General features: G+C 53.1%; 56 protein-coding genes, 1 tRNA gene and 2 pseudogenes (1 of these 59 cut by a window edge). 29 read left to right on the plus strand and 30 right to left on the minus strand.

Annotation, left to right across the window (positions count from 1 at the left end; translation table 11 throughout):
- The 3 genes from J5224_RS35770 to J5224_RS06030 all read right to left on the minus strand — a co-directional run.
- Positions 1–54, minus strand: a 54-nt coding sequence (locus J5224_RS35770; RefSeq protein ID WP_413544649.1) for a LacI family DNA-binding transcriptional regulator, incomplete at its 3' end; no start/stop codon positions are given.
- Between the two features lie 80 nt (positions 55–134).
- Complete coding sequence (locus J5224_RS06025; protein ID WP_264624499.1) at positions 135–833, minus strand: type 1 glutamine amidotransferase domain-containing protein; 699 nt, start codon at positions 831–833, stop codon at positions 135–137.
- A gap of 31 nt (positions 834–864) precedes the next feature.
- Positions 865–2,286, minus strand: a complete 1,422-nt coding sequence (locus J5224_RS06030) for a coniferyl aldehyde dehydrogenase (protein ID WP_264624500.1) — start codon at positions 2,284–2,286, stop codon at positions 865–867.
- 115 nt (positions 2,287–2,401) lie between these two features.
- Between J5224_RS06030 and J5224_RS06035 the strand changes: the two genes are divergently transcribed.
- Positions 2,402–3,292, plus strand: a complete 891-nt coding sequence (locus J5224_RS06035; protein ID WP_264624501.1) for a LysR family transcriptional regulator — start codon at positions 2,402–2,404, stop codon at positions 3,290–3,292.
- A 6-nt stretch (positions 3,293–3,298) separates the two neighbouring features.
- Here the strand turns inward: J5224_RS06035 and J5224_RS06040 are convergent, their stop codons facing one another.
- The 5 genes from J5224_RS06040 to J5224_RS06060 form a co-directional block, all read right to left on the minus strand.
- Positions 3,299–3,544: a YmjA family protein gene (locus tag J5224_RS06040; protein ID WP_264624502.1), complete on the minus strand. Its 246-nt coding sequence runs from the start codon at positions 3,542–3,544 to the stop codon at positions 3,299–3,301.
- A 64-nt stretch (positions 3,545–3,608) separates the two neighbouring features.
- Entirely contained in the window at positions 3,609–4,148 is a 540-nt protein-coding gene (locus tag J5224_RS06045; RefSeq protein WP_264624503.1) for a DUF2058 domain-containing protein, read from the minus strand.
- A gap of 140 nt (positions 4,149–4,288) precedes the next feature.
- On the minus strand, positions 4,289–4,771 hold the full coding sequence (locus J5224_RS06050) for a cold shock domain-containing protein (RefSeq protein ID WP_264624504.1): 483 nt from the start codon (positions 4,769–4,771) through the stop codon (positions 4,289–4,291).
- Between the two features lie 178 nt (positions 4,772–4,949).
- A tRNA-Val gene (locus J5224_RS06055) sits at positions 4,950–5,026 on the minus strand.
- 205 nt (positions 5,027–5,231) lie between these two features.
- Positions 5,232–6,599 carry an MATE family efflux transporter gene (locus tag J5224_RS06060; RefSeq protein ID WP_264624505.1) on the minus strand — a complete coding sequence of 456 codons (1,368 nt, stop codon included), beginning with the start codon at positions 6,597–6,599 and terminating at the stop codon, positions 5,232–5,234.
- Positions 6,600–7,063: 464 nt separating this feature from the next.
- Here J5224_RS06060 and J5224_RS06065 point away from each other — a divergent pair, with 464 nt between their 5' ends.
- On the plus strand, positions 7,064–7,714 hold the full coding sequence (locus J5224_RS06065; RefSeq protein ID WP_264624506.1) for a riboflavin synthase subunit alpha: 651 nt from the start codon (positions 7,064–7,066) through the stop codon (positions 7,712–7,714).
- Between the two features lie 69 nt (positions 7,715–7,783).
- On the opposite strand, the gene cfa is transcribed toward J5224_RS06065, so the two are convergent.
- Together cfa and purR are read right to left on the minus strand one after the other, a co-directional pair.
- Positions 7,784–8,935 (minus strand): cyclopropane fatty acyl phospholipid synthase, encoded by a 1,152-nt coding sequence (gene cfa / locus J5224_RS06070; RefSeq protein WP_264624507.1) that lies wholly within the window; start codon positions 8,933–8,935, stop codon positions 7,784–7,786.
- Between the two features lie 630 nt (positions 8,936–9,565).
- Entirely contained in the window at positions 9,566–10,591 is a 1,026-nt protein-coding gene (purR, locus tag J5224_RS06075) for an HTH-type transcriptional repressor PurR (protein WP_264624508.1), read from the minus strand.
- A gap of 393 nt (positions 10,592–10,984) precedes the next feature.
- Here purR and J5224_RS06080 point away from each other — a divergent pair, with 393 nt between their 5' ends.
- Positions 10,985–11,074 (plus strand): YnhF family membrane protein, encoded by a 90-nt coding sequence (locus tag J5224_RS06080; RefSeq protein WP_264624509.1) that lies wholly within the window; start codon positions 10,985–10,987, stop codon positions 11,072–11,074.
- Positions 11,075–11,153: 79 nt separating this feature from the next.
- Here the strand turns inward: J5224_RS06080 and J5224_RS06085 are convergent, their stop codons facing one another.
- Positions 11,154–12,092, minus strand: coding sequence for a C40 family peptidase (locus tag J5224_RS06085; protein WP_264624510.1), 939 nt, complete (start codon positions 12,090–12,092; stop codon positions 11,154–11,156).
- A 409-nt stretch (positions 12,093–12,501) separates the two neighbouring features.
- Between J5224_RS06085 and J5224_RS06090 the strand changes: the two genes are divergently transcribed.
- Complete coding sequence (locus J5224_RS06090; protein WP_264624511.1) at positions 12,502–12,858, plus strand: Grx4 family monothiol glutaredoxin; 357 nt, start codon at positions 12,502–12,504, stop codon at positions 12,856–12,858.
- Positions 12,859–12,972: 114 nt separating this feature from the next.
- Here J5224_RS06090 and rnt read toward each other — a convergent pair whose 3' ends face one another.
- Complete coding sequence (rnt, locus tag J5224_RS06095; protein WP_264624512.1) at positions 12,973–13,623, minus strand: ribonuclease T; 651 nt, start codon at positions 13,621–13,623, stop codon at positions 12,973–12,975.
- 188 nt (positions 13,624–13,811) lie between these two features.
- Entirely contained in the window at positions 13,812–14,219 is a 408-nt protein-coding gene (gloA, locus tag J5224_RS06100; RefSeq protein WP_264624513.1) for a lactoylglutathione lyase, read from the minus strand.
- A 327-nt stretch (positions 14,220–14,546) separates the two neighbouring features.
- Between gloA and J5224_RS06105 the strand changes: the two genes are divergently transcribed.
- Entirely contained in the window at positions 14,547–14,795 is a 249-nt protein-coding gene (locus J5224_RS06105) for a DUF1289 domain-containing protein (protein WP_264624514.1), read from the plus strand.
- Between the two features lie 230 nt (positions 14,796–15,025).
- Positions 15,026–15,472, plus strand: a complete 447-nt coding sequence (gene slyA / locus J5224_RS06110) for a transcriptional regulator SlyA (protein WP_264624515.1) — start codon at positions 15,026–15,028, stop codon at positions 15,470–15,472.
- Positions 15,473–15,879: 407 nt separating this feature from the next.
- Here slyA and J5224_RS06115 read toward each other — a convergent pair whose 3' ends face one another.
- Positions 15,880–16,347 (minus strand): glycine zipper 2TM domain-containing protein, encoded by a 468-nt coding sequence (locus J5224_RS06115; RefSeq protein ID WP_264624516.1) that lies wholly within the window; start codon positions 16,345–16,347, stop codon positions 15,880–15,882.
- A gap of 394 nt (positions 16,348–16,741) precedes the next feature.
- On the opposite strand from J5224_RS06115, the gene anmK reads away from it, so the two are divergent.
- The 5 genes from anmK (at position 16,742) to pdxY (ending at position 21,440) form a co-directional block, all read left to right on the plus strand.
- The gene (anmK, locus tag J5224_RS06120) at positions 16,742–17,854 is read left to right on the plus strand and encodes an anhydro-N-acetylmuramic acid kinase (protein ID WP_264624517.1); all 1,113 of its coding nucleotides are present in this window, start codon (positions 16,742–16,744) and stop codon (positions 17,852–17,854) included.
- Positions 17,855–17,976: 122 nt separating this feature from the next.
- The gene (locus J5224_RS06125) at positions 17,977–18,309 is read left to right on the plus strand and encodes an MliC family protein (protein ID WP_264624518.1); all 333 of its coding nucleotides are present in this window, start codon (positions 17,977–17,979) and stop codon (positions 18,307–18,309) included.
- 84 nt (positions 18,310–18,393) lie between these two features.
- Positions 18,394–19,077, plus strand: a complete 684-nt coding sequence (gene pdxH, locus J5224_RS06130; RefSeq protein WP_264624519.1) for a pyridoxamine 5'-phosphate oxidase — start codon at positions 18,394–18,396, stop codon at positions 19,075–19,077.
- Positions 19,078–19,213: 136 nt separating this feature from the next.
- On the plus strand, positions 19,214–20,491 hold the full coding sequence (gene tyrS / locus J5224_RS06135; RefSeq protein ID WP_264624520.1) for a tyrosine--tRNA ligase: 1,278 nt from the start codon (positions 19,214–19,216) through the stop codon (positions 20,489–20,491).
- Positions 20,492–20,579: 88 nt separating this feature from the next.
- The gene (gene pdxY / locus J5224_RS06140; RefSeq protein WP_264624521.1) at positions 20,580–21,440 is read left to right on the plus strand and encodes a pyridoxal kinase PdxY; all 861 of its coding nucleotides are present in this window, start codon (positions 20,580–20,582) and stop codon (positions 21,438–21,440) included.
- Positions 21,441–21,479: 39 nt separating this feature from the next.
- On the opposite strand, the gene gstA is transcribed toward pdxY, so the two are convergent.
- Positions 21,480–22,088, minus strand: a complete 609-nt coding sequence (gene gstA, locus J5224_RS06145; protein WP_264624522.1) for a glutathione transferase GstA — start codon at positions 22,086–22,088, stop codon at positions 21,480–21,482.
- Positions 22,089–22,504: 416 nt separating this feature from the next.
- Here gstA and acnA point away from each other — a divergent pair, with 416 nt between their 5' ends.
- On the plus strand, positions 22,505–25,177 hold the full coding sequence (gene acnA, locus J5224_RS06150; protein ID WP_264624523.1) for an aconitate hydratase AcnA: 2,673 nt from the start codon (positions 22,505–22,507) through the stop codon (positions 25,175–25,177).
- 85 nt (positions 25,178–25,262) lie between these two features.
- Here acnA and ribA read toward each other — a convergent pair whose 3' ends face one another.
- Positions 25,263–25,862, minus strand: coding sequence for a GTP cyclohydrolase II (gene ribA, locus J5224_RS06155; protein WP_195312282.1), 600 nt, complete (start codon positions 25,860–25,862; stop codon positions 25,263–25,265).
- Positions 25,863–26,170: 308 nt separating this feature from the next.
- Between ribA and pgpB the strand changes: the two genes are divergently transcribed.
- The 6 genes from pgpB (at position 26,171) to yciH (ending at position 30,622) form a co-directional block, all read left to right on the plus strand.
- Positions 26,171–26,953 carry a phosphatidylglycerophosphatase B gene (gene pgpB, locus J5224_RS06160; protein ID WP_264624524.1) on the plus strand — a complete coding sequence of 261 codons (783 nt, stop codon included), beginning with the start codon at positions 26,171–26,173 and terminating at the stop codon, positions 26,951–26,953.
- A complete protein-coding gene (locus J5224_RS06165; RefSeq protein ID WP_264624525.1) occupies positions 26,950–27,735 on the plus strand; it encodes a hypothetical protein in 786 nt (261 codons plus the stop codon). The genes pgpB and J5224_RS06165 overlap by 4 nt, the downstream gene beginning before the upstream one ends.
- Before the next feature lie 113 nt (positions 27,736–27,848).
- Positions 27,849–28,154 (plus strand): LapA family protein, encoded by a 306-nt coding sequence (locus J5224_RS06170; protein WP_264624526.1) that lies wholly within the window; start codon positions 27,849–27,851, stop codon positions 28,152–28,154.
- 12 nt (positions 28,155–28,166) lie between these two features.
- On the plus strand, positions 28,167–29,336 hold the full coding sequence (lapB, locus tag J5224_RS06175) for a lipopolysaccharide assembly protein LapB (RefSeq protein ID WP_264624527.1): 1,170 nt from the start codon (positions 28,167–28,169) through the stop codon (positions 29,334–29,336).
- A gap of 225 nt (positions 29,337–29,561) precedes the next feature.
- Positions 29,562–30,299: an orotidine-5'-phosphate decarboxylase gene (gene pyrF, locus J5224_RS06180; protein ID WP_264624528.1), complete on the plus strand. Its 738-nt coding sequence runs from the start codon at positions 29,562–29,564 to the stop codon at positions 30,297–30,299.
- Positions 30,296–30,622: a stress response translation initiation inhibitor YciH gene (gene yciH / locus J5224_RS06185; protein ID WP_264624529.1), complete on the plus strand. Its 327-nt coding sequence runs from the start codon at positions 30,296–30,298 to the stop codon at positions 30,620–30,622. Before pyrF ends, yciH begins: the two co-directional genes overlap by 4 nt.
- 42 nt (positions 30,623–30,664) lie before the next feature.
- Here yciH and osmB read toward each other — a convergent pair whose 3' ends face one another.
- A complete protein-coding gene (gene osmB, locus J5224_RS06190; protein ID WP_222160497.1) occupies positions 30,665–30,877 on the minus strand; it encodes an osmotically-inducible lipoprotein OsmB in 213 nt (70 codons plus the stop codon).
- 329 nt (positions 30,878–31,206) lie between these two features.
- Here osmB and araD point away from each other — a divergent pair, with 329 nt between their 5' ends.
- The gene (gene araD / locus J5224_RS06195; RefSeq protein WP_264624598.1) at positions 31,207–31,902 is read left to right on the plus strand and encodes an L-ribulose-5-phosphate 4-epimerase; all 696 of its coding nucleotides are present in this window, start codon (positions 31,207–31,209) and stop codon (positions 31,900–31,902) included.
- A 2-nt stretch (positions 31,903–31,904) separates the two neighbouring features.
- On the opposite strand, the gene J5224_RS06200 is transcribed toward araD, so the two are convergent.
- A complete protein-coding gene (locus tag J5224_RS06200) occupies positions 31,905–33,332 on the minus strand; it encodes a PLP-dependent aminotransferase family protein (RefSeq protein WP_264624530.1) in 1,428 nt (475 codons plus the stop codon).
- 140 nt (positions 33,333–33,472) lie between these two features.
- Between J5224_RS06200 and J5224_RS06205 the strand changes: the two genes are divergently transcribed.
- Positions 33,473–34,081 carry a YczE/YyaS/YitT family protein gene (locus J5224_RS06205; RefSeq protein ID WP_264624531.1) on the plus strand — a complete coding sequence of 203 codons (609 nt, stop codon included), beginning with the start codon at positions 33,473–33,475 and terminating at the stop codon, positions 34,079–34,081.
- A gap of 67 nt (positions 34,082–34,148) precedes the next feature.
- On the opposite strand, the gene J5224_RS06210 is transcribed toward J5224_RS06205, so the two are convergent.
- The 3 genes from J5224_RS06210 to J5224_RS06220 all read right to left on the minus strand — a co-directional run bounded on the left by J5224_RS06210 (position 34,149) and on the right by J5224_RS06220 (position 40,924).
- Complete coding sequence (locus tag J5224_RS06210) at positions 34,149–36,215, minus strand: carbon starvation CstA family protein (RefSeq protein ID WP_264624532.1); 2,067 nt, start codon at positions 36,213–36,215, stop codon at positions 34,149–34,151.
- Between the two features lie 258 nt (positions 36,216–36,473).
- Positions 36,474–38,411: an exoribonuclease II gene (locus tag J5224_RS06215; protein ID WP_264624533.1), complete on the minus strand. Its 1,938-nt coding sequence runs from the start codon at positions 38,409–38,411 to the stop codon at positions 36,474–36,476.
- 197 nt (positions 38,412–38,608) lie between these two features.
- On the minus strand, positions 38,609–40,924 hold the full coding sequence (locus J5224_RS06220) for an FdhF/YdeP family oxidoreductase (protein WP_264624534.1): 2,316 nt from the start codon (positions 40,922–40,924) through the stop codon (positions 38,609–38,611).
- 271 nt (positions 40,925–41,195) lie between these two features.
- Here J5224_RS06220 and J5224_RS06225 point away from each other — a divergent pair, with 271 nt between their 5' ends.
- On the plus strand, positions 41,196–42,101 hold the full coding sequence (locus J5224_RS06225) for a LysR family transcriptional regulator (RefSeq protein WP_264624599.1): 906 nt from the start codon (positions 41,196–41,198) through the stop codon (positions 42,099–42,101).
- A 58-nt stretch (positions 42,102–42,159) separates the two neighbouring features.
- Here J5224_RS06225 and fabI read toward each other — a convergent pair whose 3' ends face one another.
- From fabI to sapC, 4 genes are all read right to left on the minus strand, one after another.
- Positions 42,160–42,948: an enoyl-ACP reductase FabI gene (fabI, locus tag J5224_RS06230; protein WP_264624535.1), complete on the minus strand. Its 789-nt coding sequence runs from the start codon at positions 42,946–42,948 to the stop codon at positions 42,160–42,162.
- 166 nt (positions 42,949–43,114) lie between these two features.
- Positions 43,115–43,930: a putrescine export ABC transporter ATP-binding protein SapF gene (gene sapF / locus J5224_RS06235; protein ID WP_264624600.1), complete on the minus strand. Its 816-nt coding sequence runs from the start codon at positions 43,928–43,930 to the stop codon at positions 43,115–43,117.
- Positions 43,930–44,922, minus strand: a complete 993-nt coding sequence (sapD, locus tag J5224_RS06240; RefSeq protein ID WP_222160505.1) for a putrescine export ABC transporter ATP-binding protein SapD — start codon at positions 44,920–44,922, stop codon at positions 43,930–43,932. Before sapD ends, sapF begins: the two co-directional genes overlap by 1 nt.
- 15 nt (positions 44,923–44,937) lie before the next feature.
- On the minus strand, positions 44,938–45,828 hold the full coding sequence (gene sapC / locus J5224_RS06245; RefSeq protein ID WP_264624536.1) for a putrescine export ABC transporter permease SapC: 891 nt from the start codon (positions 45,826–45,828) through the stop codon (positions 44,938–44,940).
- 80 nt (positions 45,829–45,908) lie between these two features.
- Between sapC and J5224_RS06250 the strand changes: the two are divergent.
- A pseudogene (locus tag J5224_RS06250) lies at positions 45,909–46,320 on the plus strand (Arm DNA-binding domain-containing protein); the annotation flags it as partial.
- Between the two features lie 67 nt (positions 46,321–46,387).
- Here J5224_RS06250 and J5224_RS06255 read toward each other — a convergent pair.
- A pseudogene (locus tag J5224_RS06255) lies at positions 46,388–46,508 on the minus strand (IS3 family transposase); the annotation flags it as partial.
- Here J5224_RS06255 and J5224_RS06260 point away from each other — a divergent pair.
- Positions 46,461–46,613: a hypothetical protein gene (locus tag J5224_RS06260; RefSeq protein ID WP_264624608.1), complete on the plus strand. Its 153-nt coding sequence runs from the start codon at positions 46,461–46,463 to the stop codon at positions 46,611–46,613. The pseudogene J5224_RS06255 and the gene J5224_RS06260 overlap by 48 nt on opposite strands.
- A 51-nt stretch (positions 46,614–46,664) precedes the next feature.
- On the opposite strand, the gene J5224_RS06265 is transcribed toward J5224_RS06260, so the two are convergent.
- From J5224_RS06265 to pspF, 4 genes are all read right to left on the minus strand, one after another.
- Positions 46,665–47,426, minus strand: coding sequence for a CatB-related O-acetyltransferase (locus J5224_RS06265; protein WP_264624537.1), 762 nt, complete (start codon positions 47,424–47,426; stop codon positions 46,665–46,667).
- 448 nt (positions 47,427–47,874) lie between these two features.
- Positions 47,875–48,840: a putrescine export ABC transporter permease SapB gene (sapB, locus tag J5224_RS06270; RefSeq protein ID WP_264624538.1), complete on the minus strand. Its 966-nt coding sequence runs from the start codon at positions 48,838–48,840 to the stop codon at positions 47,875–47,877.
- The gene (gene sapA, locus J5224_RS06275) at positions 48,837–50,531 is read right to left on the minus strand and encodes an ABC transporter substrate-binding protein SapA (RefSeq protein WP_319802419.1); all 1,695 of its coding nucleotides are present in this window, start codon (positions 50,529–50,531) and stop codon (positions 48,837–48,839) included. Before sapA ends, sapB begins: the two co-directional genes overlap by 4 nt.
- A gap of 367 nt (positions 50,532–50,898) precedes the next feature.
- A complete protein-coding gene (gene pspF, locus J5224_RS06280) occupies positions 50,899–51,891 on the minus strand; it encodes a phage shock protein operon transcriptional activator (RefSeq protein WP_264624539.1) in 993 nt (330 codons plus the stop codon).
- A 243-nt stretch (positions 51,892–52,134) separates the two neighbouring features.
- On the opposite strand from pspF, the gene pspA reads away from it, so the two are divergent.
- The 6 genes from pspA to tyrR all read left to right on the plus strand — a co-directional run.
- The gene (gene pspA, locus J5224_RS06285; protein ID WP_264624540.1) at positions 52,135–52,800 is read left to right on the plus strand and encodes a phage shock protein PspA; all 666 of its coding nucleotides are present in this window, start codon (positions 52,135–52,137) and stop codon (positions 52,798–52,800) included.
- 58 nt (positions 52,801–52,858) lie between these two features.
- Positions 52,859–53,101, plus strand: coding sequence for an envelope stress response membrane protein PspB (pspB, locus tag J5224_RS06290; RefSeq protein WP_222160512.1), 243 nt, complete (start codon positions 52,859–52,861; stop codon positions 53,099–53,101).
- Between the two features lie 20 nt (positions 53,102–53,121).
- On the plus strand, positions 53,122–53,481 hold the full coding sequence (gene pspC, locus J5224_RS06295; RefSeq protein WP_264624601.1) for an envelope stress response membrane protein PspC: 360 nt from the start codon (positions 53,122–53,124) through the stop codon (positions 53,479–53,481).
- A gap of 68 nt (positions 53,482–53,549) precedes the next feature.
- Positions 53,550–54,947 (plus strand): YcjX family protein, encoded by a 1,398-nt coding sequence (locus J5224_RS06300; RefSeq protein WP_264624602.1) that lies wholly within the window; start codon positions 53,550–53,552, stop codon positions 54,945–54,947.
- Positions 54,944–56,002 (plus strand): YcjF family protein, encoded by a 1,059-nt coding sequence (locus J5224_RS06305; RefSeq protein WP_264624541.1) that lies wholly within the window; start codon positions 54,944–54,946, stop codon positions 56,000–56,002. Before J5224_RS06300 ends, J5224_RS06305 begins: the two co-directional genes overlap by 4 nt.
- A 142-nt stretch (positions 56,003–56,144) precedes the next feature.
- On the plus strand, positions 56,145–57,376 hold the 5' portion of the coding sequence (gene tyrR, locus J5224_RS06310; protein WP_264624542.1) for a transcriptional regulator TyrR. It continues 340 nt past the right edge of the window; only the first 1,232 of its 1,572 coding nucleotides appear in the window; the start codon lies at positions 56,145–56,147; the stop codon falls past the right edge of the window.

Raw genomic sequence — 57,376 nt, forward strand, 5'->3', positions numbered from 1 at the left:
TACTGTTGCCGCAGAAACGCCCGCATGGCGGGCTACGTCCTTCATTGTAGCCATGATGACTCCCTGTCATTGCATTGGAAGCTACTTTGTTATCATAGTTAATTGTGCTGGCCCAACATCGCACCCTGTAATTTTTAATGGCTCATTGAGCTTTTGTTATTCAATTTTTTCAGCAGGGCGACGGCAACGGCTTCCGAACTGGCCGGATTCTGCCCAGTTATCAGATTGCCATCTTCCACCACGAACGGCATCCAGTCGGCGCCTTTTTGGTAATGTGCGCCAGCGGCAATAAACGTATCCTCGATTAAAAAGGGGACAACGTGGGTTAACTCAACGGCCGCTTCTTCGCTGTTGGTGAAGCCAGTAACGTTACGGCCTTTGATGAGCAGATCGCCCGTTGCTGAGGTAACCTTATGCAGCACGCCCGGTGCATGGCAGACAAAGGCTACGGGTTTCCCGGCGCGATCGAACGATTCAATCAGCGCAATCGATGTGGCTGACTCCGCAAGATCCCAGAGCGGGCCGTGGCCGCCGGGATAGAACGCGGTGTCAAAATCCTCCTGAGACACGGTTTCCAGTTTGACCGTTTGAGAAAGCGCATCCTGTGCGTCTTTATCGGTTTTAAAACGGGCCGTCAGAGCCGTCTGAAATTCAGGAAGATCGCTTTTTGGATCCAGCGGTGGCTGACCACCGGCCGGGGAGGCGAGAACCACGTCGGCGCCCGCATCTTTAAAGACATAGTAGGGCGCGGCAAACTCCTCCAGCCAAAAGCCGGTTTTCTTTCCAGTGTTGCCCAGTTCAGCATGGGATGTCAGAACCATTAAAATTTTCATTGTTAACCTCGATAGTGCTGGTACAGGTGAATTAGTTGTTCAGAAACGCGTCGGCAATGGCTGCTTTATCCTGATAAGGCGCGCGAAGACGAAGATTGGTCATGCCGGCGCTGTCCTGAACAACAACCGGTTTTGCATGACTGAAACGCCTGAAACCATGGATGCCGTGATAGGCACCGGTGCCTGACGCCCCGACGCCGCCAAAGGGTAGGCTGTCGATGGCGGCATGGGTCATAACATCGTTGATGACCAGGGCGCCAGACGTTGTCCTTGTGGCGATTTGGCGTTGGCGCTTCACGTCATGACCAAAGTAGTAGGCAGCAAGCGGGCGTGGGCCAGCGTTGATGTAACGAATAGCGTCATCGATCCTGGTCGCGTATGTTTTTAGCGGCAGGAGTGGCCCGAAGATCTCTTCCTGCATCACCAACATCTCTTCTGTGACGCCAAGAATAAGATGTGGGGCGATCTTTCTGCTGAGCGGATCAAAATCAGGTTCGTTGTCGGGCGCGAGACTGATGATGTGGGCCCCTTTGCGGGCGGCATCCTCCAGCAGCATGAGCAACCGTTGATAGTGCCTGTCGTTAATGATAGCGGTGTAATCCGTATTGCGCTGAAGCGTTGGGTAGCTGTCACGCATAAAACGTTTTGCCGCGTCGACAAAGCTCGCTTCGGATGATTCCGGCAGCAGGACATAATCCGGGGAGATACAGATTTGTCCGGCATTGAACGTCTTTATCGTCAGTATCCGCTCGGCGGCGATGCTGATGTCTGCATCGGTGTCCAACACCACCGGGGATTTGCCACCCAGTTCAAGTGTGACAGGGACCAGATTTTCGGCAGCCGCGCGCATGACGTGGCGGCCGACCGCCGTGCTGCCGGTAAACACCAGATGATCGAACGGTAACTGGCTAAACGCCTGACCGACATCCGCATCCCCCAACACGACCACGAGCTCATTCGAATCAAAGTAATGAGGGACAAGCTCTGCAAGCAATTCAGAGGTAAAAGGCGTCAACTCGGAGGGCTTCAGCATCGCGGTGTTGCCCGCCGCAAAGACACCCGCCAGCGGACCGAAGGCGAGGTTTATCGGGAAATTCCACGGACTGATGATGCCCACAACGCCCAGTGGCTGTGGTTCGATCCAGGCCTGCATTCCCGCAACCGGTACTTCGGCCGCCTCAGGTTGCATCCATTGCTCCAGCTTTTCAGCAGAATGGGTCAACATATTGATAGTGGTAATCAGATCGGCGGCCTGCGTCTGATAGCCGCTGCGGTGACCAAAATCGCGTCCGATCGCAGCGGTCAGGGCCGCATGGTTGTCACGAATTAAGGCGGCGCTGCGAATAAGGCGATCGCGACGTAATGCAGCTGTTGCGGGCTCATTCTGGCGATGGTGCTTTTTCATGGCGTCAAGAATGTGCGATAACGCCTGGGAATGATGCTGTTCGCTCATGTCACTTTCCTGTTGGTGCGGCGGTTTTGTGGGTTGAGAACAGCATAAAGGGTCTGGATGTTTACGGATAACAACGCTATTTTGTCAGGGGTATAAATTAATTTATGGGTGAGCTATGTCGTTGTTGCGTCTACGCACTTTCATGGAGGTATACCGGCAACGCTCGATTTCGGGGGCGGCACGGGTGTTGAACCTGACTCAGCCTGCGGTCTCTCAGCACATCATCGGTCTTGAGGTGGCTATTGGAAGGCCGCTGTTTGAACGTCAACCGCAGGGGGTGAAGCCGACAGTGGTCGCTGACGATCTGGCGGCGGATATCGGCAATAAACTGGATGACGCTGAATCCGCGCTCGCCTCAGCAAGGGCAAGGTCTATGGACGTTGCGGGAACGCTACAGATCATTGGCCATTCTGACTTTATGGCAGAAAAATTGGCGGGGGAATTGCTGCCATTACTGGAAAGCGGTATTCGCGTACATTTGCATGCCGGAGATGGCCCGATGGTTTCACAGATGGTGATAGAAGGGCACTGCGATTTAGGTATCACGGCGCATCCGGTCACCGATACGCGATTAAAGGGGGATGTTATTTTTACCGACCGCGTGATTGCTATTGCATCGCCTGAACTTGCCGAACGCCTGAATAGCAGTGAACATTTTGGTCGGGATTTACTGAATGAGCCGCTGCTGGCCTACAATCTTGAACTTTCACTGATCGAACACTGGCTGGGCAAGAACCGGATAAAATTCAGTTCGTTGCTTCCTGCTATGGTCGGTCAGGATTTACGCGGTCAGAGAAGCCTGTTGTGTAAGGGATTTGGTTGGACGGTCATGCCGGAGTTTTTGTGCCGTGAGCATCTTAATGAAGGTAAGCTGGCCCGTCTTAAAGCACCGGTGGAAGACACGGAAATTCGTTATAACCTGGTGTGGCTACCGAGTGCGTTACGTCAGCCGCGGCTGGCACACACTCGACAGATTCTGCTGAACAGGCTGGGCAACCCGGCTTAAACAAAACTACTCATTGCCCCACTGATTCAAAAACGTCGCTATCTCATCAATGCGCTGTTCGTTGATATCGGCTTCACGCGCCATCTCGTGCTGAGCCTGCTCACTGATCTCTTCATTATTCATTAAGCGAGTGAGCAGCAATTGGAAATAGTGCGCCAGCGCGTCACGCTCTGACTCGTTCACCAACGTGGCGGCTTCCGTCGAATACTCATCCACAATATCATAATATTTAAGGGGTATTTCATTGTTCATACATCGTCCCCACGGGGTAAGGTGTTTGTCAGTACCGCCTGTACAGGCTAATACGCTGCGTCAATTACCACATTAAATCATCGGGCACTTTAAAGTCAGCGTAAGGGTCTTCTTCATCTTGCGCTTCCTGACTCAGTGCACTGTGTAAAACGATACTGCCTGCATCGCGCTGCGCAATTTTTTCGGCCACGCTTGCGGGGATAATGGCGTATTGGCTCTCGCCCTTGTTATCAATAACCAGACGCGCGATAGCGAGACGGCCATTAATCAGTTGCGTTTGCGTCAGCTTATCCACAGTCACTTTTTTGATGACATTATTATCCGTGAAGTTAAAACCAATATCACCTTTTGAAATGTCGATTTTGTTCATTTCAATCAGTTGCTTCACCTGTGCTTTATACTCTTTGGATAACACAGCCTGTTTTTGTTGTTCGCTTAGCTGTTTATCGCGTTCAAGCTGATTTTTTTTATTTTCCTCTACCGCAGCTCTGGCTTCACGTGCCTGAACGCGTGATTTTTTGGCCGTTCTTTCAACTTTGGCCATTTTTTTGCTGGTTACTAATCCCGCTTTCAGCATCTGCTCTTGTAAGGTGAGTTTTGTCATCGTCGTTTCGAAACCGTAAAAAATTTTGTGGGATTATACCTGTAATCGCCGAGGCTGTAACCGGGCGTAAAGCCCGATTGCTATGGCGTTTGAATCTGGAGGGCACTATCAGGGCGCATGAATACAGTAGCGAAACGGCTTCACACCTTGAGCAGTTTCACCGTGGCCTCAACGTCTATTTCATCTTCCGTGAAAATTAACGTCGACCCCTGGAAGGTGGTGATCGCCAATTTCTTCATCGAGCGAACATCGCTGGATGTAGCGACTGATTTCGGCTTGATATTTCCCATCAGCGCACCCACAGAAAGCACCGTATTTTCTTTATCAATCCGGGTATCGGCAGGCACTTCTTCGCTGAATACCAGAAAGGATTTAATGGCGGTAAGCTTGATGCGTTCGCCTGCGATATAAATGTATTTGCTTTCCGGCTCGACTTTCACGGCGTAAGCCGATAGACCCTTGTTATTTGTGGTCGGTTCGAAGCTGACAGTCGCGCCTTTTTTAAGCAGATCCGGATTGGCGACCTTAATCACATGAAAATAACGGTTATCGCCGTTTTCATCTTTGATAAATCCAAACCCTTTATCTTTAAACCAGGTTGTGATCGTTCCGTTCATCGCCATTACCACCTACTTAATCGATTATTACCCTATTTTTGCAGCGCGCAGTGTAAAGCACAATCCCTGCGCAGACCATCTCTTTGGTTTGCTGCTTAACGATAAATGTCAGGTGTTTTTGTCAGGAATGCGCTATCAGGAGACTGAAAACAGAGCAATGGAGGAAACACTAAGAAACAAGAAATGGTGCGTTCTAATGGACTCGAACCATCGACCCCCACCATGTCAAGGTGGTGCTCTAACCAACTGAGCTAAGAACGCATTTTATGAGGCTGGCTGCTAAAGCAGCGGGCGAGGCCCTGTGCTGCCGTGCGGGGCGCATAGTAGCGAGTGAACGGGATGCTGGCAAGACGCAAATGCAACATTTATGCGGTTGAACGGCACGACTGCTGCGCTTGTGTTCACTTTGCGTTTTTTTCACCCAGCGCAGGCGGCGTGCTGCCTTTTGCGCTGGGTGATATCAGGGTTAGCGCGCCGCGCGCGCCAGAATATCGCCAGGGGGTTGACGTTGTAAGTAACGGATGCGTAGCACCATCATGATCGCGGCAGCCGTGAGCCCGATGATAAAACCACACCAGAAACCGGCAGGGCCCATGCGTGGCACCCAATAATCGGTCATTGCCAGCAAATAGCCGCTGGGTAAGCCGAGTATCCAGTAGGAGACGAAAGTGATGTAGAAAATGGAACGCGTGTCTTTATAGCCGCGTAATACGCCATTACCGATGGCTTGCACCGCGTCTGAAATCTGATAAATCGCGGCAAAGAGCATTAACTGTGCCGCCATGGCGACCACTTCGGGGTTTTTGTTATACAACAAGGCTATCTGTTCACGCAGCAACGCGGTGAAAATGGCGGTACAACAGGCCAGCATCACGCCGGTCGCGATGCCGGTGTAGGCGGCAACACGCGCATTTTCCACGGAGCCTTCCCCCAGCCGATGACCGACGCGGATCGTCGAGGCGATGCCGATAGACAATGGCAGCACAAACATCAGTGAACTGAAATTTAGTGCTATCTGGTGCCCGGCAACGTCAATCACACCGAGCGGCAGGATCAGCAAGGCGACAATGGCAAACAGTGACACTTCGAACAGCAGGGCGAGCGCAATCGGCAAACCAAGCGAAAACAGACGCCGCATGGCGGAGATATCAATCTGCCAGCGCTGCCACTTGATATCGCGCAGCCAGCGTGCGTGCATACTGTAAAACGCCATCATCAGCATCATGATCCAGTAGGTAGAGGCTGTCGCAACGCCGCAACCTACACCGCCCAGTTCGGGCATGCCAAATTTGCCGTAGATAAAGATATAGTTCAGCGGGATATTGATCAGCACACCAATAAAGCCAATTACCATGCCCGGCTTGGTTTTGGATAACCCCTCACACTGGCAGCGTAACACCTGATAGAACAGGTAGCCTGGCACCCCCAGCAGCATCACGTGCAAATAGCCGATGGCAACATTCGCCAGCTCCGGTGAGTCGGTATGCATCATGGCAATAACATGCTTGCCGTTATACAGCACTACCATGGTGATAACCGCAACGATCGCGGCCAAAATAAACGCCTGCTGAACCTGATGGGCGATGCGCGGGCGCCGACCAGAGCCGTTAAGCTGGGCCACCACCGGCGTGAGCGCCATCAATAAACCATGCCCAAACAGGATAACCGGTAACCACACGGAGGTACCGACTGCAACCGCTGCCATATCGGTGGCGCTATAAGCACCCGCAATAATGGTGTCAACGACACCCATGGACGTTTGGGAAACCTGCGCAATAATGACAGGAACCGCGAGCGTTAACAGGCTCCGCGCCTCTGACACATATTTCTGCACGCAAACACCTTCCTTGAATTGTTAAAACGAAAAACTGACGTCGAGACCCCCCTCGCTTTCTGTTATACGGCAGCACGGCGAAGTGGCGCGTTGCTTTTCCAGCAGGGGGTTGGGATGAATGAAAGTAAACAACCGCAAGCGAGATAACGAGCATAAATGGCTTTTGAAGCCACCCATCTGAGATGGAAAATCAATCGATGACAGAACGTTGTTCTAGTGTAGCGGCTTGGCACACGTAAACCAACTGCTTCGTAAGATATTGTGTCAGTGGAGAGGTTATGTTGTCTTATCGGATTTGTCAGGCGACAAAGGCCGGAATACGTTTGGTTTTCCAGTCGTTATGAGGCACACTGCAAGATGATTTGTCAGTCTGTATTCCCTCGCGGCGTGCCGCGGTAGGCGTAGGGGGAGAGACTGGCACAGTAGCATTCAGTTATTTCACTGATTTATTATGAGGCAAGCGTATGTTTACCGGTATTGTTCAAGGCACCGCGCCGGTGGTGTCCATCGATGAAAAAACGAACTTCCGCACGCATGTGGTAAAACTTCCTCCCGAATTACTGACCGACCTGGTGACAGGTGCCTCTATTGCGAATAACGGCTGCTGCCTGACGGTGACGGCAATTGATGGCGATCGGGTCAGTTTTGATTTAATGAAAGAGACGCTGCGCCTGACCAACCTGGGCGATATCACGCCGGGCGATCTGGTGAATATTGAGCGTGCCGCGAAATACGGCGATGAGATTGGCGGACATGTTATGTCCGGGCATATTATGTGCACGGCCGAAGTGGTTAAAATCCTTACCTCGGAAAACAACCACCAAATCTGGTTTAGACTGGCCGATGAATCGCAAATGAAATATGTGCTGCACAAAGGGTTTATCGGTATTGATGGCATCAGCCTTACGGTGGGCGAAGTGACACGCAGCCGTTTCTGCGTGCATTTGATTCCCGAAACGCTGCAACGCACCACGCTCGGTCAGAAGCGATTGGGTAACCGGATCAACATTGAAATCGATCCGCAAACGCAGGCAGTGATCGACACGGTTGAACGTGTGCTGGCACAGCGTCAGGCACAAGAGGCCGCAACGGCAAATGCCGCGCAGAGCGCCTAAAGTCTGACCTGAAAAGGCAAGAAAAAAATGCCGTACACCCTTGGCTGCACGGCATTACGTTGACCGCTATCAGCGCGTTACACGCACGCCGCCTTCAATACCTTGAGGGCTAAACAACACCTGCCACAGTTGAATGTTCCGTGCGCGAAACGCCCCGGCGCAGGCATTCAGGTAGTAACGGAACATACGGTTAAAACGCGGTGAATATCGGTCTGCTAATTGTGACCAACTGGCGACAAAGCGATCGTGCCAGGCCATCAAGGTTTTATCGTAATCGGCCCCAAAATTGTGCCAATCCTCCATCACCAGATAAGGTTCACTGCGTGCGGCAATATGACGCACGGAGGGCAGGCAGCCGTTGGGGAAGATATATCGGTTAATCCAGGGGTCAACCTGTGAATCGGTTTTATTGGCGCCAATGGTATGCAGCAGAAACAGCCCTTCCGGTTTGAGATTTTTGCTGACGACGCGAAAGTACGTATCGTAATTTTTCGGTCCAACGTGCTCAAACATGCCGACAGACACGATGCGATCGAAATGTCGGTGAAGGTCACGATAATCCTGCAATTCAATGGTGACGTTGAGATCGCTACAGCGCGCCTGAGCCAGCTTTTGCTGCTCACGCGAGATGGTCACGCCGTAAACCGATACGCCATAATGGCGTGCCGCATAGGCGGCCAGCCCGCCCCAGCCGCAACCAATATCCAACAGTGTCATACCTGGCTGAAGCTGAAGCTTTTCGCAAATCATGCGCAGTTTGGCCTGTTGCGCCTGCTCCAGGGTCGTGGCCTCTTTCCAGTAGCCACAGGAGTATTGCATATGCGTGTCGAGCATCAGGCTAAACAGATCGTTGCCCAGATCGTAATGCTCTTCGCCGACGATCCACGCTCGCTTACGGGATTGCGGGTTAACCAAGCGCGTAGCGACAATATGAAAAATGTCTTTGAGATGGTGAGGGGTTTTTTTCTCAAGCCCCGCGCGTAAAATGCGCCGAAAAAAACAGTCTAGACGATCGCACTCCCACCAACCGTCCATATAACTTTCCCCGAGACCCAGGGATCCTTCACGCAGAACGCGCTTGTAGAAATCGGGGTGACGTACCCGGATATCAAACGGCCGTGAACCATTGATCTTGATATCAGCGATAGCCAATAATCCCTGTACGATACGGAACCAGGACGTGTTATGTTCTGCCAGTTCCTCTACATATGATGAACTCATAACTTCTCCCAACCTTGCCAGACAGTGCCGCAAGGAACAGCATAGACAGTCTCTCATCAACCCGAACGCTGCGATTTGTACGCAGCGTGCTCGAATCACGGGCAGATCGCCCGTTGTTCAAATAGTAAGCGGTTGCATTCGTGCGCAGCCGTTTATGCTTGCCCGCCGCACAGCGGCAGCGTGCATAACATCCATCGTCTACTCTCTGAATACCCAGAGGGAATGAAGTGTCAACGCCAGTACGTGGAAACACGTAGGGGCACGTATCCTGATACGCAGTGCTGCGCTCGTTATAATAAGGATAAGTGTAGGGATATTGTCCGAATGAAAAACAGTGTATGACTGCTTCAATCAGAGGACAAGTCAAAATTGATTGAAGCGGCCCTATAAAATTTACAAATCAACGTGCTATACCCGTCATACTTCACGTTGCAGGTGTGTTGGCTACACTCGCTCACCCGAATCACTTACTGAAGTAAGCTCATCGGGATTAATGAATCTCATCCCTGAGATTCACCCTTCGGGCCAGCGCTTGCGCTGTTCAAATCTGTTCCAGACAGATTTGTCCCTCATTTGCCGCCGTCCTGCAACCCGAATTATTTAGGGTATATAAGAAAGTCATCTTAAACATCAACGGCGGTAGTCGCGGAAAGGGCCATCACACACTGAACGCCGCTCGATAAGCGTCGGATGAACCTCTATCACTTGCGCATCTTCACGCTTGCTAGTGATGCGATCGAGCAGCATGGTAAAGGCCGATTGGCCCAAACGCTCTTTCGGTTGGTGGATTGTGGTCAAGGCAGGCGTGAAATAACGTGCATGGCGAATATTATCGTAACCAATCACAGAAATGTCCTGGGGTACACGTAGCCCCAGCTCATCTGCTGCGCAGATGGCACCCATGGCCATGATATCGCCGCCGCAGAAAATAGCGGTCGGGCGTTGTTTCTGCGCTAAAATCTGGTGCATGGCTTTATAGCCGGATTCCGGTTCAAAATCGCCCTGAACAATCCACTCATCGCGAACGGTGATATCCGCTTCCTGCAAGGCTTTGAGAAAACCCAGATAGCGCCCTCTGCCAGTGTTACGTTCCTGAATACCGGGAATAGCACCGATGTCACGGTGGCCGCGCTCAATCAGGTAACGGCCAGCCAGATATCCACCTTCAAAGGCATTGTCAATAATGGTGTCTGTGAAATCGCTGTGTGCCTGACCCCAATCCATCACCACCATGGGGATGCTGCGGTAATCGGCTAACATGCTCAACAATTCAGGCGGATACTCCGCACACATCACCAACAGGCCATCGACCCGCTTTTGTGCCAGCATGGAAAGATAGGCACGCTGTTTTTCCAGGTTATTGTGCGAGTTACACAGAATCAGGGTGTAACCTTTGGCATAACAGCTGTTCTCAACCGCTTCGATAATTTCTGCAAAGTAGGGCGCTTCGCTCGAGGTGGCGAGCAGCCCAATGGATTTAGTGTGGTTGACCTTTAAGCTCCGCGCCACGGCGCTTGGGGAGTAGTGTAATTCCTTGATGGCTTCCCGCACGGCCGCTTTAGTCTCTTCGGCGACGAAACGGGTTTTATTGATGACGTGAGAGACGGTTGTTGTTGAAACGCCAGCACGCTTTGCCACATCTTTGATCGTTGCCATCTAAACATGACTCCTGAACTTACTTGTTACGGCAGTTTATAGTTTGTTAATCGTTTGCTTTTGCGTAATGTTCTCTTTCCGATGGTAGAAACAGGATATCAGAAGGAGACTGCCGACGTACTTTGTACCTAAAGGGGACGTGTTGATCCCATTGAAGATGACGTGTTCGGACACCGACGCAGCGCACGGTAAACAGCGAATTTTGGCTGATTTACTGCGAAAGTGAAAGGGATAATTGATTTAATTAGTGCAGCCGGGATCGGAGATTTTCCCTATAGAATGTGTAACAATAGTTTCTTGGCGCCATTGTGCTGCGGCGATTGGTGTGCAAGAAAGAGTGTGGCATTCCTGCGGCGGCAATTCTCACTCGTTTTTGTGTTTCAAGGAGATAGTATGAATACTGATTTAAAAATGTCATTACTGACCACTGTTGGGGCGTTAGTCATGATCATCGTATTTAGCTTTGTTGCCGTGATGAACTGACAGCGATTACATAAAGACCAGGCTGCGTCGGCATCACCTGGTCTTTATTATCATTATCGCTAATGCGTCGATTGGGTGATTAGCGAATCGTTTGAGGGGTCACCACGCGGCGTGCGCCAATGTAGTGCTCCTGCCAGTAGTCTTCACTTAGCTTACTGATTTTGATATCGGCACCGGTTCTCGGTGACTGAATAAATTTACCGTTACCGAGATAAACCCCGACATGATCGGCGGTACCGCGACCGTTGATGCGAAAGAATACCAGATCGCCAATCTCCAGTTCACCCTTGTTGATGGGGGCCGCATCGCGCAGATGATACATTTCATTGGCGGTGCGCGGGATTGGGATTTTCACCACATCTTTATAGGCATAATAGACCAGACCGCTACAGTCGAAGCCGGTGTAGGGCGAGTTTCCCCCCCATTGATAAGGCTTACCGATCTGGCTCATCAGTTTGTTCATCGCCGTCATTTTTGCATGCTGGTAACGGCGCTTATGCGCTTCACTGAGCACCGGCTCTTTTCCTGCTTTCTTTGCGCCTGGTTTTATCGCCGCCGTTTTTTTCTCAGCGGTATCAGCCCCTTTTTTGAGCCCTTTTACCAGTTTTGCCGGTGTTGCGCTGTGGTAGCGCGATGACGTGTTTTTTGCCGCTGTGGTTTTGGCTTCCACATCGTCAACGTCAACACGCTTTTTATGGGGTGCCGTTTTACTGGGAGTGGTGCTGGGCGCTATTTTGGCTTTTTTCTCAACGCCCTTTTTTTCAATGCCCTTTTTCTCAACGATCTTTTTTTCAGGCTGCGCTTTGGCTTTTGTTTTTTCCGGCGTCGCCTTTTTCTTTGGTGGTTCTGGTGGGGTTTGGGGCTTTTTAGCGGTTTTGGCTGTCTGGTTTTTTTTCAGGTGTTTATCATCCGTGCTGGCGCTGGCTTTCTTCTCCGCATTGGTGTGCGGAGCTGCCTGGGCAACATTAACAAACAGATGGCTGAAGAAAACAAAGATCAGAGTAATAAATACACGCATGATAAAAGAGACCGAATACAATCCTTAACTCGCTCAATTCGAACAGTATTCACGAAAACGGCATGAGAAAAAAGCAGGAAATCACCTTTTCGCTTAACAGAATCATGAGAAAACGTTAATAATTGTTTTCCCGCTGTAAATATCACCATTTATTGCGGCATATTTCACCGAGGGGACTCGAGGGAGAGGGGGATAGGAAAAACCCTACAAAAAATGGCGTTTTTTTGTCATGACCGCTCTCGCTACAATGACGCAACGGTCAATGTGCTTTGCAATCCAGTAGATCACAAAGCACATGCGCGACAATGGTGCGATAATACCCCGTTACATAATGATGCCGTGCGATCCCTCCGACAGGAAGAGGGTAGCGTGATGGCTCGCAGAAACACCGTTTGAGGAAGCAAAAAGCATGACGACGACAACGATTGAAAAAATTCAGCGCCAGATTACAGAAAACCCGATTCTGTTGTACATGAAAGGTTCCCCTAAGTTGCCGAGCTGCGGTTTCTCCGCCCAGGCCGTACAAGCGCTGTCCGCGTGCGGTGAACGCTTCGCCTATGTAGACATTTTGCAAAACCCGGATATTCGTGCTGAGCTGCCAAAATATGCTAATTGGCCGACCTTTCCGCAGCTGTGGGTTGACGGTGAACTGGTTGGTGGATGTGATATTGTCATTGAAATGTATCAACGTGGCGAATTGCAGCAACTGATCAAAGAAACCGCAGACAAATACCGCGAGCCGCAGGGCGGAGACAGCGCGCAGTAAATCGCGCCTGTTAGCGAGCATATTGTCGCTAGCTGATATGAAAGAGGGGGACCTGCTTAATGGTCCCCTTTTATTTTGGGGATGAAACTTGTTTCTGTTCCTACCCGGAGAAACTCAGACCGTTTTGTCTTCCATGGGCAGTGGCCAACCGCCCAGTCGCTTCCAACGATTAACCAGCTCGCAAAATAGCGCCGTGGTCTGCTGTGTATCATAAAGCGCTGAGTGTGCCTGCGCGGAGTCGAAGGCGATGCCAGCGGTTATACAGGCCTTCGCCAATACCGTTTGTCCCAGCACCAACCCGCTCAGTGCGGCGGTGTCAAAGGTGGCAAAGGGGTGGAACGGGTTGCGCTTAAGTCCGCAGCGTTCCGCTGCCGCCATCAGAAAACTGTGATCAAAATTGGCGTTGTGGGCGACGATAATGCCACGATTGCAGCCCCTGTCTTTAATCCCTTTGCGCACCATTTTGAATATTTCATGCAGGGCTTCGTATTCAGAGACGGCACCGCGCAACGGATTGTGAGGATCAATGCCGGTAAACGCCAGCGCAGCAGGATCAAGCAGCGCGCCTTCGAATGGCGCGACGTGAAAATGCAGTGTTTCATCGGGCTGTAACCAACCGTCCTCATCCATTTTCATCGTGATGGCGGCAATTTCCAGCAGTGCGTCAGTTTTCGCGTTGAACCCTGCGGTTTCAACATCAATAACAACCGGGTAAAACCCGCGGAAACGGTCACTCAGTGCGTTCAGGTTATTTTTATCAGCCATGTTCTCTTTAATCATTTACTAAATGCAGCGCGCATTATGGCAAATTCCCACCATCAATGCAGTAAACCTGATGCCTTGAGCACCTTGAAGGGGAGAAACGCGTAATGGAATGTGCGTTGCTTAAGAGATAAAGGGAGGGATTAAACGAAAAAGCGGCGGGCAAGCCGCCGTAGAACATTACCTGACAATCAGTTGCCGAGCCCGTTTCCAGATTGCGCTTTTTCAATCAGCTCAATCTTGTAACCATCGGGATCTTCGATAAAGGCAATAATTGTAGTGCCACCCTTAACCGGGCCGGCTTCGCGCGTCACTTTTTCACCTGCCTGGCGAATACGCTCGCAAGTGGCGGCAACGTTTTCAACCGCCAGCGCGATGTGCCCGTAAGCATTACCCAAATCGTATTTATCAACGCCCCAGTTGTACGTCAGCTCAATGACGGCCCCTTCGCTCTCTTCGGTGTAACCCACGAAAGCAAGCGTGTATTTGTATTCGGTATTTTCACTGGTTCGCAGCAAACGCATCCCCAGTACCTTGGTGTAAAAATCGATTGAGCGTTGTAAATCCCCAACACGCAACATGGTATGAAGTAAGCGCATAATATCCTCGATTAACTACTGTGGTTGACCGCCATCACCAAGACGACAGCGAAAAGACTCGTTACAAAGTATACCGTTGTAACGGGATTGAGTCCAAATCCTTGATGTAGAAGGTACACCCAGGTGCCGCAGTGGACGAAAATCACATTTATGCCATAACTTTGCTGTATATTAATGACAGGCCAAATAAATAGTGTCGCTAGAGAAATCTTCGGCGCTACAATATATAATACTGAGTATGGTCTACAACCAGCGCCGCTCTACACCTAAAGCTTGCCATTGTCGCCCTGTAACGCTTCAATGAACGTAATGGGTAGCGGAGGTGCAGTGCCTGAACAACTTGAACTTTTTGCTGTTCCCAACCCTTGTCGTGGCGTGTGCCAAACGGATACGCGCGGTTATTGTCTGGGTTGCTTTCGCAGCCGCAGTGAGCGTTTCTCCTGGGGGCAGATGAGCGATACGCAAAAACAGGATGTGTTGAGACTTTGTCGGCAGCGCGAGAAACGGATGATGCGTTCGGAAAAGGCTACACTGAATAGTGAGTGGCAGCAGCCCTCGTTATTCAACGATGAATAGTGTGCTTCTGACACTAATAGCTTATGTTACGTCATGCAGAGAGGACAACTCTGTGCTCCTTTGTACCTTGAGATAATTTCCTCAAGGTGAATAGATTTGGTATAACAGCAATGCGGCCACCGCCATTTATGGATAAATTAATAAGTAAGGTGCCCTTTTCATTTTTTTTAAAATCAGAGTTGATTGCAATCCAGGGATATAACTTAGTACGCTAATAATAAGGAGATGTTATGGAATTGCCGTTAGGTTCTGATTTAGCCAGATTGGTCCGCGTATGGCGGTCATTAATTGATTTTCGCCTGAAACCACTGGAATTAACCCAAACCCATTGGGTAACATTACATAATATATACCAACTGCCTCCGGGGCAGTCGCAAATTCAATTGGCCAAAGCCATTGGCATTGAGCAGCCATCTTTGGTACGAACCTTGGATCAGTTGGAAGAGAAAGGATTGATTACGCGTAGCATCTGCGCGCACGACAGGCGCGCGAAACGCATCGCGTTGACGGATGCGGCGGAGCCAATCATTCAGGCGGTGGATGATGTGATAAGTCAGACGCGCGGCGAGATATTGCTAGGTATATCCGTGCAGGAGGTCAGTGCGCTTACTGGACTTATTTCTCGCTTGGAAAAAAACATTCTCGCATTACATGAGGGCCATGAAAGTCATCATTGATGCGTCATCAGACAGAATAATGATTGGGTAGAATAAATGTCCACCAAGCCGAATTGAATAATGCTCTGCATTCAAACATGGCATCACGCTGCAATCCTTTACCTGATTCCTATTTCTGGTGAATTATTGGTGTCGTGTGGATGTTTTTTTACTGAAAAAGCAGATGAGGTTTTAGCCTAGACAGGTGATATACCTTTTGGCATCTTTTTTAGATGATATGCTATTTTTCGTTAAAAACGTGCTGTACCCGACGTGTTTTGTGCCAATGCAATTATTTTATCAGTATGCCTGTACCATTGATGCTACATGTGTCCGAATGAACTTTTCATGTGAAGTGATATTATTGACCTAAGCAATAATGCAGGTTATCACCACCGTGCTGGTGGTGATAACAGAAACAGGGGTGTTTATCGTGGTGCCACTGTCACGTTTTGGCCGCTGCTGGACATGGCAACACGTTGGCCCACGCTGAAGCGGGTATCGCCTTGGCGCTGCACAACCATGATGGTGGTGCCATCATCGCGACGAATTTCCAATTCAACGCCTTGAACGCGGTTCATTGCACCTTGTGCACTTTGACCCGCTACGCCACCCGCTACTGCGCCTGCTGCGGTTGCGAGTGAACGACCGGTACCACCACCGATGGTGTTACCCAAGAACCCACCCAGTACTGCGCCACCAATAGCGCCCATGGTGCCATTCTCATCGCCAGCCTGAATCTGTACAGGTCGTAATGAAACGATGGTGCCATAAGTTACAGTACGAACCTGTTTGGCTTCAGAGGCGCGATAAACGTCACCAGAAAGCGAACTGGTGTTGGCACAGCCCGCCAATGTCATACCGGCTAAAGTAATCACAAGTAAACGCTTCATCATATATAAGACTCCTGTAATCGCAATGTGTCAGCTTTCCGTTACTGAAGGCTAACGTGGTAATGCTTATCAAACGGTCACTGCGAAACGCCATATTGGCCGTTGCGCACAACTCACCCTGATATAATAGGATTATATTGATAATGAAAAATGGCTAAAGTTCCTTGTTGCCACTATTCTCTCTCATCCTATTGGCGCATATGTTCATTTTATAGCAAAAAACGGCCCTTTTTTCCTCAAAATAAACGCGCATTCAAAGAATGGGACATCGAATCCACCCTAGAATGAAGAATACCTGAGCCGTTTGCCCGCTCGCCATGTTATTTTGTAAATAAGTACAGCTTGGTTTATGGGGATTTTTTGTGCGTGTACAGCGCGGGATGGGAAATACACCGTTATGAAATCAGGCAGATACATCGGAGTGATGTCGGGCACCAGTCTGGACGGTGTCGATGTGGTCCTTGCAGCGATCGATGAGCACACGGTAGCGCAGCAGGCGAGCTATTGTCATCCAATGCCGTTGGCATTGAAGCAAGCGGTTCTGGACGTCTGCCAAGGGCAGGCGGTGACGTTGTCTACGTTAGGCCAGTTGGACACTCGCCTCGGCAAGCTGTTTGCCGAGGCGGTGCTGATGCTGCTGAAACAGACCGAACTCGATGCCAGCGATATCATGGCGATCGGCTGTCATGGTCAAACGGTGTGGCACGAGCCTCTCGGTGACGCGCCTTGCACGCTGCAAATCGGTGATAACAACCAGATCGCAGCGTTGACGGGCATCACTACGGTGGGCGATTTTCGCCGACGTGACATCGCACTCGGCGGGCAAGGTGCGCCGCTCGTGCCAGGTTTTCACTATGCATTGCTGATGCACCCTGATGAGCGTCGCGTTGTGCTCAATATCGGGGGGATTGCCAACATCTCCCTGCTGGCGCATGACTGTCCGGTACGCGGCTATGATACCGGGCCCGGCAACATGTTGCTGGATGCCTGGATCTGGCGCCGTCAGCGGCAATCCTATGATAAAGACGCGCAGTGGGCGGCAACCGGGCAGGTGAATGTCCCTTTGCTACGCCGCATGCTGGCCGATCCTTATTTCGCTTTACCTGCCCCTAAAAGCACCGGGCGCGAATACTTTAATCTGGGCTGGCTGGAAAAGCAGCTTGCGGGATATAGCACCCTTGCCCCTCAGGATGTACAGGCCACGCTGGCGGAACTCACCGCGGTCAGCATTGCCGATCAGGTGCTGTTGACGGGAGGCTGTGAGCGTGTGCTGGTGTGCGGCGGCGGGGCACGCAATCCCCTGCTGATGGCGCGTCTGTCCGCTTTGATGCCGGGTATCGAAGTCAACACCACCGATGAGTGCGGCGTGAACGGTGACGATATGGAAGCTCTGGCTTTTGCCTGGCTTGCTGCGCGCACGCTGTCTGGCCTGCCCGGTAACCTGCCATCAGTGACCGGAGCCAGTAAAGCGACCGTATTGGGGGCTATTTTTCCTGTTCTCAATGACTAATCAGATTTTGCTGAGAGGTCGTTGTAAGACCCGTTGTTACACTGTTGTTATCTGTGACGCGACCAACAGCGTCGTGGTCATGTGGCGATAACCTTTAGACAGGTAACAACGGGAAAGTAATAATGAAAATAATGCTATCGTGCCGCGCGGGTGTGCTGTTAGGGGTTGTGATTCTGTCAGGCTGTAGCGGTTTTAACCGGCAGACACCGGTAAAAACGTTGCATTATCAGTGCGGCACCCTGCCGCTTACCGTGACGCTGAGGCAGGATATTCAGCCAGCGGAAGTGCATTTCCTGCTAGACGGCGAGCGCCTGCAACTTCCGCAGGTGGTTGCTGCCTCAGGCACCAAATACAGCAATAACCGGTATACCTTCTGGAGCAAAGGCGATAGCGCCTTTATCGAGCGCAGTGGACATATCATTGCGGACGACTGCCTCCTACAGCATGCACCTTGACGCAACGCGTTACATTGAGATTTTCCCGCTGTGGGCGCAGAATGGAATGATGATATTCGTCCCGACACACCACAGCAGGATGTTATGACACAGGACAACACTTCACCGCCTTCCGCCGCATTTCCTACCGAAGATGAAATTGCGGACGTCAGACGCGAATATACCCGCGGCGGTTTGCGCCGCCATGAATTGACCGCCAACCCACTCGATCTGTTCGATAAGTGGCTCAAGCAGGCGTGCGATGCGCGCCTGTCCGATCCGACCGCGATGTGCGTTGCCACCGTCGATGAACAGGGCCAGCCTTACCAACGCATTGTGTTGCTCAAACACGTTGATGAGCAAGGGATGGTGTTTTACACCAATCTGGGCAGTCGCAAGGCTCAGCATCTGGCGCTGAATGCGCGTATCAGCTTGTTGTTTCCCTGGCATAGCTTGGATCGCCAGGTGATTGTGACAGGGCATGCTGAACGTTTATCCACCATTGAGGTGCTGAAGTATTTCCACAGCCGGCCGAAAGAGAGTCAGATAGGCGCTTGGGTTTCACAACAATCGAGCCGCATATCGGCCCGTGGCGTGCTGGAAAGCAAGTTTTTAGAACTGAAGCAAAAATTCATGAAAGGTGAGGTGCCGCTGCCGAGTTTTTGGGGCGGGTACCGCGTGGTCATTGATACTGTCGAATTTTGGCAGGGCGGGGCGCATCGCCTGCATGACCGCTTTCTCTATCAACGCGACGGCGATAATTGGCAAATTGATCGTTTGGCACCTTAAGTGCTGCTAATTCTAGCAAATATCCCCTTTAAATACTGGCGCTCCCATTAGGAGCGCTTTATTCTATGACGTTACGTTATTTCCCTTGGAATACGGTTTTTCAATTATCGTTTATTTTACGAAAATGGAGCTATTGATGGCGAGTGGTAACCTGATTCAACAATTGCAAGAGCGGGGCCTGGTTGCTCAGGTAACGGACGAAAACGCGTTAGCAGAGCAGCTGGCGCAAGGGCCAATTGCACTGTATTGCGGTTTCGATCCGACCGCTGACAGCTTGCATTTGGGGCATCTGGTGCCGCTGTTGTGCCTGCGTCGCTTCCAACTTGCGGGACATAAACCTGTGGCATTGGTAGGTGGGGCCACTGGCCTTATCGGCGATCCGAGCTTTAAAGCCACAGAACGTAAGCTCAATACCAGCGACACCGTGGGCGAGTGGGTTGAAAAGATCCGCAATCAGGTGTCGCCGTTCCTGGATTTCAACTGTGGTGACAATAGCGCAGTCATGGCGAACAACTATGACTGGTTTGGCGGCATGAACGTGCTGACTTTCCTGCGCGATATCGGTAAGCACTTCTCTGTTAACCAGATGATTAACCGCGAAGCGGTGAAACAGCGTTTGAACCGTGATGATGTCGGTATCTCTTTTACCGAGTTTTCTTACAACCTGTTGCAAGGGTATGATTTTGCGGCGTTGAACGAAAAATATGGCGTTGCATTACAGATCGGCGGCTCTGACCAGTGGGGCAATATTACCTCTGGTATCGATCTGACCCGTCGCTTGCACCAGAACACGGTATTTGGCCTGACTGTTCCGTTGATCACCAAATCAGACGGTACCAAATTTGGTAAAACCGAAGGCGGCGCAGTCTGGTTGGATGCCAAGAAAACCAGCCCGTACAAATTCTACCAATTCTGGATCAATACCGCCGATGCGGATGTTTATCGCTTCCTGAAGTTCTTTACCTTCCTCAGCATTGAAGAGATCACTGCGCTGGAAGAAGAGGACAAAAACAGCGGCAAAGCGCCGCGCGCCCAGTATGTGCTGGCTGAAGACGTCACGCGCATGGTTCACGGTGAAGAAGGTCTGCAAGCGGCGCAGCGCATTACTCAGAGCCTGTTCTCTGGTGCACTGAACGATCTGACCGAAAATGACTTTGCCCAGTTGGCACAGGATGGCATGCCGGTTATTGAGCTGGGGCGTGACGCTGACTTGCAGCAGGCGTTGGTGACGGCTGAACTGGTCCCTTCCCGTGGTCAGGCGCGTACTATGATCGCCTCAAATGCGGTGACCATTAACGGCGAAAAACAGGCTAACCCGGAGTATGTTTTCGCGGATAGCGATCGTCTGTTTGACCGTTACACGCTGTTACGCCGTGGTAAAAAGCACTACTGCCTGATTTGTTGGACGGCATAAGAAAACAGCATGTACAAGGGAGCGAAGGCTCCCTTTATTCTTGGTAATACGCCGAGGTCAGTGATAAGCAAGGTCAGGTTGTTGATAAATGAAAAACATTCTTTCTATTCAGTCCCATGTGGTTTTTGGACATGCAGGGAACAGTTCCGCAGAATTTCCGATGCGGCGTATGGGCGCAAACGTTTGGCCGCTCAATACGGTGCAATTCTCCAATCATACGCAGTATGGTCAGTGGACCGGCAGTGTGATGGACGCCAGCCATTTGACCGATATTGTGCAGGGGATTGCCAATATTGACAGACTGGCGCGCTGCGATGCGGTGCTGAGTGGCTATATCGGCTCCCCCGAGCAGGGGGCGAGCATTCTGGATATCGTCCGTCAGGTTAAAGCCGCGAATCCGCAGGCGATCTATTTTTGCGATCCGGTAATGGGCACGCCCGAGAAAGGCTGTTTTGTTGCACCCGGTGTTTCGGATTTCCACTGCAACCAGTCGCTGCTGGCCGCCGATGTGATTGCGCCGAACCTGCCGGAACTGGAACTGCTGGCGGGCGTGACGCTGCACAATGTAGATGAAGCCGTTGCTGCTGCGCGTCAACTCTGTGAGCGCGGACCGAAAATCGTGCTGGTTAAACATCTCAGCCGCGCAGCCCGCCGGGCTGACAGTTTTGAAATGCTGCTGGTTACCCCTACCGACGCTTGGCATATCAGCCGTCCGCTGGTGGAATTCGAACGCCAGCCTGTCGGCGTAGGCGATTTGACCAGCGGTCTGTTACTGGTGAACCTGCTCAAAGGCGTTGCGTTAGATAAGGCGCTGGAGCACACCACGGCAGCGGTGTATGAAGTGATGCTGGTGACCAAAGAGATGGACGAGTACGAGCTGCAATTGGTGGCAGCACAGGATGGCATTGCCAACCCGCGTCACCATTTTCAGGCGGAACGCCTCGGTTAATGGCGCGTTAGGCGGCACCTTTGGGTGCCGCATCGTCTCTTACCCTTTCAATCGTTCAACCTTTAATGCCGTCAATACCGCCGGGCGTTCTGCAATATGGTCGAGATAAGCGGCCAGCGCCGGATAGCGGAACATATCAAGTTTCAATGACTGCGCCCACCGCATCACGGTAAACAGATACGCATCCGCGACGGAAAAACGATTTCCCACCAGATAGTTTTGTTCACTGAGCACAATATTGATATAGCGGAAACGAACCTGAAGGTATTCCTGTAGCAGTTCCTTATAGGTTTCTGGTGTGCCTGGGCGAAAAATGGGGGTAAACGTTTTGTGCAGCTCGGAAGAAATATAGTTGAGCCACTCAACACAGTGATAACGCGCCATGGTGCCTATCGGCGCCATCAGATTAGATTCTGGCACTTTATCTGCAATGTACTGCGCGATGGCGACGCCTTCCGTGAGCACCGTACCATCATCCAGTTGAAGTACCGGCACCATCCCTTTCGGATTGATGGCCATAAAATCCTTACCGCCAGCCGTTTTTTTCCTTTTAATATCGACACTTTCTAACGTGAAATCTTGACCGGCCTCGCGTAAAACAATGTGGGGAAAAAGAGAACAACTTCCTGCTGTATAATACAACTTCATGAACAGCTCCTTCTTATCATTAGATTAGGACATGGAGAGCGGAAGACCCTTTCCACAACGTAATGCGCCAGACCGTGGTGTGTTTCAAACGCCCCAACCACCCTCTATCGTGCCCGAAATCACGTCAACAAGGTGTGCGATCACTCGCAATTAGATCCTGATATAAAAAATTCATATTCCTGACAATAACTAAACGGTGTTTTTACACATTTGTACCCGCTTTCTCCTTAATTTCTCAGAAACGCCCGATTTATAACGATGATTGCAGTGATAGCTGAATAATCCCCTTGTTACTAAAACGTTATTTTTTGTTTGTGTTATCTTTAAACAAGACCTCATGAAGCAGCGGGATATCTTTCTGCTGTGACATGGCGGCACGATAATACCGATAACCTGTCAAGCCATTGGGAGGCAGCATGTCACAGGCGCTACACCATGCATATCTGGATAGGCTCAATGTCCGGCAACAGACTTATCACTACTACAGCCTGTCACAGGCAGAAAAATCGTTAGGCTCATTAAAAAAATTACCGAAGTCTCTGGCCGTACTGTTGGAGAACTTGCTGCGTCATCTCGATGGCGAAACGGTGCAACAAGCGGATCTCGACGCGGTATCCGCGTGGCTGGAACACGGTCATTCGGATCGCGAAATTGCGTACCGTCCTGCGCGCGTATTGATGCAAGATTTTACCGGCGTACCTGCCGTAGTGGATTTGGCGGCAATGCGCAACGCGGTACACCGTCTGGGAGGAGAGGTCAACAGGGTGAATCCGCTCTCACCGGTCGATTTGGTGATAGACCACTCGGTGACGGTTGACCATTTTGGCAATTCTCAGGCGCTGGTGGAAAACACGCGGCTCGAGATGACGCGTAACCATGAGCGTTACCAGTTTTTACGCTGGGGGCAAAACGCGTTCCGTCATTTCCGCGTGGTACCACCGGGCACCGGCATTTGTCATCAGGTCAATTTGGAGTATTTGGCTAACGCCGTGTGGTGTGAAACCGTGGAGGATAAAACCATCGCTTATCCTGACACACTGGTCGGCACCGATTCACACACCACCATGATCAACGGGTTAGGCGTTTTGGGGTGGGGCGTTGGGGGGATTGAAGCCGAGGCCGCCATGTTAGGACAGCCGGTGTCGATGTTGTTGCCGGATGTGGTCGGTTTCAAACTCAGCGGAAAACTGGGGGAGGGGATCACGGCAACCGACCTGGTGCTTACGGTTACGCAAATGCTGCGTAAGCACGGCGTTGTCGGGAAATTTGTTGAATTCTACGGTGATGGGCTGGATAACCTGGCCTTGGCGGACCGGGCAACCATTGCCAATATGGCACCCGAATATGGTGCCACCTGCGGCTTTTTCCCTATCGACGATGTCACTCTGGCGTATATGCGCTTAACCAACCGTAGCGACGAACAGATAGCGCTGGTAGAGGCTTACAGCAAAGCGCAAGGGCTGTGGCGGCATCCCGGGGACGAGCCGCGTTTTACCAGTCAGTTGGCATTGGACATGGGGACGGTGGAAACCAGTCTGGCGGGGCCAAAACGCCCACAGGATCGCGTTGCATTAGCACAGGTGCCTGCAGCGTTTACTGCCAGTCGTGAACTGGAGGTTAGCAGTGGCAATGCGGGGACCGAAGCGGTTGACGTGACATGGGCGGATGAAACCTTCTCGCTACGGCAGGGGGCTGTGGTGATTGCGGCGATCACCTCGTGCACTAACACATCCAATCCCAGTGTGTTGATGGCGGCGGGGCTGTTGGCAAAGCACGCGGTTGAGCGCGGTTTGCGGTGTAAACCGTGGGTGAAGACCTCGCTGGCACCCGGTTCCAAAGTGGTTCCCGATTACTTCGCTAAAGCGGGATTAATGCCTTATCTCGATGCGCTAGGTTTTCAACTGGTCGGGTATGGCTGTACCACCTGTATTGGTAACTCAGGGCCGTTGCCGGAGCCAATAGAACAGGCGATTAAATCCGCCGATTTGACGGTGGGGGCGGTTCTCTCGGGCAATCGTAACTTTGAGGGGCGTATTCACCCGCTGGTAAAAACCAACTGGCTGGCATCACCGCCGTTGGTCGTGGCCTACGCGCTGGCGGGCAATATGACGCTCGATTTGACCAGCGACCCGCTGGGCGTAGGACACAACGGTGAGCCGGTGTTCTTGAAAGATATCTGGCCCTCGGCGAAAGAAGTTTCCGACGCAGTGCAGCACGTCAGTGTTGACCTGTTTCATAAGGAGTACGCCGCTGTTTTTGACGGTACGCCCGAGTGGCAATCGATAGCCGTGGGGGATAACCCTACCTACGAATGGCCACAGGATTCCACCTATATCCGCGAAACCCCGTTTTTCACCACCATGGGCAAGGATCCCGATCCGATACAGGATATCCGCGGAGCGCGAATTCTTGCGCTGTTGGGGGATTCGGTCACTACCGACCATATCTCTCCTGCGGGCAGCATCAAAAAAGAGAGCCCGGCAGGCCTTTATCTGCTCGAACGCGGGGTCAGCGTGGAGGATTTTAACTCCTACGGCTCACGCCGGGGTAACCATGAGGTGATGATGCGCGGCACGTTTGCCAATGTGCGCATCCGTAATGAGATGGTGCCGGGCACGGAAGGAGGATTCACGCGGCATATTCCCTCGCAAAGCGTCATGGCCATTTACGATGCGGCAATGCGCTATCAGGATGAACAGGTACCGTTGGCGTTGGTTGCCGGAAAAGAGTACGGATCGGGTTCCAGCCGAGACTGGGCAGCAAAAGGGCCGCGGTTGCTGGGGGTCAGAGTCGTGATTGCGGAGTCGTTTGAGCGTATCCACCGCTCCAACTTGATTGGCATGGGGATTTTACCGCTGGAGTTTGCCCCCGGCGTGTCGCGTAAAACCTTAGGGCTGACGGGAGAAGAACGCATCTCGATATCAGGCCTGCAAGCGTTGACGCCCGGTGTGACGGTGGATGTCACCCTCACGGACAGTCAGGGACACGCGCAGGTTATTCAAACGCGATGCCGTATCGATACCCGCAATGAGCTGACCTATTATCAACACGGCGGTATTTTGCACTACGTCATTCGCAAGATGTTGTGAGGGGCAGTGGTAAAAATATCGGGGCCTTCAGGCCCCGATAGCAACTCAGCGTGTTGTTGATAGCGGCCGTCGCTATCAACGCACATTAACGCGGAGGGAGATCCAACATATGGCCCATTTTGGCGGCTTTGGTTGCCAGATAGCGCTCATTTTTAGGGTTGCGTCCCACGACTAGCGGCACACGTTCCACAATGTTGATGCCTGCATCGTTGAGGATTTTTACTTTTTGCGGATTGTTAGTCAGCAAACGAACTTCATTCACGCCCAACAGCTTGAACATGTCCGCACACAGCGTGAAATCGCGCTCATCGGCCGCAAAACCGAGCTGATGGTTTGCTTCAACGGTATCGGCCCCCAGGTCTTGTAACGCATAGGCACGAATCTTGTTCAACAAGCCGATATTACGCCCTTCTTGTCGGTGATAAAGCAGCACACCACGCCCCTCTTCAGCAATATGGCCCAATGCAGCTTCCAGTTGGAATCCGCAATCGCAGCGCAAGCTGAACAATGCATCACCGGTTAAACATTCGGAATGGACACGTGCCAGAACAGGCGCTGGACCGGAGATATCACCGAAAACCAGCGCGAGGTGATCGTGTCCTGTGGCTAACTCTTCGAATCCTACCATGAGGAAATCGCCCCAGGGGGTGGGTAATTTTGCTTCGGCCACCCGTTTAAGCTGCATTTTACATCTCCAACACAAAAAGATTGCGCATATCCTACTGCCGGATAACGCAATTAACCAGTAAAAACGCCATTGCGCAATAAAACCAAACGCAAACCGTGCAGGTGCTCTGCATAATTCATCAGGTTTATGCCACAGCTCGATGTGTGTACAGCAGCACAGGCACTGACATAACGTTGGAGTAGTTTACGTTCCATTGACGAAGACGGGGAGATTTCGTGATAAATTTATGAAAAATTTGCGATTTACACCCACTCTTTAACCGTGTGTTTCTGCGTTTGTGAGTAAAAGGTGAAATAGGGGAAGTTATGTACGACATTGCCAAACGCACTGCCTTCGGTGCGGGAATTCTGCTGATATTGCCTGTTGCCGTAGGGCTGAGCGGTTGGCAATGGCAGCCCGAAACTCAAGGGCTTTGGCTACGCGGATTGTTCTGGGTCACGGAAACGGTGACGCGCCCCTGGGGGATAGTGACCAGCGCGCTGTTGGCGCTCTGGTTTCTGTGGTGCTTACGTTTTCGTTTCAAACCGGCACTGGGCGTGCTGGCCATCATGGCGCTGACGGTACTGGTAGGTCAAGGCATGAAGTCGTTCATTAAAGAGCGGCTTCAGGAGCCGCGTCCCTTTGTGGTCTGGTTGGAAAAAACGTATCAGGTTGATGAGCGATATTTCTATTCTTTACCGCGCCCCGAACGTGCGCGTCTGGTGGCGGAACAACTGAGCGCACAAACGCAGATACCTGAATGGCTGCGCGCCCATTGGCAATTTGAAACGGGCTTTGCCTTCCCGTCTGGGCATACGCTGTTTGCGGCAACCTGGGCATTGCTGGCGGTAGGGTTACTGTGGGCGCGGCGGCACTATAAAACCGTGGTGGTATTGATGGTATGGGCGTCGGGGGTGATGGCCAGTCGTTTGGCGTTGGGTATGCACTGGCCGCAGGATTTGATCGCAGCAACCCTGATGAGCTGGGTGTTGGTGGTGCTGGCTTGTACGGTGGCACAGCGCTGGTGCGGCCCATTAACGCTGTTACCGCAGGAAACGCAAAGCGATGATGATGACGCGAATCAGGGGCACAAGGGGCCCCTCCCATGATCTCAGGCATTGCTGCTCAGACTGTGGGCATTTGGGGTATTTCTGGTAAATGGGCTGCGGCCAGCGATCGTCACTTGCGACGCGTTTCCTTGAATGGGCTGATACGTAAAATCATCTCTGTGACCAATACGCATTACCGTAAACGAAAGCGGGTCCCTGCGGTCCTGAAATCCCCAAGATGTATAAAAGCGACGCTACAGGCAAGGTTAAATAAAACCATCTCCAGTGATGGAACCACATTACAAGATGCGCTAGAAAGTTTATATCTGAGGTTGAATGTCACACTGGCGTCGCAGCACACTATCGTCAAAGGTAAAACGGTGCAATTGCCTTACAGCCCTGGCGAAATTTTCACGTTGGAAAAGTGGGGGGCGGAGTACCGCATGGTCAATACGATCGAGGGGGTAACCTCATGTACTGACGGTTATTATGTTTTTATCATCCCTGCCGACGCGCCATATAAGATCCAGTGCGCAGCGCTGGCCTGCCCAGAAGAACCGATAAGCAGGCTCCCCCTCAAGGGGCACTCTTCTTTTGTTAATGTCACCAATAATGTCACCACAGTGCACTTCGCCGGGGTGCTAAAATTCGCTCAACAGCAGCTGGCTTTTTGGAGTAATGCCAGCGGTCATTTCATGCCTCCTGCCGAAACCCGCCACGCGCTCTTGCCCTATATCAAATTGCTTTTGCCTGAATCGCATTTTGTCGATCATCGCTTTTTGTTAGCGGGTTGTTCAAAAACAGACGGTACAAAAACAGGCAGCGCTGCCGCTCCCGTCTAATGCTTCCTCAGTTAGCCATGTCCTTTCTCCGGCTATAATGGATAATTCTATGGGGTTTAGCGCCAACATTTGGCATAATCATCAGGTTAAGGCGATATCACAGGAACAAGAACGTGAAATACTTGCTGATCTTCTTATTGGTACTGGCGATATTCATCATTTCTATTACGTTAGGGGCGCACAACGAACAGGTTGTTACCTTCAACTATCTGCTGGCGCAGGGCGAATATCGTGTTTCCACGCTACTTGCGACGCTGTTTGCAGTGGGGTTTGTGCTGGGCTGGGTGATCTGCGGTTTATTCTACCTGCGATTGCGCATCATGCTGGGCCGTGCGCAGCGTAAAATCAAACGCCTGGAACAGCAACAGTCTGTAACAGAGAGCGAAACACCGCCCTCTGCGCCCTCTGTTTCCCACTAAGGATCCTCCTCTATGTTAGAACTGCTGTTTCTGTTATTGCCGGTGGCCGCTGCATACGGGTGGTACATGGGCCGCAGAAGCGCGCAGCAGGACAAGGATCAGGAAGCCAACCGCTTGTCGCGAGAGTATGTGACAGGTGTGAACTTTTTGCTTTCTAATCAGCAAGATAAAGCCGTGGAGCTGTTCCTTGACATGCTCAAGGACGAGAGTAACACCTTTGAGGCACACCTGACGCTCGGTAACCTGTTCCGCTCACGCGGCGAGGTCGACCGTGCCATTCGCATTCATCAGGCATTGACGGAAAGCGCCTCTTTATCGTTCGAGCAGCGCCTGCTGGCGGTGCAGCAACTCGGGCGTGATTATATGGCCGCCGGGCTGTATGACCGCGCTGAAGAGATCTTCACCCAACTGGTGGATGAAGAGGATTTTCGTCGCAGTGCGCTGCAACAACTGTTGCAGATCTATCAGGCTACCAGCGACTGGCAGAAGGCGATCGATATCGCAGAAAAACTGGTCAAACTTGGGCAGCTACAGTTGAATACCGAAATTGCCCATTTTTACTGCGAACTGGCGTTGCAAGCGATGAGCAGTGACGATCTGGATAAAGCCCTGACGCTACTGAAAAAAGGTGCAGCAACGGATAAAGCGTGCGCACGGGCGTCGATCATGATGGGGCGCATTCATATCGCTCAGGAACGCTATGCGCCTGCGGTAGAGGTGCTCCAACAGGTGTTGGAACAAGATAAAGCCTTTGTCAGTGAAACCCTGCCGATGTTGGAAACCTGTTACCAGCACTTGCCTGCGTCGCAGGCTTGGGAAGATTTTCTCAAACGCTGTGTTGAAGAGAACACCGGTGCCAGCGCCGATCTGATGTTGGCGGATATCCTCGAGCGCAAAGAAGGGGCTGAGGTGGCGCAGGTCTACATCAACCGCCAGTTACAGCGCCACCCGACAATGCGTGTTTTCCATCGTCTGATGGATTTCCATCTGAGTGAAGCCGAAGACGGTCGCGCCAAGGAGAGCTTGCTGGTGCTGCGCGATATGGTGGGAGAACAGATACGCACCAAACCGCGTTACAGTTGCCAGAAGTGTGGCTTCACCTCGCAATCCCTCTACTGGCACTGTCCTTCATGCCGTTCTTGGGCCAGCATTAAACCGATTCGTGGTCTGGACGGACAATAGCCTGAGGCGTGCCTTATGCATTGTGTCGCTTCTATAAACATTGATTTAGTTACAACATACTAACTATTGGCAGTAAATTAGCGGTGAACACCGCGCGAAATGCAGCGCGGTCCAGCAGGGCCGCTGGGCTTTCGCAGGATAGCAGGGTAGAATGCGGCGGAAAATTTTCATACGCGGACCACTATCACTCCACGGATTTAATCGCCAAGCAAAACTGAGGGCCACATGAGCGAACACATCACCCCACCGCATGCCGTTACGTCGCCGATCGTTGTCGCATTGGACTATGCTGACCAGAATCAGGCGTTGGCGTTTGTCGATCGCATCAATCCGCAGGATTGTCGGCTGAAAGTGGGCAAAGAGATGTTTACCCTTTTCGGTCCGCAATTTGTTCAGGCACTACAGCAGCGTGGTTTTGACGTTTTTCTCGACCTCAAATTTCACGATATCCCTAACACGGCTGCGCATGCAGTGGCGGCTGCGGCAGAATTAGGGGTGTGGATGGTTAACGTCCACGCCAGTGGAGGGCGGCGGATGATGGAAGCGGCCAAAGCGGCATTGCAGCCCTTTGGTGCCGATGCGCCGTTGCTGATTGCCGTTACGGTGTTGACCAGCATGGAGGCTGACGATCTGCTGGCGTTAGGCATCACGGCGACACCGGCGCAGCAGGCCGAGCGCCTTGCGCTGCTGACCCGTGATTGTGGATTGGATGGCGTGGTGTGTTCGGCACAGGAAGCGCAGCGATTGAAGCAGGTTTGTGGCAGCGCGTTCAAGCTGGTCACGCCGGGGATCCGCCCGACAGGCAGCGCCAGTGGCGATCAGCGTCGTATTATGACGCCGGAACAGGCGCAGGCGGCCGGCGTTGACTATATGGTCATTGGGCGTCCGATCACCCAATCTGCCGATCCGGCGCAGACGCTGGCGCAGATTCGGTATTCGTTGTTGGCGGGAGGGCAGGCATGAGTGAGAGTAACAGCCGGTTGGTCTATTCCACCGACGCCGGGCGCATCAAGGAAGAGCCTACGCCGGTAACGCGTGCCAAAGGCGACGGTGTAGTGCGCATCCAACGGCAAACCAGCGGGCGCAAAGGCAAGGGCGTGTGTATTATCACAGGGCTCGATCTGGATGATGCTGCGCTTACCGCGTTGGCTGCAGAGCTGAAGAAGAAATGTGGCTGTGGCGGCGCGGTTAAAGACGGCACCATTGAGATCCAAGGCGATAAGCGCGATCTGTTAAAACAGCTATTGGAAGCGAAGGGATTGACGGTCAAGCTGGCAGGCGGCTAATCTGAAACGTGACAGCAGGGTAGCCCCTGCTGTCACACTCTATTAATCGACCTGATGCCCAATAATGCCGCCAATGGCAGCACCGCCCAGTGTGCCCAGCGTGCCGCCACCGGTCAGGATTGCCCCGCCGACTGCGCCAGCCCCAGCGCCAATGGCGGTATTACGATCGCGTTTGGACATGTTGGAACAGCCGCTGAGTGTCATGACTACTGCAACGGCAAGGGCAGTAACGACGAAACCTTTTTTCACAACCATAGTGATCTCCTGATGTTTTCGCCCGCAAGTGGCGGGAAATATCGCATTAAACGATATTTACACTATTTAATCTGACCTTGTCGGTCATCTCTCTCTTTCCCTTAGTATAATCGTCGGCAGTGCTCTGGACAGGTGGAAAAATCCGAATTGCTTCCCACAAGGTTTGCCGTAAATGCTATTTGTGCCATAACGGTGAGCGCGTGATAAATGACTTCCCGGTCATAAAGGGCAATGCGCAGCAGAACCTAGCAGGGTTTTTAGCCAGTTAGCCCATAGGTGCCGCCCTCGGACTCCCCGACAATATCCTATCGGATGAAAGGGGGCGAATGATGTTAGAAGAACTCAAACAGCAGGTGCTGGAAGCGAATCTGGCGTTGCCAGCGCATCACCTAGTGACATTTACCTGGGGAAATGTCAGTGCAGTCGATCGTCAACAGGGGCTGATGGTGATCAAACCCTCGGGCGTGGCTTATCCGGTGATGACCGCCGACGATATGGTGGTGGTGGAACTCGCAACCGGGCGCGTGGTTGAAGGGAGCAAGAAACCCTCATCGGATTCAGACACTCATCGCGTGCTCTATCTGGCGTTTGAGCAGGTTGGCGGCATCGTGCATACGCACTCACGCCATGCGACGATTTGGGCGCAGGCGGGCAAAGATTTACCGGCCTTTGGTACCACCCATGCCGATTACTTTTATGGCGCAATCCCATGTACCCGACTGATGACAGACGCCGAGATTGACGGCCGCTATGAATGGGAAACGGGGAATGTGATTGTAGAGACGTTTCATCAACACCAGCTTTCCCCCTTGGATATCCCCGCCGTGCTCGTCAACGCGCACGGACCCTTCGCATGGGGAAAAGATGCCGATACTGCGGTGCACAACGCGGTGGTGCTGGAAGAGATTGCCTACATGGGCATCTTTACCCGCCAGTTAACACCGGACGTTGGCCCTATGCAGCAGCAACTGCTGGATAAACACTATCTGCGTAAGCACGGTAAAAACGCCTATTACGGGCAATAAGCTTAAATCAACCCACCGCGGGGATAACTGACGCGGTGGGCTGCTATGCGATCCCACACCGGTCTGATGCGTATTAGCGCATCTTCAATTTGACTGACCGGCAGCGTAAAAGGGACGCGCAAAAAGCGTTCAAAAGCCCCTTCAACCCCAAAACGTGGCCCTGCGCCAATCCGTATCCCCAAGGTTTCCGCATTGGCAGCCAACATGGTGGAAACGGGCTGTGGCAGCTCTGCCCACCAACAGAGGCCGCCACTGGGCGTATTCAACCGCCACTCAGGAAACTGACGCGCGATAGCGGCACCGGTGTCGTCCCGTTGCTGACGCAATCTGGCGCGACGTGCAGGCAAAATCTGCTCTGCGTCCTGCAACAGTTCCGCACAGGCGAGCTGTTCCAATAATGGAGAGCCTAAATCCATGGTATCGCGCATCTGTATCAGTGCGGCGATGGTCCGCGCACTGGCACGAATCCAGCCGAGCCGCAGCCCGCCCCAAAAACTTTTGCCGGCCGACCCCAACATAATGACGTGTCCGCTATCATCAAAGGCGGCCAACGGCGGTGGTGGCGGTACGTCGTACCACAGCTCTGACATGGTTTCATCCACCACCATCGGCGTGCGCGTGCGTGCAGCAATCTCCGCCACAATCTGGCGCGTGGCGCTGTCCATGCAGCGACCGGTAGGGTTGTGATAATCGGCGATCAGATAGGCGAGGCGTGGAGCCGCTTGAGCAATCGTGATAGCAAGGCCGTCGGTGTCCCATCCCTGATCGGGCAGTGCCACGGGAATCGGGCGGCAGGCCGCGCCTTTTATCGCACCAATCGCATGAGGATAGGTCGGGTGTTCAATAATTACTCGGTCACCTGGGCCGGTCAGCAGCCGTAGCAGCAGGGTAAAACCGCTCACCGCCCCGTTCACCACCATGATTTGGTCTGCCGTGGTGGGCAGGCCGCGCATGTTGTAGCGCTGTGCAATCGCGGTTCGCAGTCGCGGCAGCCCGGCCGCGTCATAGCCGCTGTGTTCCAGGTACTCGGGTAACTGAGACAGGGCGCGGGTATAGGCCTGATGGATCTCCGGCCCTGCCGGTAAGGCGGCGCAGGAGAGATCGACCGCAGGCAGGGGCAGACGGGCCAAATCTGGCTCAGTGCGTGCGATGGGCAGCGTTGTGAGGGAGCCGGAGCCTTGTCGGCTGGCAAGATACCCCTCACTGCGCAACTCGGCCAACGCACCGGTCACGGTGGTGCGGCTGATGTGCAATATCTCCGCCACGTCGCGCTCGCCCGGCAGGCGGGTATCCAGAGGCAAACGCCCATCCAGGATCAGCAACCGCAGGCTATCTGCCAACTGGCGATAAGCGGGAGTGCGTGATTCGGGTTGCTGCCAGTTACCCAGCAGACGCTGTAATGAGGCCGAGCCGATTCGCCGTGCAGCCATCGTAAACTCCCAGATGGATTAAAAAGCCACTTTCGATAAACTGGACCTTAAAATAAAGTCCATTTTGCGTCAAGGTATCACAACTTCCTTGATGACGTCACCCTGTTGGTGACGAAGGGCTTAGGGTGGAGTGGAGTACTATGGCGTATCGGCTTGGGTTACTGTATGTGGGATTGGCGCTGTACGGCATGGCAATCGCCATGATGATCCGGGGAAATTTAGGGGTGGACCCCTGGGACGTGTTTCACCTCGGGTTAGCGCAGCATTTGCCACTGAGTGTGGGCACCATCATCATCCTGATGGGCGCGTTGGTGCTGCTGCTGTGGATCCCGTTGCGCCAGCGACCGGGATTGGGGACCATCAGTAATGTTATCGTGATTGGGCTGGCAACCAATGTGGGATTGGATTTACTGCCAGAAATCGAACACCTCGGCGCACGCACGGCGCTGTTGATCGGGGGTGTTATCACCAACGGGCTAGCCACGGGCATGTACATCGGTGCCGGTTTTGGCCCTGGTCCTCGCGATGGTTTGATGACCGGCATTGTGGCGCGCACCGGATGGCAGATTCGCTATGTGCGAACCGGCATTGAGCTGACAGTGTTGGTGGTGGGATGGATACTCGGTGGTACGGTCGGCGTGGGTACGGTGGTGTATGCCTTTGCGATTGGTCCGCTGATCCAACTGTTTTTACCCTATTTTGTCGGGCAGTCGCGCGAACGCGCTCTGCAACCGAAGGCCTCATCCTAGAACCCTAATGGAAAAAAATGCCCGTCATTGCTGACGGGCATGGCAAACAGCACCGTTAATGAGGCGGTTAACGGTGCGGCATTTCTTCACGTAAGATAACAGCCACTTCTTTTGCCGTCGGCGTTTCGCTTGCCAGTGCACGGCGAATCACGAAAAAGGCAGAAATCAGCATGGTAACCGCTACCAGCATAAAGAACCCGCACAGTGCGGCGTTGATCTGGTTGCTGAACACAATGGTTTCCATATCTTTGAGGGTCTTGGCCGGAGCGATCAGAGTGCCTTGTTCAATGCCCTGCGAAAAGCGTTTAGCCTGAGCCAGAAAACCGATGCTGGCTTTTTCATGGAAAATTTTCTGCCAGCCTGCTGTCATGGATGTTATAAACAGCCAAATGGTGGGCAGGATAGTCACCCAGGCGTAGCGCTGTTTCTTCATTTTGAACAGCACAACGGTGCCAAGAATCAGTGCCATGGATGCCAGCATCTGGTTGCCGATACCAAACAGCGGCCACAAGGTGTTAATCCCACCAAGGGGATCGATAACGCCCTGATAGACAAAGAAGCCCCAACCGGCGACCGCCACCGAGGTGCCCGCCATGTTACCCAGCCAGGAGTGGCTCTTACCCATGCCAGGAATGGCGAGGCCAACCAGATCTTGCACCATAAAACGGCAGGCGCGGGTACCGGCATCGACGGCGGTCAAAATGAACAGCGCTTCAAACAGGATGGCGAAGTGATACCAGAATGCCATCATGGCCCGACTGTTAAAGATTTCGGTGATGATGTGCGCCATACCCACCGCGAAGGTCGGTGCCCCCCCAGCACGTGACAGAATAGAGGTTTCGCCCACGTCTTTGGCAATTTCACTCAAGGCTTCCGGTGTGATCATAAAGCCCCAACCGTTGATCACCTGTGAGGCTTGTTCAACGGTGGTACCGATCAGTGCTGACGGAGAGTTCATGGCGAAATAGACGCCCGGATCGATAACCGACGCGCAAATCAGCGCCATGATCGCTACAAACGATTCCATCAGCATCGCGCCATAGCCAATCATGCGAATGTGACTTTCGCGTTCAATCAGCTTCGGTGTGGTACCGCTGGAGACCAACGCATGGAACCCGGAGATGGCACCGCAGGCGATGGTGATAAACAAGAAGGGGAAAAGGCTGCCTGAGAACACCGGGCCGCTACCGTCAATAAAGCGTGTCACTGACGGCATTTTCAGCTCTGGCGTGGCAAACACAATGCCCACGGCCAAACCGGCAATCACACCAATTTTTAAGAACGTAGAGAGATAGTCGCGTGGGGCTAACAGCAACCATACCGGCAGCACCGACGCGATAAAGCCGTAGATCACCAGCGCCCAGGTCAGCGTGGTGCCTTGCAGGGTGAAGAAGGGGCCCCAGTACGGATGGACAGAGATGTCGCCGCCGTACACGATAGCCATCATCATCAGCACAAAACCGATCAATGAGACTTCAGCAATTTTCCCGGGGCGCAAAAAGCGCATATAGACGCCCATAAACAGCGCAATCGGGATGGTCGCTGCAATGGTAAACACCCCCCAGGGGCTGTGCGCCAGCGCATTGACGACCACCAGTGCCAGTGCGGAAAGGATGATTATCATCACACCCAGAGCCCCCAGCATGGTCACCACACCGGCAAAGGTGCCTAACTCTTGTTTTGCCATTTCCCCGAGCGAACGGCCATCGCGGCGCGTTGAGATAAACAGGACCAAAAAATCCTGTACCGCACCGGCGAACATCACGCCGACCAAAATCCAGATGGTGCCCGGCAGAAAACCCATCTGCGCGGCGAGAATCGGCCCAACCAACGGACCCGCCCCGGCGATAGCAGCAAAGTGGTGGCCAAACAGCACCCACTTGTTGGTGGGAACATAATCCAACCCGTCATTGTGACGTTCGGCCGGCGTGACACGGCGGTCGTCCAGTTCAAACACTTTTTTAGCAATAAACAGACTGTAAAAGCGGTAGGCAATGCTATAGCAGGATACAGCGGCAATGACCAACCACACGGCATTAACGTGCTCTCCGCGGCTTAAGGCCAGCATAGCGAAGGCGATAGCCCCCGCTAATGCGACCAACAGCCAGATCACTATGCTCTTGACATTATTCATGACAACGGCTCCTTCGTTACCCAACTAATGGGGCGCGAGTTTTGCTGGCTTTTAGGGAGTGACGCCTTGGCAAACGGCGCAACCCCTAAAAACATAGTGTATTTCAGCGTGATGCGCGGTGGGTGCAGATGAGAAAATGTGAGCAAGAGTGAATTTTTGTAAATTAAATTCAATTTTGGCTAATGACGGTGCGCGGAGATAGCACGTCTGATGCGGGAAAAACGTGTCGCCAACCCACTGGCTGGCGACACCAGAAGCTTATGCGGCGGGTTTGGCAATGATACTGCGTGTTTCCAGGCGAACGTCGGTCAATACCACGTCCAGCGTATCGCTTTGGCGATAGACCACTTCACCTTTGACGGAGACGGTGCCGGTTTCCTGGCTGCTGACCAGCTCATCGCGCACCGCGTGAATAAACGAGGCCGGAATAAAGGCAACGGCACCGTTATCCAGCAAACGTATACGCAGGCCACCGCGTGTCACATCAATGATCTCGGCGTGGAAGCGGGTACCGGTCCCTGCTTTCGGTTTCAGGAAACGCGCATACAGCCAGTCGCCAACGTCACGCTCTGCCATTCGGTTCAAGCGGCGGCGCTCTGCCATTTGTTGCGTGATGTCATCTTGCGGTTTCTCGGCCGGCTGCTGGCAAATAATCGCTTTGAGTAGGCGATGGTTGATCATGTCGCCGAACTTACGAATGGGCGAGGTCCAGGTAGCGTACGCGTCCAACCCCAAGCCGAAATGAGGCCCCGGCGTAGTGGAGACCTCGGCGAAGGTTTGGAAACGGCGAATGCGGCTGTCCAAGAAGGATGTCGGAAGCGCATCCAGCTCGCGACGCAGTTTGCAAAAGCCGTCCAGCGTCAACAGCGCAGCAGCGTCCGCTTCAATACCGTTGTTGCTCAACACCGTTACGGCCTGATCGACCTGCGTCGGTTCGAAGCCGTTATGCACGTTGTAAATGCCGAAGCCCAGCTTCTCTTTAAGCATGCGTGCGGCGCAGATGTTGGCGGTGATCATGGTTTCTTCGACGATGCGGTTCGCAATGCGGCGTTGCTCCACCACGATATCCAGCACGTCGCCCTGCTCGCCGAGCAGGAAACGGTAATCGGGACGATCTTTAAACACCAGGGCATGGGTGGCACGCCAGGCGCTGCGTGCCAGACCGATACGGTGCAGCAAGCGGATCTGTTCAGCGATGGCGTCGTTTTCAGGCTGCCATTCACCCTGTTGCTCCAGCCAGTCTGAAACGTTGTCGTAAACCAGCTTGGCCTTGGATTCTACCCAGGCGGCGAAGAACTGCACATCGTCGCCCAGCGTGCCGTCGGCTGCAACGGTGACGCGGCACACCACGGCTGGACGGCGCGCTTGCGCACGCAGGGAGCAGAGATCGTCGGAAAGCACGCGCGGCAGCATCGGAATATTGAATCCCGGCAGATAATTGGTAAACGCGCGTTGACGCGCCAGCGTGTCCAACGTACTGCCCGCTTCCACGTAGGCTGTCGGGTCGGCAATGGCGATAGTCAGTTCCAGCGTGCCGTCACCGTTGTCCTTGGCATAGAGCGCATCGTCCATGTCTTCGGTGCTGGCGCTGTCGATGGTCACAAAGGTCAGGGCGGTCAAATCTTCGCGCGTCAGGTTGCCGTCATTGAGCGTCAATTCACTGTCCATTTCTGGTGCAGTGCGCTCGAGATTATGACGTGACAGCGTCACCCACCACGGTGCCAACGGATCGTCGCCGGTCGTGATGTATTGCGTTAATTCAGCATGAAAGCTGCGATCGCCTTTGAGCGGATGGCGGCGCATTTCCGCCACAGCCCAATCACCATCCTGAAAGGTGTGATTTACGTCACGCCCGGTACGGCACGGGATTGCGTCTTTCAACAGCGGATGGTCGGGCAGGATGGCAAAGCGGTCGTCCTTTTTCTGCACGCGGCCAACAAAACGCGTTAAAAAGGGTTCAATCAGGGATTCCGGCTCTGCGATTTCGCGATCTTTATCGGTGTGCAGCGTCGCAACGATCCGATCGCCATGCATCACCTTCTTCATCTGCGGCGGTGGAATAAAGTAGCTTTTTTGTGCGTCGACTTCCAAAAAGCCGAACCCTTTATCAGTGCCTTTTACCACGCCTTCAGCACGCGGAGTTTGGGAGTGAAGTTGCTGTTTTAGCTGGGCAAGCAGCGGATTATCTTGAAACATAATGAGTAAAAGAGATGTCCAGATGCGGTTATTAACGACACTAATGAATGGCAGACAGTTTTACGCGAAACCCGTGCTGGCGGCAAGCGTGATATCTATCAATAAGGGCAATCTTCGCGTTTTGAGAATAACAGTTAATGCATTGCGTAACGGGTGTGGAACGCTGGCGTCTCAGCCAGTGCTGAGACGCCAGTGGATTAAGCGATACGTCGCTCAGTTTCAGTATCGCGTTGGCTGCGGGTTATGGCCACGGGCACTGATTTTGACGTCGGCGTAAAGGTTTCATCACCGATGCTTGAGAGCGGCACCAACGGATTGGTCTCCGGATAATAGGCGGCCAGATTACCGCGCGGAATGTTGTAGCCGACCAGTCGAAATCCACTCACCTTGCGTGTAATGCCATCGTGCCACAGCGTCTCGATATCCACGTGGTCGCCGTCAGCCAACCCCAATGCTGCGATATCCTGTGGATTGATAAACAACACCTCGCGTTGCCCATAAACGCCGCGATAGCGGTCATCAAGGCCATAAATGGTGGTGTTGTACTGATCGTGTGAGCGTAGGGTTTGCAGCGTAAAAGGGACCTGCTGTACGCCAAGCTGCGGGAACAGCGTTTTTGGCAGTGCGGCGGCACAGAAGTTGGCCTTCTGGTTCGGGGTATTGAAGCGTAACTCAGCTGCCGCATTGCCCAGATAGAACCCGCCGGGCTGCTCGCAACGGGCATTGAAATCGTCAAAGCCGGGCAGGGTAGCGGCGATATGGTCGCGGATCAGTGAATAATCCCCCGCGAGTGCCAACCAATCCACCGGTTGGTCGCCCAGCGTGGCATCGGCAATGCCGGCGACGATAGCGGTCTCAGATCGCTGCTGTTCCGACAAGGGATAGCCCACGCCCTCCGAGGCATGCACCATGCTAAAGGAATCCTCTACGGTGACAAACTGCGGGCCGCTGGCTTGGATATCCCGCTCGGTGCGCCCCAGCGTCGGCAGGATAAGTGCATCTTGCTTACCGGTAATCAGGTGGCTGCGGTTAAGTTTGGTGCTGATGTGCACCGTGAGTTGACAGCGCTGCAAGGCGGCTTCAGTGCGCGGCGAGTCCGGCGCAGCGGCAGCAAGGTTACCGCCCAATGCGATCAACACGCGAACCTCATTGCGCAGCATGGCTTCCAGCGCTTCCACGGTATTATGGCCGGGTTGGCGCGGGGGGATGAAACCAAAGTGTGCACCGAGGCTGTCGAGAAACGCCTGACTCGGCTTCTCATCAATGCCCATGGTACGGTTACCCTGCACGTTACTGTGCCCGCGTACCGGACATAACCCTGCGCCCGGCTTGCCTAACTGACCAAACAGCAGTTGCAGATTGGTGATCTCACGCACCGTGGCAACGGAGTGTTTATGCTGTGTAACCCCCATGGCCCAAGTACAAATAACACGCGGCGAGCGCTGATAGATATCGGCCACGGCGCGCAATTGCGCTTCGCGTAAACCGGATTGCTGTTCAATCTCGGCCCAGGTAGTGGCATCCACCACCGCCAGATATGCGTCTACATTGGCGGTATGTCGGGCGATAAACGCACTGTCAAACAGCCCCGGTTGCTGCTGTGCCAAACGCTGACGGTGGGTTTCCAGCAGCGCTTTAACCATGCCGCGCACGGCGGCCATATCGCCGCCGAGGTGGGGTTGCAGGTAGGTTTCGCTGATGGTGCCGGACAGCGGTGTTAATAGTTCAAGCGGGTTTTGCGGGTTGGCAAAGCGTTCCAGACCGCGCTCGCGCAGCGTATTGAATGACACGATATGGGCGCCACGATCGGCGGCATGACGCAGGCTGTGGAGCATACGCGGATGGTTGGTGCCGGGATTTTGTCCGAAGACGAAAATAGCATCGGCATGTTCAAAATCCTCAAGACGAATGGTGCCTTTACCGACGCCAATGCTTTGCTTCAAACCGGTACCGCTGGCCTCGTGACACATATTGGAACAGTCGGGAAAATTATTGGTGCCAAACAGGCGACCAAACAGCTGATACAGATAAGAGGCTTCGTTGCTAGCCCGTCCCGACGTGTACAGCTCCAACTGATTGGGGTGTTCCAGCGCATTGAGGTGGCGGGCGATCAGCGCAAAAGCGTCCTGCCACGTTATCGGTACGTAGCGATCGCTGGTACGGTCATAGCGCATCGGGTGGGTCAACCGTCCCTGATACTCGAGAAAATAGTCGCTCTGTTGGCGCAAACGGCTCACGCTGTGGGCGGCAAAGAACGATGGATCGATGGCCTTGCGTGTGGCTTCCCAACTCACTGCCTTGGCACCGTTTTCGCAAAAACTGAAGGTGCTGTTGTTATCGTCACCCCAGGCGCAGCCGGGACAATCAAATCCTTTCGATTTATTGACGCGGAGCAAGTTTCGAATATTTTTCAGCGCTTGCTTGCTGTCGAGCACAAAGCGGGTTGTGGCTTCTAAAGAGCCCCAACCACCTGCTGCGCTCTGGTATGGTTTGATGGCGGGTTTAAATTTCATGGTGTTATCCGCAGGTGTTGGATGTATTTGTTATGTAAATTTTATATTAAATATTTGCAATGTGTGGTCAGTCTAAGAGTGAGAGTACCGGGCGTCTAATCAACTGTGGCTATGGCGCGATTGGTCAGGGTTATTGGGTTTATGTGATTGGTATATCTCACATTTTATAATTGCTTATCGGTGAATGACTTGCGGTGTACGAAGAAATTGGTTTCACTGTCATTTCCGTGGGGCGTCCCCTTAATGTTTATGCCAGACAGGAAGCGACATCATCGACATCAAACAGCTCATTTATCTGTGCAATCTTGAGAAAGAGCGCCATTTTGGCCGAGCGGCGGAGGCCAGTTTCGTCAGCCAGCCCACGCTCTCGATGCGGTTGAAAAATCTGGAGCGCGAGCTTGATTTGGCGCTGATTAATCGCGGTAACAATTTTGAAGGGTTCACGGCAGAGGGTGAGCGCGTTTTGGCCTGGGCGCGTGAAATCGTGTCGATTTATCAGGGATTGAAGCTGGAAGTGGCATCGCTTAAGCGCGGCGTGAGCGGCGTATTGCGCATCGGCGCGGTGCCGCAGTCGGGGATGGTGCTGTCGCAACTGCTGGTCGCTGCCAATGAAATCTACCCGCAGCTCGACTATCAGGTCTCCTTGTTCAGTGCGGATCAGCTTTTGGAAGCGTTGAATGCCCATACGGTTGATATTGGCCTGGGGTTTTTCGAGCTTGCCACGCTCAAAGAGCTGGCTTTTCAGGCGGCTCCCATACACCGCAGTGAGATTTCGCTGGTTTACCACCCGCAGGCATTCCCACAGATGGTCGGGGAGACGCCGCTGGCATTATCGGATTTGGTGGATGTGCCGCTGTGTCTGGCTGAGCCCAGCCGCTATTTTCGCCGTTATCTCGATGGTCACTTTCGCGAGTCGGGCGTGACGCCAAGGGTTAAAGTGGAAAGTGCCTCAGTGATGCAATTGATGCAAAGCGTCTTTTTAGGGTTGGGCTGCGCCGTTGTGCCTCAGGGAAGTCTGTTGCCGGACATGACGCCCGCACTGCGTTTTCGTCCACTCACGTTGCCCCCGATGCAGCGTCAGGCGGCACTGGTTGTGGCTCCGGTTGGCAAGGTGACTGCCCTGGCGCAAAATTTCTTTGTTTTTGCGCAGACGTGGCTGGCAGGAAACACTGATTGAATTGAGACGAAAAAAAACCACCGGATGCCGGTGGTTTTTTGCCAATAGCGGTTGGAAATTAATCCAGTTCCAGCTCATTCATGGCGGCGATGTTGAAACCGCCATCCACGTGCAGGACTTCACCGGAGATGCCAGCAGCCAGATTCGAGCACAAGAACGCAGCCGTGTTGCCCACGTCTTCAATGGTGACCACACGGCGGATTGGCGTCACGGCCTCGCAGTGGGAGAGCATTTTCTTGAAGTTCTTGATGCCAGATGCGGCCAGTGTGCGGATCGGGCCTGCGGAAATGGCGTTAACACGCACACCTTGTGCGCCCATGGCGTTAGCCATGTAACGAACGTTGGCTTCCAGAGAGGCTTTGGCCAGACCCATGACGTTGTAGTTCGGGATAGCGCGCTCGGCACCGAGGTAGGAGAGCGTGACCAGCGCGGAGTTCGGGTTCAGCATGGCGCGGCAGGCTTTTGCCATCGCCACAAAGCTGTAGGAACTGATATCGTGCGCAACGTTGAACCCCTCACGGGTCACGGCGTCGACGTAATCACCATCCAACTGGTCGCCCGGGGCGAATGCGATGGAGTGGACAAAACCGTCAAAGGTCGGCCATACGTTAGCCAGTTCGGCAAACAGCGCTTCAATGCTGGCATCTTCCGCAACGTCGCATGGCAGCACGATGCTGGAACCCAGCTCTTGCGCAAAGCCTTCAACACGTGATTTCAGCTTGTCGTTCTGGTACGTAAACGCCAGTTCAGCGCCTTCGCGTTGCATCGCCTGTGCGATACCGAATGCAATTGAGCGGTTACTGGCAACACCCGTTACCAAAATGCGCTTACCGGTTAGAAAACCCATAGCAGTAATCCTTGTGATTATAGTTGCTGCGAACGCCTGCAGAGAATGCATTAATCAGGGCGTTCGAAGTGAGTAAACCGGGCGATTCTAGCATGGTTGCCCCCTGTGGGGTACTCCGAGCAGTATCGCCCGTGCGTTTGCCGCGATGTCGCGCTGGCGAATCCGGCTAAAACTGCGCGCCGTCACGGCGCCAGGCATCGGCACTGAGCGCTTCGCCAAAGTGGCTGGCAATCAGGCGTTTGGTCAAATCGTGTAGCGGCGCTGCCAATACGTCTGCGGTGCTGCCTCGCTCAACCACCTCGCCGTCGTGCATCACCACGATCTGATCGCTGATGTGCTTCATCATGCCCAGATGCTGAGTGACATAAATATAGGAGATCCCATGTTCTTCCTGAAGTTCCAGCATCAAATTAATGATTTGCGAGCGCATCGACATATCTAACGACGCCAGTGCTTCGTCAGCCACGATCACCTTGGGCTGCAAGATCAACGCCCGTGCCAGCCCTACGCGCTGCTTTTGGCCGGGAGCCAGCGCCTGTGGGTAGTAGTAGGCGTGGTCCGGGCGAAGGCCTACCTGTTGCAGCGTCTGGTTGATCATTTTTTCCCGCTCGTGACCGTTCAATGTGGTATTTAACCGCAGCGGCATATCAAGCAGTTGACCAATACGCTGGCGTGGATTGAGCGCATTGCCCGCATCCTGAAAAATCATGCGCACCTGCTGACAGCGGAAGCGATAATCGCCGTAGCATAAAGGATGATCGTTAATCAGCAGTTCACCGGAGGTCGGTGGAATAACGCCCGCCAGCATTTTTGCCAGGGTCGATTTGCCGGAGCCGTTCTCGCCGATAATCGCCAGCGTCTGCCGCTCGCGCAGCGTAAAACTCACGGATTTCACGGCTTCAACGTGTTGGCGATGAAATAACCCGGTGCGGTAGCGGAACGTTTTGGTCAGGTTGCGCGCTTCGAGCAGAATGTCATCCATCATTGCTCCTCCGTATTAAGCGGGAAATGGCAGGCAAACCAGTGGTTTTTGGTCGATACCAACAGCGGTGTTTGCATGCATTTTTTCTGCGAATAGGGGCAACGTGGACCCAAACGGCAGCCTACCGGCAGATACTCCAAAGACGGAATCGCACCCGGCAGCGTGTTGAGTCTACTTTTGTGCGGCAACGAACGGCCAAAATCGGGCATAGCGCGGATCAACGCCTGGGTGTAAGGGTGGTGCGGCGCGGTGATCAACTCTTCGCTTGGCGCACTTTCCACCGTTTGTCCGCAGTACAGCACGTTGATGCGATCGGCCCACTTACTCATGGTTTGCAGGTCATGACTGATCAACAAAATGGTGGTGTTATTGTTCTGATTCAGCCGCGACAGTAGCCGGAAAATCTGCGCCTGCGTGGTCGATTCCATCGCATTGGTCGGTTCATCGGCGATCAGCAGGCGCGGTTGATTTGCCAGGGCGATGGCAATCATGACCTTCTGGCATTCCCCCTCCGTCAATTCGTAGGGGTAGCTGCGCATGATATCTTTGTGATCTTTAATGCCGACCCGGTGCAACAGTTCGATGGCACGGCGTTTGCGCCACTGAAAGCGCTGCCACCAACGCCCTTTGTAGGTCCAGCCGGGAATGGCAAGCATCAGCTGTTTGCCTATGTGCTCGGAGGGATCGAGACAGGATTGTGGCTCCTGAAAAATCATCGACACGTTGTGACCCACCAGCTTACGCCGTGCGCGGGGCGAGAGTTGCAGCAAATCGATATCATCAAAGCGGAAGCGGTCAGCCGTCACTCGCCAGTTATCTTTGGTTACGCCACAGATCGCTTTAGCGATAAGGCTCTTGCCCGATCCCGATTCGCCCACCAGGCCGCGGATTTCCCCTTCGGTCAGGGTAATGCTGACGCGATCGACAGCCTTGACCGGACCGTCAGGTGTCAGGAATTCAATGGTCAGATTACGAATATCAAGTAGTGCCATGGTTCGTCTCCGCCATTAATCCATTTGTGACAGCAGGGAACGGCGGATGCCATCGCCCAGCAGATTCACAATCAGTACGCTGAGGGTAATGGCGGCACCCGGCAACATCACCGTCCAGGGCGCGGCATACACCAGCTCCAGCGAATTGCCTAACATGGCCCCCCATTCGGGCGTTGGCATTTGAGCGCCCAGATCGAGAAAGCCCAGCGCTGAAATGTCCAGAATGGCGATAGAGAGCGCACGGGTAAACTCGGACACCAGCACCGGCCCGATATTGGGTAACACCACATACCCAATGATATAGCGGGTTGATGCGCCGTCTAACCGGGCGGCGATCACATATTCCTTATCCATCTCATCGTGCACGGCGGTGTAGAGCGTTCTCACCATGCGCGGCAGCAGCGCCAGCCACACGGCCAGCATAGCGTGCGTCAAATCCGGGCCAATGAAGGCGATCACCACGATAGCCAGCAGCAATGACGGTATTGACAGCAACGTATCAAGGATATGGTTCAATAAGGCGGAGCGCAGGCCGTGCGTTACGCCAGCCAATGTGCCAAGCACAATGCCGCAGAACGCCGCCGCGTAGGTGACGATCAGCGCTGAACCGACAGTCGCCGCCGCACCGGCCAATAACCGGCTCAGTAGGTCGCGCCCCAGATCGTCTGTACCGAGAAAAAAGGACACTTCACCGTAATGGGACCAGGAAGGGGGCAACAACTGATAGCCCAGAAATTGCTGGTCGACGGCATAAGGGGCGATGGCAGCGCCAAACAGACACAGAAACAGCAGCGCCAAAAAGCCGTACAGCCCAATCATCGCCAGCGTATCGCGATGGAAAAATTGCCAGATATCCCGCACGCGGCTGGGCAGGCGCTTTTCACTGTAAACGTTATCGAAGGGCATATGTTCTTTCTTTAGTTCTCTTCGGTTTTGTTTGTTTTGTTTTATTTAACTTCATAGTATCAGTACGTTATGTTGTTTATATGCTTCATGGTGATTTAGCTTGTGTATCTCTAATTTATGCTTTTTGTGTACACTATTGCCTATATGGTCGAGGAGTGTACACATGGCTTACGGGTACCAAACTCAGAAAGTCACTTGGAAAGCGCCGAGATAAAGTTGAAGTGCTCTCTGATTCGCACGGACTTAATGTCAGGCTTTCACTCTCTGGTGGTATTGCTTTCTTTTACCAGCTACCGCTGGGGCGACAAGCCCGTACAGTTAAGCATAGGTGATTATCCTTCTATATCACTGTCTCAGGCAAGGGAGCGTCGCCAGCAATTTCGCGCGTGGATTATGAAGGGGCACAACCCGTGACGCCAGGTTAAACTTGAAAGGCAGCAAAAAATTGAGGCTCTGACGGTCGAGGAAGCCTTTGACTACTGGGAGACTCACTCGCGTGAGCGGCTTCGCTGAAGTTCATGTAGCCCATTACCGGTATCCACTCATTTTTCAGACTTCATAAGAATCGTTCCATCGGACTGTTGACGCTCCTATGTCAACGGCCTGCTCGTGTAATGGCTGCAGTGGTCGCTATGGAACATCACTCTGGCTGGTTTACCGCGAGTTTCCCATGCCATTTCCTGCATATCCCTTTCTGGTTTATGGATTCTGATGATATATCGGTTGATGATGATGTCGTTACTGCTGACGCCAGTGGACCCTATGATGATGGCATCGGGAGTTAATCTTAATGATGAAGTATGTTATTAAATGGCTCTATAGTAAGAGCCATGTATTCAACACAATGATTTAAATGTATCAGTGAGGTTTATTTTTTTGTAAGCGTAGGGCGTTATCTCTCCAGCGTGAATTTTTTTATCAAACTGTTCAATAAAATTATTGATATCCATTTCCTGATAAGGAAGAGCAGAAGGTTTGTAATTCCACCATTCAAGGGACAGTAATTTTTGAATGACATCATTATCGAATCTGAAGCGAATTATTTTTGCCGGAACACCGCCAACGATTGCATAAGGAGGAACATTTTTGGTCACAACTGATCTTGCAGCAATGACAGCACCGTGACCAATCGTGATACCTGCTTTTAACGTTACGTCCTCACCTATCCACACATCATAACCGATGGCAGGAGCAGGCACCTGCAGTTTAGGATATTCGTTAGGTACCACATTGGCCATTTTGGCTTCGGAATCCATATAAGTGAACAAATGGCTCGTAAATCGATCTGTGGGATGATCCGGACCCATGATTTTTACACCATCAGCGATACTACAAAATCGACCCACTTGAGTTTCGCTTGGAAGGCGGCTTCTTGCATAGGAAAAAGCACCCATTGAGCAAAAACCACGAGGAGACATGGTAGCAAAATTTTCAACCCACACATCTTGGGAAATGTTGAAGCTTGTTCCTTTTCGAAATAACAACAAGTTTCTTGTTTTATAAACCCCTTTGATGAGGTGGTGTTGTTTCAGGAATATGTTTTCTGCAACACAAAAATCCTCATGCCGTTTTGTCCATCTGAATCTGAACGTAGACACTTACGACCTCTACTTATTGTTAGTTATGTAAGATTAACGTAGTAGTATCGGCAGCTTCCTGACTTTATTGAGGATTTGGGGAAAAAATAGTTTACTGCATGGTGCGCATCACATAACCATAGTTACTGGTACGCTGATAATTCTCTATTAAACCCTATTTTTCTCTTTAGTGTGTTTCCGCCATTGGCTATTGCTGGCTACCTCGGCGAGGTCTGCCATTTGATTACCTGTGTACCCTAACGCACCTTTCAGTTTGTTAAGGTTGTCGGGGGCGTGTAGTCGTTAATCAGTCGCATAAGAAGCCTATTAAAAAAACCCCCTTCGGGGTTTCTTGTTAAATTAGTTTGAGCAATGCGGTAGGTTTCGCTGATGGTAATGATTGTAGCAACTGCACTGATTAGGCCGGATGCGACGACTATTGGATATCATGCTGATTCGCGGTCCAACTTTATCGAAGGGCATACCATTCCTTATGTTTCAGTGAATTTGCCATTGCGCCCCAAATATCGGACAGGACATTGACGGTAATCACCATCGCGCCGACAACCATAACCCCGGCGGAGATAGCTGCATAGTCCTGCTGGCGAATCGCACCCACCAGCCAGCGCCCTAAACCGGGCCAACTGAACACCACTTCGGTAATGATCGCCAGCGTCAACATGGTGGAAAACTGAAGCCCCAATTGCGGCGCGATCGGCGGCAGCGCATTACGCAGCACATGCCGGCGGATGATGGTCAGGCGCGAAAGGCCACGGGTAGCGGCAGCTTTGACATAATTCTTACTGAACACGTCCGTCGTGCTGATGCGCATCAGGCGGATGACTTCCATCGTGGGGCCGACAGCCAACACAATAATGGGCAAAATCAGATGGCGTACGGCGCTGATCAGCATTTCATCGCGGTAAGGAGAATCGGATAACCAGGCGTCAATAAGCGCAAATCCGGTCACCGGTTCGACCTGATAGAGCAGATCAAAACGGCCTGAAACGGGCAACCAGCCGAGTTGCAGCGAGAACAATAGTGTGAGCAAGAGCGCCAGCCAAAATACCGGAATAGAAAATCCTACCAACGCGATGGCGCTGATAATGATGTCAGGCGTTTTATTGCGCATCACACCCGCAGTCACGCCAAGCGGGATCCCCACTAACAAAGAGAGTGAGAATGACAATACGCACAGCTCAATGGTGGCGGGAAGTACTTCCTTCAATTGCACACTGATCGACTCGCCGTTAATCGATGAAATGCCAAAATCGCCGTGCATCAGGCTGCGCATAAAGAAACCGTAGGCGTCAAACAGCATCGCCCCGCCGAGCGGGGCATTGGGGGTGTAATAGCACAGGCTGAAGCCGACCAGCGTGAGCAGCAGCAAAGTTATCAGCAACAGTAACAGACGACGCAGCGTAAAAATGATCACGGCTGTTCTCCCTCTTTACCTACCTGTGGTAGTGCTTCCGGTGCCGGGGCCTCACCAAACTCGCGATATACCCCGGCGAAAGAGGCATTGCCAAACGGGCTTAATATCAGCCCTTTCATGTCATAGCGGTAAGCCAGCATACGCAGCGAAGAGGCCAACGGCAGCACTGGTAACTGCTGCGCCAGTATCTGCTGGGCTTGCTGGTAGTACTCAATGCGTTTGGCTAACTGCTGTGAGGTGAGGGCGCTTTGCAACACACTGTCGAACGTCGGATCGCACCAATGGGTGTAATTGGTTTGCGAGTGAATCGCCGCGCAACTGAGCAGTGGGCGGAAAAAGCTGTCAGGGTCGTTACTGTCGGTGGTCCAGCCGGAGAGCGTCAGGTCATGGCTCATCTCCATCAGGCGCGCCTCCTGAAAACGGCCTTCAACGGGGACAATGGTCACTTTCACGCCAACTTGCGCCAAATCTGCCTGAATCAGCTCTGCGGTCTTTAACGGGCTGGGATTATAGGATTGCGATGCAACCGGCACCCACAACTTAAGATTAAGATCGGTCGCTCCCAGGGTTGTCAGCAAGCGGCGGGCTTCTTCCGGGTTGTATTCGGTAATGCGTGATTCGTTGTCATAGGCCCAGGAAGCGCGAGGCAGCAGAGACGCTGCCGTTTCTGCCGTGCCGTAATAGATAGACTGCATCAAACGGTCATTGTTGATTGCCAGCGCGATGGCGCGGCGAACCCGCATGTCGTCCAGCGGTGGTTTACGCACATTGAAGGCGAGATAGGCGATGTTCATTCCGGGACGCAGCGAGAGCCGTAGCCGTGGATCGTTGCGCAAAATAGGCAACTGGTTGGCGGCAGGGTAAGCCAACACATCGCACTCGCCGGTCAGTAACTTAGAGAGTCGGCCCGTGCCACCGACGCCCAAATCGACGACCACCTGCTGCATTCGCGGTTTTCCACGCCAGTAGCGATCGTTGCGCATTAAGCGCAGATACTGACCGCTGCGATACTCCTCCAAACGATAAGGCCCGGTACCGACAGGTTCACGATCTAACTGCTCTTTTCTGTCCTGTTTGATCAACTGCTGACCATACTCGGCAGAAAGCACCGGCGCGTAGTGGGTCGCCAGGTGCCACAAAAAAGAGGCGTCGGGGCTGTTAAGGCGGATTTCCAGCGCATAGTCGCCCAACTTGCGGATGCTTTGCACCACATCGGCAAACTGCAAACTGGTGAAATAGGGGTATTCACCGCCGTTAACGTCATGATACGGGTGGTTTTTATCCAGCATCCGTTGCAGGCTGAAAATCACGTCATCGGCGTTGAGCGGGCGAGTGGGTGTAAACCAGTCGGTGGTTTGAAACGCTACGTCGTGACGCAGGTATAAACGGTAGGTCGCACCGTTATCCAGAACTTCCCAACGCTGCGCCAGTTCCGGCATCAAACGGTAGGTGTAAGGATCCACATCCAGCAGCCGGTCGTAAAGCTGTGCTGCCAGCGTATCGATGATCACGCCGCTGCGCGCCATCTGCGGGTTGAAGGTATTGACCACGCCGTTGACGCAGTATACGAAACCGCTGTGGCGGATATCTTCCCGCTGCGCCTGTACGGGGGCTGCGGCGAACGCAGACCCTATCAGGCAGGCGGAGAACAGCGCGCCTATTTTTATCAGGCAGGAGGTGTATCCAGACATACGATGCGCTTAAGTTGGCTAAAAATCAGAGTTGTCATGATAAGAGTGTACCGCACTCTGCTAAAGCGCCCCACTCTGTAGATGCTCACCTGCTGTATTTTCCACCAAATTCGAAAAAACAGGAACAAGGTACACCGCTCGCTCATCGAGCGTATCGGGTCACGTGGGTAAATCAGAAGAACCCTACCGTTACTACGGAGATGAGAAAAATTCTCAACAAAGTGCTTTACAGCTGATACTGATAACCATTATCATTCATCTCGCACTCCAAACGGCTTCTAGTAAGCGCGCAAGGGGAGCACGACATTGCTCACATTGCTTCCAGTATTATTTTAGCCAGCGTTTGCTGGCTTTTTTTTGCCTGCGGTTACGCCTCAGCGCTGGTGATGTCATGTTTTTTCAGCAGACCGCGCAACTGATGGTAGGTTAACCCGAGTAATGAAGCCGCTTTGCGCTGATTAAAGCGCGCTTGAGACAACGCCTGCACGATCAGGGCTTTTTCTTGCACCTGCTGCCATTCTCGCAAGGCTAACGGCAGAGACGGTAGTGTGGTGTCCTCAGACGGTTCGGCAATGGGCGTTTCAACAGGGCGTTGAAAGGGGTTAATGATAATGGTATCCAGCGGTTCGGCCATTGCCCCGTGTCGATAGACCGAACGCTCCACTACGTTTTTCAATTCTCGCACGTTGCCGGGCCAGGCGTAATTCAATAGGGCATGACGCGCGCGTGCAGAAAACCCAGTGAACAACGGCAAATGCAATTCCCGGCACATTTGGATAGCGAAGTGTTCTGCCAGAAGCATGATATCCTGCTGGCGTTCGCGCAGCGGGGGCAGTTGCACCACATCGAAGGCCAGTCTGTCGAGCAGATCGGCGCGAAACTTGCCAGCCGCAGCGAGTGCGGGCAGGTCTTCATTGGTAGCACACACCAGACGTACATCAACCTGAAGCGGCTGGCTGCCTCCCACGCGTTCCAAAACGCCATATTCGATGACGCGCAGCAATTTCTCCTGCACCAGCATTGGCGCTGTTGCCAGCTCATCGAGAAACAGCGTGCCGCCGTCGGCACGCTCAAAACGTCCCAGATGACGGCGTTGCGCGCCGGTAAATGCGCCAGCTTCATGACCAAACAGCTCAGAATCAAGCAGATTCTCATTAAGCGCTGCGCAGTTCAGGGAGATAAATGGGCCTTGCCAACGTGGTGACAGATAGTGCAGTCGGCTGGCAATCAACTCCTTGCCGGTGCCGCGCTCGCCTAATACCAGCACAGGTTTGGTGAGCTGCGCCAATTGTGAAACCTGCTCCAGCATCTCAACAAAGCTGTTGGCTTCACCCAATAGATTCTCCTGACCTTTGTCCATCAAACATCACCTTTTACTGCGGTTAATTTTGCTAACTATTGGTGTATTTAACTAATCTATCTGATGAGGTTTATTTGTCAAAAAAATAATAATCAATAATATCAGTTAGATAAATTTATAGGCATGTTGGCATGCATCTTGTAATAGCAAAAGGGAACGCTAAGGTTGGTCGACATCCAGCATGACGAATCAACATCACCACCCAGTGCATGCGCACTGTGACATGACCAAGAGGACACTGTAATGGGTATTTTTTCTCGTTTTGCCGATATCGTGAACGCGAATATCAATTCGTTACTGGACAAAGCGGAAGATCCGCAAAAGCTGGTGCGCTTGATGATCCAGGAAATGGAAGACACACTGGTAGAAGTACGCTCTACGTCAGCACGGGCGCTGGCGGAGAAAAAACAGATTGCGCGTCGTGTCGAGCAGGCAGAATCCCAACAGGGACAATGGCAGGAAAAAGCCGAACTGGCGTTGCGCAAAGACAAAGACGACTTGGCGCGCGCGGCGCTGCTTGAAAAGCAGAAACTGGCCGATGTCATTGCCGTGCTGACCCGCGAAGCGGAAAATGTGGATGAAACGTTGACGCGCATGAAACGTGAAATTGGTGAGTTGGAAAACAAACTCACGGAAACCCGTGCTCGCCAGCAGGCGCTTTCGCTGCGTCATCAGGCGGCCTCTTCCTCTCGCGATGTGCGCCGTCAACTCGACAGCGGTAAACTGGATGAAGCAATGGCCCGTTTTGAGCAGTTTGAACGCCGCATCGATTCGATGGAAGCGGAAGCAGAAAGCGTCGGTTTCGGTAAGCAGAAATCGCTGGATCAGCAATTTGCTGAGTTGCAGGCTGATGATGAAATCAGCGCTCAGTTGGCCGCGTTAAAAGCAAAAATCAAACCGGAAGCCTGATGGCGGCCAGTCTGTTGGGCCGCTCGCACTACACTAACACGCCTATCAAGGAGATATAATGAGCGCTTTGTTTCTTGCCATCCCATTGACCATTTTTATGTTGTTTGTGGCCCCGGTATGGCTTTGGCTGCACTACAGTCAGCGCAAGCAACGTGATGCAGCGCAAGGGGAGGCATCTTGGGGGCAAGGCGATCTCCAGCGTTTGACCACGCTGTCTCAAGAGGCGAAGCAGATGCGCGAGCGGATCCAGGCACTGGAAGAGATTCTGGATGCAGAACACCCCCACTGGAGGCAATCATGATAAAAGGAAAATTGAACGCGATGATGAATTCGCAGGGTCGCAAGCTGTACCGATTACCGCAAGAGGGTATGGTCAAGGGCGTGTGCGCCGGACTGGCGCGCTATCTGGATGTGCCGGTGAAACTGCTGCGTGTCATTGTGGTGCTGTCGCTGTTCTTTGGCCTGTTTTTCTTTACGCTGGTGGCGTATATCGTGCTGACCTTTGTCCTCGATCCGGCACCGGCGGGCGTTTATGAGCACGATGATGATGCCGTGCGCCCCAGTCAAACGCTGAGCGAGGCCGATGCCGTACTGCGTGACAGTGAGGCGCGTTTACGTGACATGGAGCGCTATGTCACCTCGGAGACCTTTGCGGTACAAAGCCGTTTTCGTCAACTGTGATGTCATCAACTGGCGTATGAATCATGAGGTATAGAACAAGGAGTGACGGATTGCCCTTACAGCAACCTTTGCATCATTTACAGCATGAATTTGAAGCCCTGGTTAACCGCAGTGTCGATCGCCAACTGCGGTTGGCTGTTACCGGGCTAAGCCGCAGTGGTAAGACCGCATTTATCACCGGGTTTGTCAACCAACTGCTCAACGTGCATAACGGTGCGCAGTTGCCGCTTTTTTCCGCGGTGCGGGAAGGGCGATTGCTCGGTGCAAAACGGGTTCCTCAACGAAATCTGGCGGTGCCACGCTTTGCCTATGACGAAGGCATGATGTCGCTGTTCGGCGATCCGCCGCAGTGGCCGACGCCGACACGCGGCGTCAGTGAAATTTGTCTGGCGCTGCGTTACCGCTCCAACGATTCGCTGCTGCGTCACTTTAAGGATACCTCCACGCTCTATCTGGAGATTGTCGATTATCCCGGTGAATGGCTGCTGGATCTGCCGTTGCTGGAGCAAAATTACCTCGCCTGGTCGCGGCAAATGCTCGGGTTGTTGCAAGGCGAGCGCGCCCTGTGGGCCAAGCCGTGGTTAGATTTGTGCGACAAACTCGATCCGCTGGCCCCCGCCGATGAAAATCTGCTGGCCGAGATTGCGCAGCGCTACACCGATTACCTGCTGCACTGCAAGCAGGAGGGGCTGCATTTTATTCAGCCGGGGCGCTTTGTGCTGCCGGGGGAATTGGCTGGCGCGCCAGTTCTGCAATTTTTCCCGTGGCCGCAGGCACAACAACTGGGAGACGTCGCGCTGGCGCAGGCGGATGAAAAAAGTACGCTCGGCATGTTGCGCCGTCGCTATGACTATTACTGCCAGAGCGTCGTCAAAGGTTTTTACAAGCACTACTTTTCTCGTTTTGATCGCCAGATTGTGCTGGTGGATTGCCTGCAACCGCTCAATCGCGGGCTGCACGCTTTCACCGATATGCGTCTGGCGCTCACGCAACTGATGCAAAGTTTCCATTACGGCAAACGCACTTTGCTGCGCCGTTTATTTTCGCCGTGCATCGATAAACTGATGTTTGCGGCCAGCAAAGCGGATCATATCACCGCCGATCAGCATGCAAATCTGGTGTCGCTCTTGCAGCAGTTGGTACAGGAAGCCTGGCAGAACGCGGCGTTTGAAGGTATTACCATGGATTGCGCCGGCATTGCGTCCGTGCAGTCAACCCAAAGTGGTATCGTGGAATATCACGGGCAGAACCTGCCCGCGTTGCGCGGACATCGTCTTAGCGACGGCGAACCGCTGACGCTCTATCCCGGTGAAGTGCCCGCGCGTTTGCCCGGCGCTGCTTTTTGGCAGCAGCAGGGCTTCCATTTTGAAGATTTTCGCCCTCAAGCGATGAGCGTTGATACGCCTCTGCCGCACATTCGGCTGGACAGCGTCATGGAATTTTTATTGGGGGATAAATTGCGATGAGTGAACCGCTAAAGCCACGCATCACCTTTGATGATGAGGCACCCTCGGAAACCGCACCCACGTTACGCAGTACTGTCGCCTTTGATGATGAGGCGTCGCGTCACTTTTCGCCAACGCTGCCCGAAGCCGCGTTAAGCAGCGAGGGGGAAGCGGAAGCCGCCGTTGAGGCAGCATTGCGACCACGCCGCAGCTTGTGGCGCAAGCTGGTAATGGCGGGTATCACCTTATTTGGTGCCAGCGCGGTTGCACAGGGCATCCAATCAGTACATACCGCCTGGCTAGAACAACAGTGGATCGCGCTGGGTGGGTTGGCGGCGGGCGGCATGATAGTGGTCGCTGGTGCGGGCTCGCTGATTGCCGAGTGGCGGCGTTTGTACCGATTGCGGGCCCGTGCCGAAGCGCGCGATAAAGCCCGAGAGTTGCTCGGCAGTCATGGTATTGGGCAAGGGCGCGATTTTTGTGAAAAGCTGGCGCAGCAGGCCGGGTTGGAGGATGGGCATCCAGCACTCCAGCGTTGGCGTGCTTCACTGCATGAGACGCATAACGATAAAGAAGTGTTGGTGCTTTACGCCAACCTGGTGCAACCGGTGCTGGATAACCGCGCCCGTCGCGAGATCAGCCGTTCGGCCGCCGAATCCACGCTGATGATTGCAGTCAGTCCGCTGGCACTGGTGGACATGGCTTTTATTGCCTGGCGCAATCTGCGTCTGATCAATCGTATCGCCGCGCTTTACGGTATTGAGTTGGGCTATTTCAGCCGCATTCGCCTGTTTAAACTGGTGTTGTTGAATATCGCTTTCGCCGGTGCCTCAGAGATGGTGCGTGAAATCGGTATGGATTGGATGTCGCAGGATCTGGCTGCGCGCCTTTCGGCCCGCGCGGCTCAGGGCATTGGTGCGGGATTGCTGACTGCGCGACTTGGTATCAAGGCGATGGAGCTTTGTCGACCATTGCCCTGGCTCGACGATAAACCTCAACTCGGTGAGTTTCGGCGTGAGTTGGTCGGGCAAATCAAGACCGTGGTACAGAAAAAAACCACACCAACGCCGCCGTAAACGCCACGAGCGCGCGAAATACCGCCAACGGGAAAAAAGATGAAGCCACCTGTCAACTTTTGCTGACAGGTGGCTTCATCCGTGAGAGGGGACGCGGTATGATGCCGGTGATATCCATTCCCCTGGAAGAAGGTAGCTGTTAATGCGTCTGGAAGTCTTTTGTGAAGATCGAATTGGCCTGACGCGCGAGTTGTTAGATTTGCTGGCCTCGCGCGCTATTGATTTGCGGGGCATTGAAATTGACCCCGCCGGACGGATTTACCTGAATTTTGCCACGCTTGGATTTGACGATTTCCGTGTACTGATGGCGGAGATTCGGCGTATCGAAAGCGTGCGCGATGTGCGCACCGTGGCGTTCATGCCTTCTGAGCGAGAGCAGCGCGCGATGAATGCCGTTTTGGAATCGATGCCCGAGCCCGTTTTCTCCCTCGATCTGAAAGGCAATATTGAATTGTTCAATCCGGCGATGTTGGCGCTGTTCGAACAATCGGCTGACAGCATCGGCGCTGTCACCATTAACCAGTTGATCCCCAATTACAACTTTACACGCTGGCTGGAGCGCGACGATCGCAGGCTGGAGGCGGAGCGCGTGATGATTCGTGGGCAAGACTTCCTGTTGGAAATCACGCCGGTGTATTTGGATAATGATGCGGGCGAAAGTGTGATTGCTGGCGCGTTGGTCATGCTGAAATCGGCGGTGCGTATGGGCCGCCAGTTACAAGATCTGGCGGTTAACGATGAGAATGAATTTAATCACATCGTCGCCGTCAGCCCGAAAATGCGTCAAGTGGTTGAGCAAGGTAAAAAGCTGGCCATGCTCGATGCGCCATTGCTGATCGTGGGCGATACCGGAACCGGTAAAGACATGCTGGCCCGAGCCTGCCATCTGCGCAGTTCTCGCGGCAAAAAGCCTTTCCTGGCACTCAATTGCGCATCACTGCCTGACGATGTGATGGAAAGTGAACTGTACGGCCACGCGCCGGGTGCGTATCCCAATGCGCTGGAAGGTAAAAAAGGCTTCTTTGAGCAGGCCAACGGCGGTTCTGTATTGCTGGATCAGGTGGGCGAAATGTCGCCGCAGATGCAAACCAAGCTACTGCGTTTTCTGAATGACGGCACCTTCCGTCGGGTAGGGGAAGAGCACGAGGTGCACGTTGATGTACGGGTGATTTGCGCCACGCAAAAAAATCTGCTGGAACTGGTGCAGCGCGGTGAATTCCGTGAAGATCTCTATTACCGACTTAATGTGTTAATGCTTACCCTGCCGCCGCTGCGCGAACGTCCGGCGGATATCATGGCGCTCACCGAACTGTTCGTGGCGCGTTTTGCCGACGAGCAGGGCATTGCCAGACCCCGCATTGCGCCGGAGTTGTA

This window comes from Candidatus Symbiopectobacterium sp. NZEC135 (assembly GCF_025962695.1).

Excerpts from the sequence above, each read along its gene's own strand:
- J5224_RS06065 (WP_264624506.1), top strand. The coding sequence starts at position 7,064 with ATGTTTACCGGTATTGTTCAAGGCACCGCGCCGGTGGTGTCCATCGAT.
- J5224_RS06025 (WP_264624499.1), bottom strand. The coding sequence starts at position 833 with ATGAAAATTTTAATGGTTCTGACATCCCATGCTGAACTGGGCAACACT.
- cfa (WP_264624507.1), bottom strand. The coding sequence starts at position 8,935 with ATGAGTTCATCATATGTAGAGGAACTGGCAGAACATAACACGTCCTGG.
- J5224_RS06260 (WP_264624608.1), top strand. The coding sequence starts at position 46,461 with ATGGAACATCACTCTGGCTGGTTTACCGCGAGTTTCCCATGCCATTTC.
- purR (WP_264624508.1), bottom strand. The coding sequence starts at position 10,591 with ATGGCAACGATCAAAGATGTGGCAAAGCGTGCTGGCGTTTCAACAACA.
- pspF (WP_264624539.1), bottom strand. The coding sequence starts at position 51,891 with ATGGACAAAGGTCAGGAGAATCTATTGGGTGAAGCCAACAGCTTTGTT.
- J5224_RS06165 (WP_264624525.1), top strand. The coding sequence starts at position 26,950 with ATGATCTCAGGCATTGCTGCTCAGACTGTGGGCATTTGGGGTATTTCT.
- anmK (WP_264624517.1), top strand. The coding sequence starts at position 16,742 with ATGAAATCAGGCAGATACATCGGAGTGATGTCGGGCACCAGTCTGGAC.
- osmB (WP_222160497.1), bottom strand. The coding sequence starts at position 30,877 with ATGGTTGTGAAAAAAGGTTTCGTCGTTACTGCCCTTGCCGTTGCAGTA.
- J5224_RS06090 (WP_264624511.1), top strand. The coding sequence starts at position 12,502 with ATGACGACGACAACGATTGAAAAAATTCAGCGCCAGATTACAGAAAAC.
- J5224_RS06305 (WP_264624541.1), top strand. The coding sequence starts at position 54,944 with ATGAGTGAACCGCTAAAGCCACGCATCACCTTTGATGATGAGGCACCC.
- yciH (WP_264624529.1), top strand. The coding sequence starts at position 30,296 with ATGAGTGAGAGTAACAGCCGGTTGGTCTATTCCACCGACGCCGGGCGC.
- pspC (WP_264624601.1), top strand. The coding sequence starts at position 53,122 with ATGATGAATTCGCAGGGTCGCAAGCTGTACCGATTACCGCAAGAGGGT.
- sapA (WP_319802419.1), bottom strand. The coding sequence starts at position 50,531 with ATGTCTGGATACACCTCCTGCCTGATAAAAATAGGCGCGCTGTTCTCC.
- gstA (WP_264624522.1), bottom strand. The coding sequence starts at position 22,088 with ATGAAGTTGTATTATACAGCAGGAAGTTGTTCTCTTTTTCCCCACATT.
- fabI (WP_264624535.1), bottom strand. The coding sequence starts at position 42,948 with ATGGGTTTTCTAACCGGTAAGCGCATTTTGGTAACGGGTGTTGCCAGT.
- tyrS (WP_264624520.1), top strand. The coding sequence starts at position 19,214 with ATGGCGAGTGGTAACCTGATTCAACAATTGCAAGAGCGGGGCCTGGTT.
- lapB (WP_264624527.1), top strand. The coding sequence starts at position 28,167 with ATGTTAGAACTGCTGTTTCTGTTATTGCCGGTGGCCGCTGCATACGGG.
- pyrF (WP_264624528.1), top strand. The coding sequence starts at position 29,562 with ATGAGCGAACACATCACCCCACCGCATGCCGTTACGTCGCCGATCGTT.
- J5224_RS06220 (WP_264624534.1), bottom strand. The coding sequence starts at position 40,924 with ATGAAATTTAAACCCGCCATCAAACCATACCAGAGCGCAGCAGGTGGT.
- J5224_RS06030 (WP_264624500.1), bottom strand. The coding sequence starts at position 2,286 with ATGAGCGAACAGCATCATTCCCAGGCGTTATCGCACATTCTTGACGCC.
- sapD (WP_222160505.1), bottom strand. The coding sequence starts at position 44,922 with ATGGCACTACTTGATATTCGTAATCTGACCATTGAATTCCTGACACCT.
- pspA (WP_264624540.1), top strand. The coding sequence starts at position 52,135 with ATGGGTATTTTTTCTCGTTTTGCCGATATCGTGAACGCGAATATCAAT.
- J5224_RS06125 (WP_264624518.1), top strand. The coding sequence starts at position 17,977 with ATGAAAATAATGCTATCGTGCCGCGCGGGTGTGCTGTTAGGGGTTGTG.
- gloA (WP_264624513.1), bottom strand. The coding sequence starts at position 14,219 with ATGCGCTTACTTCATACCATGTTGCGTGTTGGGGATTTACAACGCTCA.
- rnt (WP_264624512.1), bottom strand. The coding sequence starts at position 13,623 with ATGGCTGATAAAAATAACCTGAACGCACTGAGTGACCGTTTCCGCGGG.
- J5224_RS06200 (WP_264624530.1), bottom strand. The coding sequence starts at position 33,332 with ATGGCTGCACGGCGAATCGGCTCGGCCTCATTACAGCGTCTGCTGGGT.
- J5224_RS06035 (WP_264624501.1), top strand. The coding sequence starts at position 2,402 with ATGTCGTTGTTGCGTCTACGCACTTTCATGGAGGTATACCGGCAACGC.
- slyA (WP_264624515.1), top strand. The coding sequence starts at position 15,026 with ATGGAATTGCCGTTAGGTTCTGATTTAGCCAGATTGGTCCGCGTATGG.
- J5224_RS06050 (WP_264624504.1), bottom strand. The coding sequence starts at position 4,771 with ATGGCGATGAACGGAACGATCACAACCTGGTTTAAAGATAAAGGGTTT.
- pdxH (WP_264624519.1), top strand. The coding sequence starts at position 18,394 with ATGACACAGGACAACACTTCACCGCCTTCCGCCGCATTTCCTACCGAA.
- J5224_RS06085 (WP_264624510.1), bottom strand. The coding sequence starts at position 12,092 with ATGCGTGTATTTATTACTCTGATCTTTGTTTTCTTCAGCCATCTGTTT.
- acnA (WP_264624523.1), top strand. The coding sequence starts at position 22,505 with ATGTCACAGGCGCTACACCATGCATATCTGGATAGGCTCAATGTCCGG.
- ribA (WP_195312282.1), bottom strand. The coding sequence starts at position 25,862 with ATGCAGCTTAAACGGGTGGCCGAAGCAAAATTACCCACCCCCTGGGGC.
- J5224_RS06115 (WP_264624516.1), bottom strand. The coding sequence starts at position 16,347 with ATGATGAAGCGTTTACTTGTGATTACTTTAGCCGGTATGACATTGGCG.
- J5224_RS06205 (WP_264624531.1), top strand. The coding sequence starts at position 33,473 with ATGGCGTATCGGCTTGGGTTACTGTATGTGGGATTGGCGCTGTACGGC.
- sapF (WP_264624600.1), bottom strand. The coding sequence starts at position 43,930 with ATGGATGACATTCTGCTCGAAGCGCGCAACCTGACCAAAACGTTCCGC.
- sapC (WP_264624536.1), bottom strand. The coding sequence starts at position 45,828 with ATGCCCTTCGATAACGTTTACAGTGAAAAGCGCCTGCCCAGCCGCGTG.
- pgpB (WP_264624524.1), top strand. The coding sequence starts at position 26,171 with ATGTACGACATTGCCAAACGCACTGCCTTCGGTGCGGGAATTCTGCTG.
- J5224_RS06210 (WP_264624532.1), bottom strand. The coding sequence starts at position 36,215 with ATGAATAATGTCAAGAGCATAGTGATCTGGCTGTTGGTCGCATTAGCG.
- J5224_RS06080 (WP_264624509.1), top strand. The coding sequence starts at position 10,985 with ATGAATACTGATTTAAAAATGTCATTACTGACCACTGTTGGGGCGTTA.
- J5224_RS06045 (WP_264624503.1), bottom strand. The coding sequence starts at position 4,148 with ATGACAAAACTCACCTTACAAGAGCAGATGCTGAAAGCGGGATTAGTA.
- J5224_RS06215 (WP_264624533.1), bottom strand. The coding sequence starts at position 38,411 with ATGTTTCAAGATAATCCGCTGCTTGCCCAGCTAAAACAGCAACTTCAC.
- J5224_RS06040 (WP_264624502.1), bottom strand. The coding sequence starts at position 3,544 with ATGAACAATGAAATACCCCTTAAATATTATGATATTGTGGATGAGTAT.
- pspB (WP_222160512.1), top strand. The coding sequence starts at position 52,859 with ATGAGCGCTTTGTTTCTTGCCATCCCATTGACCATTTTTATGTTGTTT.
- araD (WP_264624598.1), top strand. The coding sequence starts at position 31,207 with ATGTTAGAAGAACTCAAACAGCAGGTGCTGGAAGCGAATCTGGCGTTG.
- pdxY (WP_264624521.1), top strand. The coding sequence starts at position 20,580 with ATGAAAAACATTCTTTCTATTCAGTCCCATGTGGTTTTTGGACATGCA.